The sequence below is a fragment of the Desulfonema magnum genome, from assembly GCF_017377395.1.
GTDB classification, from domain to species: Bacteria; Desulfobacterota; Desulfobacteria; order Desulfobacterales; family 4be13; genus Desulfonema_C; species Desulfonema_C magnum.
On the sequence record NZ_CP061800.1, the window covers coordinates 5,478,794 to 5,536,464 of the forward strand.

Annotated in this window: 27 protein-coding genes and 1 riboswitch (2 of these 28 running past the window's edge); of the genes, 15 read left to right on the forward strand and 12 right to left on the reverse strand. The window is 46.0% G+C overall.

The features are described from left to right. The 4 genes from dnm_RS20995 to dnm_RS21010 all read right to left on the reverse strand — a co-directional run. Positions 1 to 117, reverse strand: partial view of an SdpI family protein gene (locus dnm_RS20995; protein ID WP_207678855.1) — the 5' end (the start) only. It extends 210 nt beyond the left edge of the window; 117 of the gene's 327 nt are visible here — the first part of the coding sequence; it begins with the start codon at positions 115 to 117; its stop codon lies beyond the left edge, outside the window. 460 nt (positions 118 to 577) lie between these two features. Then, positions 578 to 937, reverse strand: coding sequence for a DUF2149 domain-containing protein (locus tag dnm_RS21000; RefSeq protein WP_207678856.1), 360 nt, complete (start codon positions 935 to 937; stop codon positions 578 to 580). Next, the gene (locus tag dnm_RS21005; RefSeq protein ID WP_207678857.1) at positions 937 to 1,539 is read right to left on the reverse strand and encodes a MotA/TolQ/ExbB proton channel family protein; all 603 of its coding nucleotides are present in this window, start codon (positions 1,537 to 1,539) and stop codon (positions 937 to 939) included. The genes dnm_RS21000 and dnm_RS21005 overlap by 1 nt, the downstream gene beginning before the upstream one ends. Beyond that, positions 1,518 to 2,288: a DUF2162 domain-containing protein gene (locus dnm_RS21010; protein ID WP_207678858.1), complete on the reverse strand. Its 771-nt coding sequence runs from the start codon at positions 2,286 to 2,288 to the stop codon at positions 1,518 to 1,520. Before dnm_RS21010 ends, dnm_RS21005 begins: the two co-directional genes overlap by 22 nt. A 310-nt stretch (positions 2,289 to 2,598) precedes the next feature. Then, positions 2,599 to 2,786: riboswitch (cobalamin riboswitch) on the reverse strand. 221 nt (positions 2,787 to 3,007) lie between these two features. Between dnm_RS21010 and dnm_RS21015 the strand changes: the two genes are divergently transcribed. Together dnm_RS21015 and amaB are read left to right on the forward strand one after the other, a co-directional pair. Continuing rightward, positions 3,008 to 3,175, forward strand: a complete 168-nt coding sequence (locus dnm_RS21015; RefSeq protein WP_207678859.1) for a hypothetical protein — start codon at positions 3,008 to 3,010, stop codon at positions 3,173 to 3,175. Between the two features lie 186 nt (positions 3,176 to 3,361). After that, positions 3,362 to 4,894, forward strand: a complete 1,533-nt coding sequence (amaB, locus tag dnm_RS21020) for an L-piperidine-6-carboxylate dehydrogenase (RefSeq protein ID WP_276571816.1) — start codon at positions 3,362 to 3,364, stop codon at positions 4,892 to 4,894. Between the two features lie 193 nt (positions 4,895 to 5,087). Here the strand turns inward: amaB and dnm_RS21025 are convergent, their stop codons facing one another. The 4 genes from dnm_RS21025 to dnm_RS21040 all read right to left on the reverse strand — a co-directional run bounded on the left by dnm_RS21025 (position 5,088) and on the right by dnm_RS21040 (position 15,092). Then, a complete protein-coding gene (locus dnm_RS21025; protein WP_207678860.1) occupies positions 5,088 to 8,621 on the reverse strand; it encodes a C10 family peptidase in 3,534 nt (1,177 codons plus the stop codon). Between the two features lie 448 nt (positions 8,622 to 9,069). Next, complete coding sequence (locus tag dnm_RS21030) at positions 9,070 to 13,098, reverse strand: DUF4114 domain-containing protein (protein WP_207678861.1); 4,029 nt, start codon at positions 13,096 to 13,098, stop codon at positions 9,070 to 9,072. Positions 13,099 to 14,049: 951 nt separating this feature from the next. Continuing rightward, positions 14,050 to 14,760, reverse strand: a complete 711-nt coding sequence (locus dnm_RS21035; protein ID WP_207678862.1) for a hypothetical protein — start codon at positions 14,758 to 14,760, stop codon at positions 14,050 to 14,052. 83 nt (positions 14,761 to 14,843) lie between these two features. After that, complete coding sequence (locus dnm_RS21040; protein WP_207678863.1) at positions 14,844 to 15,092, reverse strand: hypothetical protein; 249 nt, start codon at positions 15,090 to 15,092, stop codon at positions 14,844 to 14,846. 486 nt (positions 15,093 to 15,578) lie between these two features. Here dnm_RS21040 and dnm_RS21045 point away from each other — a divergent pair, with 486 nt between their 5' ends. After that, entirely contained in the window at positions 15,579 to 15,806 is a 228-nt protein-coding gene (locus dnm_RS21045; protein ID WP_207678864.1) for a hypothetical protein, read from the forward strand. 86 nt (positions 15,807 to 15,892) lie between these two features. On the opposite strand, the gene dnm_RS31855 is transcribed toward dnm_RS21045, so the two are convergent. From dnm_RS31855 to dnm_RS21060, 3 genes are all read right to left on the reverse strand, one after another. Beyond that, complete coding sequence (locus tag dnm_RS31855; protein ID WP_207678865.1) at positions 15,893 to 22,846, reverse strand: DUF4114 domain-containing protein; 6,954 nt, start codon at positions 22,844 to 22,846, stop codon at positions 15,893 to 15,895. A gap of 413 nt (positions 22,847 to 23,259) precedes the next feature. Further along, on the reverse strand, positions 23,260 to 28,413 hold the full coding sequence (locus tag dnm_RS31470; protein WP_207678866.1) for a DUF4114 domain-containing protein: 5,154 nt from the start codon (positions 28,411 to 28,413) through the stop codon (positions 23,260 to 23,262). Between the two features lie 220 nt (positions 28,414 to 28,633). Next, complete coding sequence (locus dnm_RS21060) at positions 28,634 to 29,278, reverse strand: hypothetical protein (RefSeq protein WP_207678867.1); 645 nt, start codon at positions 29,276 to 29,278, stop codon at positions 28,634 to 28,636. A 924-nt stretch (positions 29,279 to 30,202) separates the two neighbouring features. Here dnm_RS21060 and dnm_RS21065 point away from each other — a divergent pair. From dnm_RS21065 to dnm_RS21120, 12 genes are all read left to right on the forward strand, one after another. After that, positions 30,203 to 32,089, forward strand: a complete 1,887-nt coding sequence (locus tag dnm_RS21065; RefSeq protein ID WP_207678868.1) for a tetratricopeptide repeat protein — start codon at positions 30,203 to 30,205, stop codon at positions 32,087 to 32,089. Next, positions 32,086 to 32,691 carry an RNA polymerase sigma factor gene (locus dnm_RS21070; RefSeq protein ID WP_207678869.1) on the forward strand — a complete coding sequence of 202 codons (606 nt, stop codon included), beginning with the start codon at positions 32,086 to 32,088 and terminating at the stop codon, positions 32,689 to 32,691. Before dnm_RS21065 ends, dnm_RS21070 begins: the two co-directional genes overlap by 4 nt. A 543-nt stretch (positions 32,692 to 33,234) precedes the next feature. Further along, a complete protein-coding gene (locus dnm_RS21075; protein ID WP_207678870.1) occupies positions 33,235 to 33,915 on the forward strand; it encodes an anti-sigma factor in 681 nt (226 codons plus the stop codon). Continuing rightward, a complete protein-coding gene (locus tag dnm_RS21080) occupies positions 33,908 to 35,248 on the forward strand; it encodes a CHAT domain-containing protein (protein WP_207678871.1) in 1,341 nt (446 codons plus the stop codon). Before dnm_RS21075 ends, dnm_RS21080 begins: the two co-directional genes overlap by 8 nt. 65 nt (positions 35,249 to 35,313) lie before the next feature. Then, entirely contained in the window at positions 35,314 to 35,985 is a 672-nt protein-coding gene (locus dnm_RS21085; protein WP_207678872.1) for a hypothetical protein, read from the forward strand. Between the two features lie 339 nt (positions 35,986 to 36,324). Next, the gene (locus dnm_RS21090) at positions 36,325 to 37,920 is read left to right on the forward strand and encodes an AAA-like domain-containing protein (protein ID WP_207678873.1); all 1,596 of its coding nucleotides are present in this window, start codon (positions 36,325 to 36,327) and stop codon (positions 37,918 to 37,920) included. 551 nt (positions 37,921 to 38,471) lie between these two features. After that, on the forward strand, positions 38,472 to 39,812 hold the full coding sequence (locus dnm_RS21095) for an OmpP1/FadL family transporter (protein WP_207678874.1): 1,341 nt from the start codon (positions 38,472 to 38,474) through the stop codon (positions 39,810 to 39,812). A 28-nt stretch (positions 39,813 to 39,840) separates the two neighbouring features. Beyond that, a complete protein-coding gene (locus tag dnm_RS21100; protein WP_207678875.1) occupies positions 39,841 to 43,230 on the forward strand; it encodes a MopE-related protein in 3,390 nt (1,129 codons plus the stop codon). A 169-nt stretch (positions 43,231 to 43,399) separates the two neighbouring features. Beyond that, complete coding sequence (locus dnm_RS21105) at positions 43,400 to 44,995, forward strand: AAA-like domain-containing protein (protein WP_207678876.1); 1,596 nt, start codon at positions 43,400 to 43,402, stop codon at positions 44,993 to 44,995. An 89-nt stretch (positions 44,996 to 45,084) separates the two neighbouring features. Then, a complete protein-coding gene (locus dnm_RS21110; RefSeq protein WP_207678877.1) occupies positions 45,085 to 45,429 on the forward strand; it encodes a HipA N-terminal domain-containing protein in 345 nt (114 codons plus the stop codon). After that, the gene (locus tag dnm_RS21115; RefSeq protein ID WP_207678878.1) at positions 45,426 to 46,358 is read left to right on the forward strand and encodes a type II toxin-antitoxin system HipA family toxin; all 933 of its coding nucleotides are present in this window, start codon (positions 45,426 to 45,428) and stop codon (positions 46,356 to 46,358) included. The genes dnm_RS21110 and dnm_RS21115 overlap by 4 nt, the downstream gene beginning before the upstream one ends. 205 nt (positions 46,359 to 46,563) lie before the next feature. After that, positions 46,564 to 55,569 (forward strand): DUF4114 domain-containing protein, encoded by a 9,006-nt coding sequence (locus dnm_RS21120; protein ID WP_207678879.1) that lies wholly within the window; start codon positions 46,564 to 46,566, stop codon positions 55,567 to 55,569. A gap of 441 nt (positions 55,570 to 56,010) precedes the next feature. Here dnm_RS21120 and dnm_RS21125 read toward each other — a convergent pair whose 3' ends face one another. Further along, positions 56,011 to 57,671, reverse strand: the 3' portion of a protein-coding gene (locus dnm_RS21125; RefSeq protein WP_207678880.1) for a DUF6178 family protein. Its footprint extends 136 nt past the window's final position; the window shows 1,661 of its 1,797 coding nt (coding positions 137–1,797); its start codon lies beyond the right edge, outside the window; its stop codon occupies positions 56,011 to 56,013.

Sequence of the window (57,671 nt, forward strand, 5' to 3'; positions counted from 1 at the left end):
GGCAAACCGAAACCCGTAAAAGCGGTTCATCGGAATCATATCCTTCAACAGCGGAATGCTGATGCAGACAAACAGCACGCCGCAAAAAACATTTGCTATTCCTGAAATGATGTTCATAGGCTCCTTTCCCAAATTATGCGGTGAGACGCGTATCCTGGACCTATCTGTTTTTTTGAAAAGAAATGCCGGGCGCTGTCGGGTCCATCCTATTGACCAGCGGCCCTTGCGGGTACCGCGCACCCGGCACGTCTTTACTAAAAAAAAAGTTTCTGCCTTCAAAAAACGTTTTTTTTTACTGTATGGGAAATTATAAAATTCGATAAGAGGTACAAGGAAGTAAGATAAGAAAAGGAAGAAAGTTCCTTTTCTTTTTCTTACCTGATTTCTTTGTGGTTCTGTTTTTTTATAACTCGATAATCAAGTTTTTCCCGGATGACTGAAATTTACTGATAATTTTCACAGAGATTTTCCGGCCCGGCCGGGAAAGCAGGAATAACAGGCTTTTGTCGAAATCGGCTCATAAAAAATTAATCATCGAGTTACACAAAATCCCCGTAGCAAAAAAGAGGGGCATGTTTTAATCCTCAGGGACATAGACCACGCTTCCGTCCTCCAATTTATAGGCAATGCCGAGACGGTGCCCCCGTCCCTTGGCTTGTTCTTTGGAAACTTTCATGGCCTTGACCTTTTTCCCTTTTTTCGTGATAATCTCCATCTCTCCGTTAGCACTTTGCTTCATAATGGTCATATCTGTGTTCTGATCAAAGAGGTCCTGGAGATGATAGGCTGAAAAGAGTGTGAGAAGCAGCCCCACGATAAAAACCAGACCGATGTCAAAGAGATTGGCAATGCCAGTAAGGGGATCATTGTCCGTAAAGGCCTGCGCGCCAAAAGACTTTTTTCCTGTGCTGATTCTCCTTTTTTTAAAATACTTCATTACTCCCTTTCTCCGCCTGCCAGCAGTTCTGTTGCAAGTTCCATATGTTTGATGTCTTCTTCCACCCATCTTCTTTTGACGGTGTAGAAAAAGAAGGATAACATCCCCACTGCAAGCCCCACCACCGTGGTGGTAAAGGCGATGACCAGATCGGTCGAGAGCTTGGTCATATCCCCCTGTCCCAGCGCGGCCAGTCCCGTGCCCATGGGAATAAGGGTTCCGATCAGTCCGAGACCTGGCGCGAGTCTGACCATTATTCTCAGCATATCCATGGATTTCCACATCCTGAGCGTACTCTCCTGGAAAATATTTTCAACCTCCGGTTCTGTCATCTCGTTTTTGTTAGCCAACGCTTCAAGCGTCTGCGTATAATGTGCGACCCGATGAGAGAACATGCTCCGGTCTTTCCCCTGTCTGATAATATGGGGAAGCTGGACAGGTTCATATTTTGTGAATCGCAGTCTTTCGAGCCATTCAGCGAAAAAAGAACCTGAAAATATCATGATCCACAAGGTTGCGATCACAAGCAGAAACAAAACCGGGTAGAGAAGCGAAGATGCAATAAGGTAAATAAACGATTTCAATATCGCGCCGATATCCAATGTCCAGTCCTCCTGATTTTTCTGATCATAGACAAATATCCGAACAAAAAAGCGGATACTATGACCGTATAAAGTGAAAACGATTGTCCAACACTTATCAGTTCTTTGTTGGTATTATACTTTGCCAGCCGATAAATCTTATCAATATCCCCGAACTGAGGCATAATGAGTACGGCAAGAACAAAATAAACAGCAATGAAAATCATAAAACCGCCCAGCATGGATTCCGGATAGATCTCTGATTTGCCTCTCCAGAAACTCAGTATGAGCAGGGTGACGAGGCTTATCCCCATAAAGCCCTGGTATGCAAACAATACAGGCCAATGCCCCGAACTCGGAAAGAATGCCACGAGGAAGCCCGCACTGAAAAAAATTGTCATCATGCACACGGGGCACGGAACAGCCAGCATCAGCCATGCGTGACTCCCGTGTTCTCCGTGTTTTTTCTTACTTGTTAAAAGAAAGATACCCCATATGAACAGGAGACCTGCCATGAGAACATGAATAAATATTCCCGATTGTAAGACTGTCTGAAGCGTATCAAAATATTCAATGATATGCGTGGTGCGAAGAATGTAAGAGGATATCATAAATATCAGAAAATAACTTATGCCAAAGACAGACAAAAAAACGAGCCTGATTCCCATGGGTTTTTTCTGACTCACAAAATAGTGAAGCCCTACGCCGCTTTTCAACGCAAAAAGACCGATGGAAAACGCCAGACCCAGAATCAACGCTTTAAGTTCCATAATCCGATTCCTTAGTTTCCTTATTTTTGTTTTACTGACTCAGGGCTGTACACAGGACAAAAAAGACAGGCGGCAAAGAAACCCGGCTTTTTTCCCCGGATGAGGCGGTTTCCCCTGTCGGAAAAAGCCGGGTTTCTCCGGCACTTATCTTTTTTGTCCTGTACACAGGATTCAGGGGAAAAACACCCTGTTGTCTTATTTAGCAAATTTTTACGGCAAAAAAAATCCCCGGAATTCGAAATGATTCGAATCCGGGGATATCCCTTTTTTTATCCTCATGATCCAAGAGCCGCCTCTGCCAGTAAAGGCTGGTTCTCTTTCCGTCCGGGCAGGTCTTCTGACTCTCGGATCATCCTAATGATCGCGCCTTCCCATCCGTCTGACTGACGAACAGTGGCATTTTGCGGCCTTAGTTCCCGATCACAGCGGCGGGTCCGTTCCCGATTCTCACGGGATTCCCTATTAAGCGAACTACGCACCCGAACGGCGTTTCATTTGAAATCAGCAGATTGAAAAACAACTGTTATGCTCGGTTCGGATTGAAAAATTCGAACCGGCCCCGCAAAATTGCCAATTCAACCGAATGCCAGTCTGCTGAAAACAGGTAATTAATCTGTATATTAAAACGAAACGTAAAAGTCAATATTTTTTTCTCTTATTACGGGCGCTGTCTCTTTTAGCGCGCATAAAAGCATAAGATGCGCAGTCATAGCGGACAGATGAAGCAGGAATCAGACGATGACCGGCTGCCCCGTTTGTCTGAGAGCTTCCAAAGCAGCATCGGAAATCCCTCTGATTTCGATCTTTTACTGTTTGCCGCGGAAGATCTGCCGAAAGAAGAATGTGAATATTTTGCTGCAATTCTGACAAACGCATTGGTTTCTTAAATAATCGGAAAATCAGAACACATCACCCGGGGCTGCTCGTGCCAAGATAAATCCGGATCAATGGGAACGGGCGTAAGTCTGTGAAATTTGATTTTGACTTTATTGCTGAACAGGGCTATAGTATTCACATGCCATTTTGAAGATCGGATAGATAATATCATAATGTTAAGATGATGGGAGGGTGATATGATGAAAGCAATTCTTGAAAAGCTGGACGTGCCGGATGAGCAACAGGGCGCGGGCACTGGTTCCTGGCTGAAATGTGCCGGGAAGATCATGGAATCCTTTTCCCCCATTGACGGCCGGGTCATTGGGAAAATTCGCTGCGCGGGGAAAGGCGATTATGAGGAGGTCGTAACCCGCTCTGTCAGAGCCTTTGAAGAATGGCGAATGGTTCCCGCGCCAAAACGGGGCGAGATTGTCCGTCAGATCGGCGAAGCCATGCGAAAGCACAAAGAAGACCTCGGCGCGCTGGTGAGCCTTGAGGTGGGAAAGATTCGTGCGGAAGGGGAAGGCGAAGTTCAGGAGATGATTGATATTACAGATTTTGCTCTGGGTCAGTCCCGGATGCTTTATGGTCTGACCATGCACAGCGAGCGCCCTGAACACCGCATGTATGAGCAATGGCATCCTCTCGGGCCTGTGGGGGTGATCACCGCTTTCAATTTTCCTGTGGCTGTATGGTCCTGGAACGCGATGATTTCCCTGGTTGCCGGTGACACGGTGATTTGGAAACCTTCTTCCAAAGCCCCGCTCACAGCCATTGCCATCATGAAAATCGCATGGCGTGTGCTGCAAAAAAACGGACTTCCCGAAGGTGTCCTCAGCCTGGTGATCGGGGACCGGAAAGAAATCGGAGAAACATTTATCAAAGATCAGCGGATTCCGCTTATTTCAGCCACGGGGAGTGTCCCCATGGGGCGGCATATCAGTGAGGTGGTCGCGGGCCGTCTGGGAAAAACCATTCTGGAGCTTGGCGGAAACAATGCCATTATCGTCGCGCCCAGTGCGGAACTTAATTTGGCTGTCCGGGGCATTGTTTTCGGGGCTGTGGGAACCGCGGGTCAGCGATGCACCACCACACGGCGCATCATTGTTCATAAGGATATTTTCGGAACCCTTGCCGAGCGTCTTGTCAAGGCATACAAACAGGTTCCCATTGGAAATCCGCTTGAAAAAAATATTCTCATGGGTCCGCTGATTGACCGGGCTGCTGTGGATGCCATGCAAAAGGCACTGGAGGAGATCAGAAACCAGGGCGGTAAGATTCTCTGCGGAGGAGAGGTTCTTTCAGGCGATGTTTTTGACGCGGGAACTTATGTCACGCCCTGTATCTGCGAGATCGGACCGGATGCTCCTATTGTAAAGGAAGAAACATTTGCCCCGATTCTTTATATGATTCGGTATGACACGCTGGAAAAAGCCATTGCATATCAGAATGATGTTCCCCAGGGGCTTTCTTCTGCAATCCTGACCAGAGACCTTCCGGAGGCGGAAACATTTCTGAGCCACCGGGGCAGTGACTGCGGTATCGCAAACGTCAATATCGGAACCTCGGGGGCGGAGATCGGCGGAGCATTTGGCGGAGAAAAAGAAACCGGCGGAGGGCGGGAATCCGGCTCTGACGCATGGAAGGCTTATATGCGCCGTCAGACCTGCACCATTAACTGGTCCAAAGAGCTTCCGCTGGCACAGGGAATTCGTTTTGATGTGGACTGACAAAAACAGGGAGTGTCAAACTTACGTTTAGCTGCTTTAGCTAAAATGTAAATATCTAACCATAAGTTTTTTATAAAAAGTTGCAGCAGGGGAAGAAACCCGGTTTTTTCCTGCGAAGAAGAGGATCATCCCGGGGAAAAAACCCGGGTTTCTTTTCCGGATAGATATCAGAAAACTTATGGCGTGGTACTTATTATTCCGCTGCTGCTGCTCGCAGGGCATAAACAGCTTCTGCCAGACTCACATGGCTGTTGTCGTCAATATCTGCTTCGCATAAGCTGTAATCCGAACGAAACATGGACGGATGCTCTCCGGCCAGTATTTGCAACGTCAGGATAGCATCTGTCAGATCCAGCAGATTGTCCGCATTGATATCGCCCTTCCGAACAGTTTTCAGCGTTGCGGAACCTGTATCCCAGTGACTATATTCACTGGCATCCGCTCCTGAGGTATTTATCGCCGCCCTCACCCGGTAGTAATATATCTCGCCTGGCGTGACCGATGTATCATCAAACATTGTAATGGATTGCCAGTCTGTGAGTGCTTCTGATTCCTCTGAATTCTTGTTTATGCCGCGATAAATTTTGTAATACGCCGCGCCCGGCACCGCACACCAGGTAATACAAACCTTGTCCTGATATGTGGCACCGTCCGTGGCTGAGACATTTTCCGGAGCCGGAGCTGGTATTTTCTCAAAACTTACGGAGATGACATGGTTTTCCCGAATATTGCTCAGGGTGTACTGATGATTTTCGATCTCCGCTTTTTTGTCCTCTCCGTTATCTGTAAACACAGCCACCCGGAATCCGGAATCCGGCATGAGTGTGAACGTCTGGGCGGACGCTTCATTCACCTGAAATGCTGTTCCCGGTTCTATGTTTCCGTTTTCGCCGGTCACTTCAGGCGTCAGCATGTATATGACGGGATCAGGAACGGAGATGCTTTCAAGCCGGGAGTAAAGGTCATCAGGGGTCTGAGTGCCGGTGGTCCGATCCAGATATGTCTCACTGTCATCCGGATCAATGCAGCATATCAGCGGCAGCATATAATTTCCCAGGCCCGAGGCATATGGATAATAGTCCGTAGTTGAATCCACATCACAGAACCAGAGGATAAAAGCATCAGAGAGCAGGTTATTAACCGGAGGAGATAAGGATTCGCAGACTGTATCGCGCATATATGTGGTATTGCCGCATATCTCGCGTCCCGCAAGAAGCAGAACTTTTTTATCCTCTGCCTGTGCTTTGGAAATCGCATCTGCTTTGGAGGTCAGCCAGATCAGTTCCTCTGACTCCGGAGTCTCCTCAAAAGCCACACAGATCACATGGTTTTCCCGAATGTTACTCAGACGGTACTCATTATTTGCCAGTTCCCCTTTTTTATTTTCTCCGTTATCTGTGAACACAGCCACCTGATAACCGGGATCCGGCCTGAGCGTAAATACCTGAGTCGAACCTTGCTTTGCTTTTAATTCGCTCCCCGGTTCTATGCTCCCGTTTCCGCCGGTTATCTGCGGTTCCAACGTGTAATATGTGGCAGAAGGACCTGAACCGTCATCAAGTTCCAAGAGTTCGGCAATAACATCTATGTCTGTATCCGCATCCGGACAACTGACAAACAATGTGTAACTGTTATCTCCGTCCTCATTATAGGAGAAAGACATTCCCCATTGTCCGGGATTTTCCTCCAGAGAATTTCCGATGAAACAGACATCTCTTTCAAATTGGTCTTCGATGGTCTGACACCCCGGATTCACCAGGTAATTTCCTTCTGAATCCAGAACCGATTTGAAACCATATCCCCAGATGCTGCACTCTCCGTCCAAAATCACCTTGTGCGTGTTAAAATCCTCCTGGCTGTCAAAAACACCATCTATGGTAAATTCCTTGCCAAAGGATATTTCTTCATTGACTGACAGTACCCTGAATGTTTTCTTTGCTCTTTCATCTCCTGATTTTGCCTTTACCTTGATTTCGCTGATTCCGCTGTCCAGGGGGGTAATTGTCAGTATATTTCCGTCCAGATTCACCGCGGCCGCATTCTCATCACTACTTACGGCCTTAAACGATATGTCATCTCCGTCTTCATCCAATGCGTCAATGCGTATTTTATGCGGCGATGAAATGATCAGGTCTTCAAAATCGTTGGTAATCACTGGCGGAATATCACGGGCTTCAATTTGTGAAATTTCATCGGCAGTTAATGTTTCAGTTGAAATTTCAGCCATATAATCCGCAGAATCCGCTTCATAAGTATAATGCCATCCGTCTTCATTCCTCAGAGAAATTTTGACTGCGTACTTCCCCGCAGGCAGGCTGAGGTTTATGGTATCATCCTGTGAGATAAGCAGTTCCCTGTCCGCATTATAAACCATAATATAAAAGCCCTGGTAATACCCTGATGATCCGGTGATTTGGGTGGAACCTTTAAGATAGACTTCATAGCTGTCCATGTCATACTGATCATTAAACCTTCCTGAAATGGAGAAATTTTCAATCGTGTCTGTATCTTCCAAATTGACATAGCAATTATTTTTTTCAGGACTGCATGGCCTGATATTGTATATCATGTTCAAATTCGGAGGAAACGTATGGGAGTTGGTCACAACAGTATCGTTGAGATAGTAATACTCATCACCACTTCCTCCCCAGCCCATGTTGATGTGAATTTTTTTACCGGTCGGATCCGATGCATACCCATCAGCGACCGTGACATGACAACCAACAAAACTTAACAGAACCGGTCTTTCATCATCTATCTCACTTCTGAGGGTTTCAAAAAACTGATCTTCATCATCATTGGTCATTTCGTCTATGCCTGTGGCATATCCGAAATTTTCTGTCAGCGCCCGGATATCAGTCGAAGCTGAGGAGCCGTTAAGCCCGTAATCCGCGTGATTGACTATGCTCAGGTCTCTCATGAGCAAGGCAATTTCATCCTGTATATATTCAGGGGTGCTGGTATTTATGGAATCCGGCATAATATCCCAGTTATACGTTTTATATAATATGGCTTTGAACACCTGACCATTCCAGTGATGCGTGACAACGCCATTGGCTTTCCGAGGATGATTGTAATACTTCATTATCTGTGCCTGGGCTGCCTGAGCGCAACCTGCCCAGACATGCTCATTGTTAATTTTTGGCAGTTTTTTGTTATAAGGATATCCCTGATTCCAGGTTGTTTTTAACAAAAAAGTATCGGGTTTATATCTGTAAGAACGCTTTTTATCTGTATAAGAAAGAAGAAAATCCCACCGGGAAGAATTTTCGGTTCTGATCTTATCCCTCTTGTCAGTTTTTATCTGTCGCAGGGCGCTGAGTTCATTTATCAGAACTTCCTGATACCATTTGGGAAGCGCATCAAAATCGCTGTTTAAGGAATATGCTTTTACAGGCGGCAGATATCTTGTCGCCGGAACCAGAATATATCCGCCCTGATTCAGTGTTATCAAATGGCCGATAAGCGCGTTGCCATTCCTCATTGCTTTGATGGATACGATTTTTTTATCGCTGTTCAGATAACGTAAAAAATTTTCAGCAACTTCTTTGTAATCACTGTCAGACTCCGGCTCAACACTATAAGAAACATCGCTTTTGATTGTTTCCGCCCTGCTTCCGCAGGTAAAGGTCAGGCTCACTAAAATCAATAAAAACAGACATAAAAAAAAGATGGCAAATGCGCCGTTTTCTATTTTGCAGAAACGTCTTGTTTGTTTGGAATTCATTGTTCAGCCTCCTTAGTAAAAAAATGTTCCATTGTTTGAAGCACGGATTAGCGAGGATGACACGGATTTCACTGATTGAAAAACTCCGTGTCATCCGTGTCATCTGTGAAAATCAGTGGTTCAAACCTCCTGAACCACGGATTGACGCAGATGAAACGGATTGCACAGATTGAAAAAACTCCGTGTCATCCGTGTTATCCGTGAAAATCTGTGGTTCAAGCCTTCTGAACCACAGATTAGCGCTGATGACACGGATTTCACGGATTGAAAAAACTCCGTGTCATCCGTTTCATCTGTGAAAATCAGTGGTTCAAACGTTCTGAACCACGGATTACCGAGGATGACACGGATTCCACTGATTGAAAACCCCGTGTCATCCATGTCATCCGTGAAAATCTGTGGTTCAGATATTATAACCGGTAATCAACTGCCGGTCAATCAGTTAGTATTATTTGCTGTTCACCACCGGCATGATGTCGAGAATGGTGATGCAGCCGTCATCATCCAGATCGTAGAACGGATCATATCCCTCATCGCCGTCGCATACATTCCAAAGCAGGGAGACCGCCTCAATGTCAGCGTCATCAATCACGCTGTTTCCATCAAAATCATAAGGCCCTGCCGGAGATTCTTCAGCCTGTCCCACATCAATTTCGATGCCGTCGCCGTCATCATACACTGCCATATCAGTAACAAGGGTCTCATGCGCTCCAAGAGTTACCGCTCCCCTATCTTCGGACAGAATTTCATCTTCTCCCACATGCTCCCTCACGGTCAGCAGACCATTTTCATCTTCCGTACTCCGGATCACAAAACGGTAATCGCCTGCTTTCAGATCGAGCAGAGAAATGTGTTGTTGGCCGTTGCTTCCGAATTCGGCAACTGCGGCCGGAATATAACATCCTTGTTTGCTGCATTCTCTTTCAAGGGAATCATACACAGCCAGATCTGCCTTAGCATCAAGGGTCAGAGAAACCCAGCGATCTTCTGGCTGTGCAGAGGGAGACTCGATGTGTTCAATGAGGAGCTTGCCCAGGACTGTCTCTGTTCTCCAATCGAACCAGTCCTTACTGTCCCGCTTTTTCCTGGCATTTCTGTCCGGATTCACGAGAGAGTTCAGTCCCGGAATCCCTTCTGCTGTCACGCCAGTTATCCGGATGATAAAATCATTATAATCTCCGTCACTCTGAAGATCGTCCAGATCAATATCTTCATACACAAACGCGTTTCCAAGTCCATTGACATCCGCGAGCTGGCCGATGTGCATTCCATGATCGGAATTCTTTGATATCAGGGAGAACAAGGGGCGTTTTTCAGGATTATCAGTTTCCGTATTATCATAAAATTTCTGCAATGTGCTGTTGGGTATCAGCAGGGTTGCAAAACGGTCTCCGGGAATCATATTGAAGCGTTTCACTCCTTTATAACGCCCGCCGTTCCGATCATATCTCTCTCCGAGAAAGCCTCTGTATCGTGCGCCCTCTTTTCTGTCCGAGATGACCACATATCCCTCCTGTCGGGTATTTGACAAGGCCCGCCTTACCGCTTCCTTCTGAAATGCCTTTGGTGCCAGATACTCCATTCCTGAAAGACTGAAGATGCCGAGTTCGCCCTGATATTCACCGCCGTCATACAACCAGTCTATGACAACAACGCCGTTCTCTCCTGCCGTGAACACGCCGCCTTCAAATTTCGGCATCATCGGAAGCGAGCTTGGCACAAAATTATCAAAAGCCATGTCAAGGTATTCCGAGGTCGAACCGACAAACGAAATTCGGATCGCATAAATGTCAGCAGTTTCATGCTCAAAAGACCAGGTATAAGGCTTTCCATCCAACTTCAGGTCTTCTCCCACAGGTGTGCGTACCGAATCAATCACGTCCTCTTTTCCTGAAGCGTATTCCATACCCATCGCTTCAATCCGCCATTGTTCGGTGTTATCGCCATGCCTGTCAATATCCCAGATTTGCGCACTCACCGCGGCCACAGGAGTGTCATAACTAATGATGAGATCAGCACTGATTCCGCCCATGGTCAGAAAGAAATCTCCGAGCTGAGATTCATAACCCTGAGCAGCGATATCATTCTCATTCAGAGAGTCATTAAAAAAACCCCGTCCCAAGTCATCGCTGCCTGCTTTCTCAAGTATTGGAAGCGCATCGTCATCCGGAAATCCGTCTTTATCTGTATCCAGACGGAACGCAATGCCGTAAAGGGAGCGGAACTGATCGCCGATTTTCAGACCGTCCGAAGGGAGCATTTCCGGAAGAGATTCAAAGTCAATAAGATCAGATACTCCGGGATCAGCCCCGGCTTCATATTCCTCAATATTGGCATATCCGTCTTCATCCGGGTCTTCCCACGCATCATCAGTAAACGGGTCGAGTTCGTAAGCAATCTCCCATCCGTCTTTCATGCCGTCGCCGTCCGTGTCCGGGTTCATCGGATCGGTTTCGTATTTTGCCTCATCCGCATCTGACAGCCCGTCATTATCCGAATCTTTCAGTATATCCTCGGAAGCCTGGGAAGAGATGATCTTTATATTTGCCGTTCTCATAAGATCAGGATCACCGTGAGATGTCACCGTGAGCGTCAGGGACTCAGATGCTCCCACAGACGCGGGCAGCACGAGGTTCAGGGAGAGTTCTGTTTTACTGAGTGCCTTTAGTTTGAATGTCTGGTATGTATGAACATTCATTTCATAGCCTTTGGAATCGGTGACTTTCAAGGTGTATGTGTCTTCAATGGGGCTGTTATTGAGTACAAACAGATCAAAAAATACGATATCCTCTGTTGCCCCCTTGATCAGTTGTTTTGGAATTTTTATCAGAAAGTCAAAGAGAATTTTTGGCGGACAGACCTGAAGCTTCGGACTGGTGATGATATCGGAAAGCCTTACGCCCTCATCCAACAGGATTGTATCTGCAAAGATTTCCACATTTCTGCCCTGGAGAGCGCCTTTTGCCGCGCCCCGCAGATCAATGATGCTGTTTTTTCCAACGCCAATGGTGATCTTATTCTCTGCCACCATAGCGGCCTCACTCAGATTTCGCAGATCAAGGGTCCAGCTCTCGCCGCCATAAATCTTGATGTTGTCAGAATGCCACCTGGCCTCGCTTCCTGTCATGGCAATGGTCGGATCCCATGAGAACTTTCCTCCCTTTCCGCATCCCATAATGGTTCCGTTCTGAATGGTCACGGGTGCTGAAAAGATGATATTACCGCCTCTTCCCGGATGTGGCGAACAATGTCCGTAATTGGCATCGCCACCGCCGCCGGTGGCTACGCGACCGGTCCCTGTGTTGATCAGCAGGGAATCCGCGAGAAGAATCGTGTTGCCGCCGTTCCCGCTGTATGATCCGCCGCATGTGGAGCCTGGCCCGTGCGGTGTGAGTGAGTGTCCCCCGTTTCCGCCGTCACTTTCCGGAGAATCAGAATAACATTCCGGACCGATAATTCCCTTATTGGTGATGGTATCTCCGTATATTTCCACAGAACCGCCATCTCCGGCCCGGGCAATCCATCCGTAGTGGTCTCCGCCTCTGCCGCCCTGAATATCGCCATTTTGGTCATTATAAAAGGTCTCCTTACCTGTTAATATGACGTTTCTCCCGGGCGAACCATCAGCACCGTCGCCGCCCCAAACCTTTCCCTGGTTATAAATAAAATCCTCTCCTGTTATCTTTATATCCGCGTCCTGCGTGCTTGTCAGGGTTCCGGAGTTACACAGACCTTTTATTCTGATTTCAGCGGATGAAGTTATCATGATGGTATCATTCGGGCTGATTTCAACAATATCATTCCATTTTGGAACCCTTTTCGGAATCCATGTCTCGGAATTGTTCCAATCTCCGCTTCCGTTTGAGCGGATCGTTGGGGTATCACAGTTCACCCCGGGGATTTGAACCGCCTGGTAATTCTGATTATCAATATTTTCTGTGACATCGGTGTATGTGCAGTCTGAAGGCACAAAAGTGTAACCCGTCAGCCTGGGTTTCAATATTCCTGACCATCCGGCTTCCACTTCAATGCTGAGAAAACCGCTGGCATCTGTTGTTACCGGACCGTCAGGCCCTTCAAATGTAACGCCTTCCACTGCTGTGCCGTCCGAAGTTCGGATATGGCCTGAAATCGTGTGGGTAACAAGCGTTCCTGTGTAATCCTGGTCAGTTTGGTCAGTTGTTACATTGATATATATGCGGTTCGGAGGATTGAAATTATGAAGCGGAATTTTCGGCGTTGCTGTTCCTGACCAGCCCGAGCCCACAATGACACTGTAAAAGCCGTCGGAGTTTGTCTCAGGATTGCCGGGTAATCCATCCAGAACAACGCCTTTCATGCCTGTTCCGTCTGAATGACGAATGTGGCCAGAGATGACAAGTTTGTTATCCTGAGCTTGCGCCATGTCCGCGGTGAAAACCCCGCTGGCCAGAATAATAGCCCAGAATACAATTATCGTAATTTTGAAAAATCTCATTTCTTCCTCCTTTCAGTCTGGTAATTTTTAGATATCGTGGGTAAGACAGAGAGAATCGCTGAACTTTTTATATGAGTCGCTCTCATATATACATTGATCTGCGATTCAATTTTCCCTTTGAACTTATTATATGCTGAGGAATTTTTTTTCTTATATTTTTTTTAAAGTACTAATGATAAGGGATTTGGGGGAGGGATCAATATGCTGAAATTATTATGTCACAGAATGCCGTTGTCTCGGAATGTCATTCCGGGGAAAACTGAAGCGATGTGCGGCTAATGCCACGAAGGCACAAAGGCACGAAGTTTCACGAAGATTCTCCGTGTCTCAGCGGCATTGTCTTTCCGGTTAAAAAAAAGTCGCATACGGTCCGGCATCTGAAAATAAGTACCTAACCATAAGTTTTTAATATCTGACCGGGGGAGAAACCCCATATGCATCAGGCTAAGAATGAGGGACGGCTGCCGGACGGGGTTTGCAACCCCGTCCGAAACGTTTGCGGGCGGCGATCCGGAAAATATTCCGGACGGGGTTGCAAACCCCGTCCGGCAAAAAAGCCGGGTTTCTTTGCCGTTTGTAGGAAAAGATATATAAAAACGTTTGCTCAGGTACTTACCTGAGAACTTATGATCAGGTACTTAATAAAAATAGCCCGACAATGAATTGCCGGGCTTTTCATATATGTCAGTTGCTGCCGGACGGGGTTTGCAACCCCGTCCGAAACGTTTGCGGGCGGCGATCCGGAAAATATTCCGGACGGGGTTGCAAACCCCGTCCGGCAAAAAAGCCGGGTTTCTTTGCCGTTTGTAGGAAAAGATATATAAAAACGTTTGCTCAGGTACTTACCTGAGAACTTATGATCAGGTACTTAATAAAAATAGCCCGACAATGAATTGCCGGGCTTTTCATATATGTCAGTTCCCTTATCATGGGACGTTGGTGCGATTCTGTTTATTCCGCGATCAGCTTCTTTCCTGATACCAGATCAATGCCGAGATATGCGGCCAGATTGTGGATGCTGGGGGCCACCATTGCCGCACAGTCCTGAACGATCCGCACTTGTTCTTTTCTGGTGAGGATGCGGCCCGATTCTTGCATTTTCTGGGTCGCGGCGACTTCGTACAGGGAAATGCCCTGCAAGGCCAACTGGCTCAGATAATCACGCATCTTGCGGGCCTGGGCTTTGGTCAGGCCGAGATATCTGACGATTTCGGATTTTACCATGTCGAACATCTCTTTGTATCCCGAGTTGGTCGCACCTGCGAAGTCGGGGCGGGTGTTGCAGGTGTCTGCCATGGTGTTGCTGAAAATGAGACGATTGCCAACGCCTTTCAGTCGTGTGTTGATCCATTCATCGCTGCACCTTTTTTTGCGGTATCCGGAAACAGCGTCTTCCATTGCCCCTGCCGGATTTTCCAGATTCAGTTCTCCGCGCAGCTTTTTCCGTGCGCCGTCCTTGTTGGTCCGCAGGTTGTCCACGAACACGCCGGCTTTGGCGAGGTACTCCTTGATCTCACGGAGGGCATGGCGGGTTTTGGTGACGCGAAGGTTTTGGGCAATCAGATAGAGACCGTGGTCATCAGTGTGATCTTTCTGATATACACGCTTGTTTGGCGCGGCGTGAGGCAACTGTCCGATTGAAACGGACAGTCTGGATTTCAAATCACCCCACAGTTTCTGGGATTTACGAGCATCACAAGAAACAATGCCGACAATCCAATCCTCAATGGCATAAAAATGCCTGGTTATAAAGGATTTTGGGGAGGCCCGGGTTTTTTTCTGCGTCGGGCAATATGACAGCGGATCGGAGGATGAAACGGATGTCCCGGCCGGTCCCGGCACGGAATATCCGGTAAATCCTTAAATCCGATGTCATATTCCCGGACCTCCCCAAAATCCGTTACAATCAGAAAAATGTTCCCCCATTTGCTGGCAACGATCAGCGGCAGAGGAGCGTTTTCCGATGATTTTGATACGATTTTCCGGTTTGGCATGACAAAATCCTTTCTGCTTTATATGAAAGTGTTAAGTGTTAGGAAAAATTGCGAAACTTTCATAATTAGTTGCGAGCGGCAGATCATGGCCGTTTATAAGATTATCTGCTGTTAGGAAGGAGTGTGGGGCAGGCCAGCAGCAGAAACTGGCTTTTCAGGGGTACCTCCCTATCCCCACAGTCAAAATCGCTTATCAGAAAAGGGCTGAAGGGTCAAGCAAAAGCGGAGGGTTTGGGCAATCAGGCAGAGGCCGTGGTCGTTGGTATGGGGTTTTTGGTAAATGCGCCCATCCGCTATGGGATAAGACAGGTGTGTCGTTTTCAAAACGACACTTCTTTTTTGCAGATTGTCCTATGCAATCTGAGCCTTTCTGACGATAGAGGCCGTGGTCGTTGGTATGGGGTTTTTGATAAGTTTTGCCATCAGGTCCGATATAGGATTGAGATGTCGTTTTCAAAATGACATCTCTTTTTTGCAGATTGTCCCATGCAATCTGAGCGTTACGGACAGCAGAAGGTTTGCAGGCCCCCGCCAAGCCCCGTGGGGGCGGCATATTTGTATCAAATCATGTTGCGAATATGTCGCCCCTACGGGGCTTGGCCGGCCCGGCATAATGAATGCTACAAACATATCGCCCCTACGGGGCTTGGCGGGAGCTTGCAAACTTGTCGCTACTATCAGAAAGGGGCTATGGTGTTAAGCGGAAAGGTGTGAACCGCAGATTTGGCAGATTATGACTCGCGTTCATCCGCGGTTCAGGTTGCATGGCCGGCAGGAGGTCGCCGGCCAATGGGTTCATATTACTTGCTGTTCGCCACCGGCATAATGTCGAGAATGGTGATGCAGCCGTCATCATCCAGATCGAGGAACGGAACATAACCTTCGTCGCCCTCGCAGATATTCCAGACAGAGGAGACTTTCTCAATGTCACTGTCGTCAATCACGCCGTCGCCGTTGAAATCATAAGGTCCGGCTTCGGATTCTCCGGCTTCAGTCACGTCAATGTCCAGGCCATCGCGGGATGACGCCACCTCAACATCGGAGATAAGCACCTGATGTGCTTCAATGTCAAGGCTCATTGTCTCTTCCGAAAGAACTTCATCTTCTCCCTGATGTTTCCTTACGGTCAGAATGCCGCTTTCATCCTCCTCGCCACGGATAACCAGGCGATAGCCACCTTCCTCCAACGCTGGCAGAGAGACAAAACGGTATCCGTCAATGTCCTCTCCGAATGTCGCACCCGGAATATGGCCGCCGGTCTCGCCGATCACTCTGCCTTCGGGATCATATGCCAGCAATGCCGCGTCGGTGTTTATGTCGGCGGAAAGCCACAGGGTTTCGGGATCAGTAATCTGAGCATCTAAGTGTTCCATGATCACGCCGCCCAGTTCTGTTTCCGCTCTCCAGTCAAACCAGCCGCTCCTGTCACGTTTTGCCCTGCTGCGTCTGCTTGCGCCTGTCAGAGAATCGAGTGAGGGAACATCGTCAATTGCGGCACCGGTGATCTGAATGATCAGATCATTGTAATCTTTGTCACTGTCGTTCGCACTTATGTCCTCGTAAGAGAATGCTGTTCCCATGCCGTTGACATCGGCAATCTGGCCCAGATACATGCCGTGAACCGGATTGGATGATACCAGTGAGAACAGGGGACGCAGGTAAGTGTTTGTTGTTCCGGGATTGTCCGCGAGCGCACCGAATGTGCCGTTGGGAACCAGGATGGTGGCGAAATCGTCACCGGGCTTCATATCAAAGCTTTTTACGCCTTTGTATTCGCCGCTGTTCCAGTTTCTCGCCTCTCCGAGAGAACCGCTGAAGCGTGCGCCTTCGCTCGGATCGGACAGCACGAGATGCCCTTCCTCGCTGTCTGACAGCACCCGTCTCACTGCTTCGGCAATGAATGCCTCGGAACCGGGTTCCAAGTCTTCCATGTCCCTGAGACTGAAAATGCCGAGTTCGCCTTTGTATGCGCCGCCGTCGTAGAGCCAGTCAATTTGGACAACACTGTCCGGGCCTACAGTGAAAACACCGGCTTCAAAAGGCGATTCAGGTTTGGAATCAGCATCAGTCGGATCAGTATCCGCTTTGTATTCCTCAAGATTGGAATAGCCATCTCCGTCCCCATCTTCCGAAGCATCATCAGCAAGCGGATTCAGATCATGTCCAAGTTCCCATACATCCGGCATTCCGTCGTTGTCGTCATCCGTATCCGCATTGTTTCCTGTTCCATCGTCGTCCGTATCAACCTGCTCATTGGGATCATTGGGAAAAGCGTCCGCATTATCACCTACGCCGTCCTTGTCCGAATCTGCCCATTCACTGGCATCATTGGGGAAAGCGTCTGAGCCGTCTTTCACGCCGTCGCCGTCCGTATCAACCGGAGCAGGGGCCGGATCATCAGGGTCTGTCGGGTCTGTGTTCTGCTCATATTCCTTCAGATTTGACAGGCCGTCATTGTCTTTGTCCTCGGAAGCGTCATCACCAAGGGGATTCAGTCCGTACTGAGCCTCCCACGCATCCGGCATTCCGTCATTGTCGTCATCCGTATCAGCATCATCATTCACGCCGTCTCCATCCGTATCAACCACTGTGCTTACGGAAACTGCGACATTACCATTTTCAACAGAAAATTCCGCAGGCTCAAAATCATAGCCGTCTTTGGCAGCGGTTACAGTATAATCACCGTTACGCAGGGCGATGATCTCCCAGAAACCTGTCTCATCTGTAATGGCCGTGACATCATCCAGTTTAACGGTAACGCCCGGAATGGAATTGCCATCACTATCTTTTATCACGCCCGAAGCCCTGTACAAATAATAGACCGTACAGTCCTCCGGAATATCAAACATAAAGCGATCCCGCTTTGCTCGTGAGCGTCTGCATTTTTTGGCTGCGTCCGAAACTTCATCTGCTGCTTTTTCCACACTTTCAGCCGCTGCTGCGACTTCTCCTGCATATCCTGCCACTGCTGTTGCCGTATCTCCGATGATGCCCGCATAGCAGGAGATCATCAGAAACAGCGGAGAGCCAAACACGGATCCGATAATTCCTGTGACAACCTGAACCGCCCTGAATACCTCAGAAACGAGATTCGCCACTTTTTCTACAAAGCTGAAAATCTTTCCGACAAAATCTGCTACGTCACTGATAAAATCAGCCACATCGCCAAAGAAGTCAAAGACATCACCCCAAATGCCCCGCTTCTCAATAACAAAGCAGTTTCCGTCCGCGTCCGTGGCAAAATAACTGCCGTCTTTATAAAACGTGACAACAATGCCGGGCTTGGATTCATCAGTAATTCTGTAAGTTTCATCCTGAGGATTATAGATGGCCGTCATAGCGGGGTGTTTCTCACTGGTCACGGTATAAGTGCCGTCCGCATTGATGACCGCCTCTTTTCCGGGGAAGGCCATGTTCGTGACTTTCTGAACACCGGCTGCATCCTTGACCAGTTTCATGCCCGGGAATTCCGCATCTGTCACCTCATAAACGCCTTCTTCCTTACCGCCGCTGATCACGGTTCCGGGATGTTCCGTATCCGTGGCAGTGTAAGAACCATCCTCATGAACCGTCATTTCTGTTGTGGGAGATTCGGGTGAGGTCACCTGATACCCGCCGTCGTCATTTGGCTCGACGACCACAACCTTTGCCGCCCCTGAGCCAGTAAGATTCTTGCCCACTGTGAATGTAAATGCGTTGCCGGAATCACCGTCAGAGGGCGTGGTCGTAATTGTGTATTTGCCATTGTCGCCGACAAAATTACCGTTTTCATCCTGTGCCAGCGTCATGTCAGTTTCCTGAGCGTCAGGATCGGCATTCGGCGTGATGGTCATTTTGTACTCGCCATGTCCTGTGACAACCACACTGTTATCTGATACCGAGTTCTCATCTTTGATAATAAACTGACTGGCTCTGTAACAGCCGCTGAATGAGGTAATCGGAACGCCGACAATTTCCTCAACACCCTCAGCCAAATCCTGAGCCGGTTTTGTATCCCATTCATAGACTTCGTTATAAACCAGGAAATTATCACCGCTTCTGTCTGTGACAGGAATACCTTCTGCTCCTTCAATCTCATGTACAGATTTTCCGTTCAGGATAATGCGCTCAATATCCGCGCCGGATTCGTTGTGAATCACCCATGTTGCAGGTTCGGCAGATGACAGCACGAGAACCATGGGATTTCCTGATTTGCGAAGAATATGCACATGACCTTCTGCTCTTGTGCTGTGGTCGTCAAGGAAAGTGGTTATGAGCTGGCTTACAGCAAAAATATGGACTTCGGGATTTCCAACCTTGTCCGCCATGTATGAGGACACATCCAAGCCGCTTGCGCAGTCATAAATAATGGCCTCGGGTTTTGAAGGCTGGGCAGGTTTTGAGTTTGCATCATTGGGCTTGGTGTTTGCCTGATATTCTGCAATATTTGTTGCGCCGTCATCATCCGAATCTTCCAGCGTGTCATCCGCAAGAGGATTCAGGCCATACAGAATTTCCCATTCATCCGGCATTGTATCGCCGTCATCATCTGTATCTGCATTGTTGCCTGTGCCGTCGCCGTCCGTGTCCGCCTGTTCACTCGGATCAAGGGGGAATGCATCCTGATCATCTGTCACAGTGTCATTATCATCATCCGTGTCTGCATTATTCCCTATACCGTCAGCGTCGGTGTCCACTTGTTCATTCGGATCCTTCGGAAACGCATCCTGATCATCTGTCACGGTGTCATTATCATCATCCGTGTCTGCGTTGTCACCAGTGCCGTCACCGTCAGTGTCCGTCTGCTCTGCCGGATCAAGAGGGAAAGCATCTGTTTCATCCGGAGTTCCGTCATTGTCATCGTCCGTGTCACATGCATCACCTGTTTCGTCATCATCAGAATTTGTCTGATCCGGATTTGCAACAGAGGGACAATTATCCGCATCGTCTGCCACGCCGTCACCGTCAGTGTCGGCAGGTTCTGATCCGTCAGGATAATCTTCAGGGTCATTCGGCATTGTGTCCGCCTGAAATTCCTGAAGATTGGAATATCCGTCCGCATCCTTGTCCTGATTCGCATCATTTACAGACGTATTCAGATCATACCAGTTTTCCCAGACATCCGGCATTCCGTCTTTGTCATTGTCTATGTCGGGATCACATACGTCACCAACTCCGTCACCATCAGAATCCGCCTGATCAGCGTTTGCGGTAAACGGGCAGTTGTCACTGCCGTCATTGATGCCGTCGCCGTCGCTGTCCGCCACGGTCGGATCGCTGCCGCTCTCATATTCCTGAATATTGGTAAATCCGTCAGCGTCTTTGTCATCCGCAGAATCGTCACTGAGCGGGTTCAGTTTATAATTCGCTTCCCACCAGTCATCCATTCCGTCGCCGTCAGTGTCAGCTTTTTCCGGATCGGTTCCGAGTTTGTCTTCCTCGAATTTGATCAGTCCGTCCTCATCCGCATCGGTTGTATCTTCTTCTGCAATAATGAGGTTGGTTGAAATCCGGATTTCCAATGTCCCGACAGTCTCAGGATGTTTTACAGAACGGGCCGTGATTGTGATCGTGTCCTCGACACCCTGCTCCGAAGGCAGCGTCACAGCCAGGGAGAACTTCTTTGTCTCAAGGGAGGCCAGAGACACAGAAGAATCCAATGCGCCCAATGTCCAGCTCTGAGTATCGGTTTTTGTGAGGGTGTAGCTGTCATCAACAGAACTGTGATTGACAACTGAAAATTCGATATTAACAGTTTCTCCGGCCTCTCCGTTCACCTGCTCGGAACCGGCCACAATCACTTCATAACGGATTTTGCCTTCCTCATGCGTCACTTCTCCTCCGGCTTCGATCAGACCGGAATTGACCAGTTCATTAACATCAGTAACTTCGCCGTCATTTGTGATGATCTTGTCAGCATAAATTTCTATATTGCCATCGGCCTGAATTGCTTTTGCCGTGAGTCCCCGCATGTCAAGCGTGCTTCCGGGGCCGAGTTCAATTGTGATGTTTCCGGGTGCGGAGATGCTGCCGTCTATAAGATCAGCAAGATAGACAATGGTATCTGCTCCGCCTGTGATGACGATATCATCTTCCGCGATAACTTCGGCATCCTCGCCAATGATTTCCAGGCTGCTCGGATCAAAGATAACATTTTTTCCTTTGACAGAGCCTCTGTTCATGGCGATCAGACCGGAAAACGTCGTGTTGCCGGTATCCCCTGCACGATGGTATCCGCCAGTGTACCAGCATTTTTTCCGGCTCCACCAATGTCGCCTTCTGCAATGGCGATCAGCGGAAGCATAAGCGCCTCCGCCGATTCCCGAAGTTATGGTAGCACCGCTATTATTTTTTGCTATTTTTTTTGCCATGATCATTGCAAAACCGCCATAGCCGCCATAAGCAGAACCACCATGACCACCGCGGCCGTATCCGCCATTACCTCCGATAATGCTGCCTTCGTTGGTAATGTTGTCCCCGGTGAGCATGATCGTGCCGCCCTGAGCGCCCTGAGCGTGATAGCTGCGATCTTCTGCTCCGTTACCCGCCAGAATTGTGCCGGAATTGTGAATATTCATTGCGGCCAGTGCGACATCAGAGCCTTTTTGCCTGCTGGATGCGCCATTTGCTCCTATGATTTCTCCTGAATTAAGGATGAAATCCGTGGCTGCTATTGTCAGATTGGAACCGGCCGTGCCCTGTAATTTTCCAAAATTACATAGCGTTTTTACAGAGAAAGAAGCAACGTCAACAGTAATGACATCCCCCGCGTTAATCTGCACTTCCTCATTTGAGGTCGGAACATGGCCTTTACTCCATGTATAAGGATTACTCCAATTCCCACCCCCCTCTTTTGACTGATTTTTTGTGGGGGAAGCGCTGCAATCCGTGTTTGAAGATGTGTTTGCTCTGAAATCAAAATCAATATTTTCATAGATGTCCTCAAAAAGCCCATTTGAAGGTGTGAATGTATAGCCAGGTTTTTTAGGCGTCAGAGTTACAGAAGCTTGATTTTCCACCTTGACCTTGTAAAATCCTCGCCAATCCGTTGTGCGGGTCGAATCTTTGGTTCCCGCATAAATATCTTCCACCTCGATTGTAACTCCGGGAACGCCGTTTCTGCTTCTGTCCTTCACATATCCTTGAATTGTAAGAAGTGGAAGGCTTGAAGTATAGTTCTGCTCCACGAAATCAGAGGCTACTTTTGTATAGGCGATTTGCGGAGGCATAAAACTGTATGTAATGCCGCCTCCTGAAAGATTCGGCGTAACCGTTCCTGACCAGCCAGAAGGCACATTGGCCGTATAAGACCCGTTGTTGTCAGTCATCACATTCAGTCCGACCAGGGTTACTTTCTGAAGGCCATTGCCGTCCTTGTCTCTGATATACCCTGAGATTTTATACGTTTTGGTGTCGCTGTAATTCTGATTCGTCAGATCAGCTTGTATGTCCGTGTATCTCTTGCTTGGTGGAGAAAAGTCATATCCGAATAATATCGGTTCAATCGTTCCTGTCCAGCCTTTGGGCAGGCAGGTTTCATATTTTCCGTTCGCGTCCGTCTCAGGATTGCCGTCAAGCCCCCTGAGTTCGACACCTTCAATGCCTGTTCCTGCGCCGGTCGTGACCTTGCCAGACATTTCCACATAACCTGCGGGGCAGTCCAAAGCACAGGCAGGACTTGCAAATCCTGCGCCCATAACCAAAGCCATGACATAGAGGCAAACTGCCAATATGCTCCAACTGCCAAAGCTGAAAAAACTTTTCCTGGTGTTCATTTTTCTGTTCCTTTCTTGAAAAAAACTTCATCTGACTTAATGAAAAGATAAAAACTTTTCCGAAAAAATATGGGATGTTATTTACTGCACATTGACATCACCTCCTTTCACTTACCCTGCTGAACCACGGATTACCGCTGATTATACGGATTTTGCTGATTAAAAAAATCCGTGTCTATCCGTAAAATCTGTGAAAATCTGTGGTTCAACCCTGCTGAACCACGGATTACCGCTGATTACACGGATTTCGCTGATTAAAAAAATCTGTGCCATCCGTGTCATCCCTGAAAATCAGTGGTTCAGGCAAGCCCCCCTGAACCACGGATTACCGCTGATTACACGGATTTCACTGATTGAAAAAAATCCGTGTCATCCGTCTCATCCCTGAAAATCAGTGGTTCAGTTCTGTTGTATTATCTGCTGTTCACCACCGGCATAATGTCGAGAATGGTGATACAGCCGTCATCATCCAGATCGAGGAACGGAACATAACCTTCGTCGCCCTCGCAGATGTTCCAGACAGAGGAGACTTTCTCAATGTCGCTGTCATCAATGATGCCGTCGCCGTTGAAATCATAAGGTCCGGCTTCGGATTCTCCCGCGTCAGCCACATCAATGACCAGGCTCTCGCCGGATGACGCCACGTCAACATCGGAGATAAGCACCTGATGTGCTTCAATATCAAGGCTCATTGTCTCTTCTGAGATAACCTCATCTTCTCCCTGATGTTTCCTTACGGTCAGAATGCCGCTTTCATCTTCCTCGCCCAGGATCACCAGTCGGTAGCCGCCTTCCTCCAACGCGGGCAGGGACACAAAACGGTATCCGTCAATGTCCTCTCCGAATGTCGCACCCGGAATATGGCCGCCGGTCTCACCGATCACTCGGCCTTCGGGATCATATGCCAGCAATGCCGCGTCGGTGTTTATGTCGGCCGAAAGCCACAGGGTTTCGGGATCAGTAATCTGAGCGTCCAAGTGTTCCATGATCACGCCGCCCAGCTCTGTTTCCGCTCTCCAGTCAAACCAGTCGTTCCTGTCACGTCCTGCCCTGCTGCGTCTGCTCCCGCCTGTCAGAGAATCAAGTGAGGGAACACCGTCAATTGCGGCACCGGTGATCTGAATGATCAGATCATTGTAATCCTTGTCACTGTCGTTCGCACTTATGTCCTCGTAGGAAAAGGCTGTTCCCATGCCGTTGACATCGGCAATCTGGCCCAGATACATGCCGTGAACCGGATTGGATGACACCAGTGAGAACAGGGGACGCAGATGAGTGTTTGTTGTTCCGGGATTGTCCGCGAGCGCACCGAATGTGCCGTTGGGAACCAGGATGGTGGCGAAATCGTCACCCGGCTTCATATCAAAGCTTTTTACGCCTTTGTATTCGCCGCTGTTCCAGTTTCTCGCCTCTCCGAGAGAACCGCTGAAGCGTGCGCCTTCGCTCGGGTCGGACAGCACGAGATGCCCTTCCTCGCTGTCTGACAGCACCCGTCTCACTGCTTCGGAAATGAATTCCTCGGAACCGGGTTCCAAGTCTTCCATGTTCCTGAGACTGAAAATGCCGAGTTCGCCTTTGTATGCGCCGCCGTCGTAGAGCCAGTCAATTTGGACAACGCCGTCCGCTCCGACTTTGAAAACGCCGGCTTCAAAAGGCGATTCAGGTTTGGAATCAGCATCAGTCGGGTCAGTTTCCGCTTCGTATTCCTCAAGATTGGAATACCCGTCTTTATCCGTATCTCCTGAAGCGTCATTGACAAGCGGATTCAGTCCGTATTCAAGTTCCCATACATCCGGCATTCCGTCGTTGTCGTCATCCGTATCCGCATTGTTTCCTGTTCCATCGTCGTCCGTATCAACCTGCTCATTGGGATCATTGGGAAAAGCGTCCGCATTATCACCCACGCCGTCCTTGTCCGAATCAGCCCATTCAGCCGGATCGTTGGGAAAAGCATCCTTGCTGTCCCGCACCCCGTCGCCGTCCGTATCAACCGGAGCAGGAGGCGGATCATCAGGGTCTGTCGGATCTGTGTTCTGTTCATATTCCTTCAGATTTGACAGGCCGTCGTTGTCTTTGTCCTCGGAAGCGTCATCACCAAGGGGATTCAGTCCGTACTGAGTTTCCCACGCATCCGGCATTCCGTCATTGTCGTCATCAGTATCCGCATTGTTTCCCACACCATCCTCGTCTGCGTCGCTTTGTTCAGCCGGATCAAGCGGAAAAGCATCTGTTTCATCCGGAGTTCCGTCATTGTCATCGTCCGTGTCACAAGCGTCACCCATTCCGTCATCATCAGAATTTGTCTGATCCGGATTTGCAACAGAGGGACAATTATCCGCATCGTCTGCCACGCCGTCACCGTCAGTATCAACGGGTTCGGTTCCGTCAGGAAAATCTTCAGGGTCATTCGGCATTGTGTCCGCCTGAAATTCCTGAAGATTGGAATATCCGTCCGCATCCTTGTCCTGATTCGCATCATTTACAGACGTATCCAGATCATACCAGTTTTCCCAGGCATCCGGCATTCCGTCGTTGTCATTGTCTGTATCAGGGTCGCACACGTCGCCGGTTCCGTCATTGTCAGAATCCGCCTGATCAGCGTTTGCAGTAAACGGGCAGTTGTCACTGCCGTCATTGATGCCGTCGCCGTCGCTGTCTCCCACAGTGGGGTCGCTGCCGCTCTCATATTCCTGAATATTGGTAAATCCGTCAGCGTCTTTGTCATCCGCGGAATCGTCACTGAGCGGGTTCAGTTTATAATTCGCTTCCCACCAGTCATCCATTCCGTCGCCGTCAGTGTCAGCGTTTTCCGGATCAGTTCCGAGTTTGTCTTCCTCGAATTTGATCAGTCCGTCCTCATCCGCATCGGTTGTATCTTCTTCTGCAATAATGAGGTTGGTTGAAATCCGGATTTCCAATGTCCCGACAGTCTCAGGATGTTTTACAGAACGGGCCGTGATTGTGATCGTGTCCTCGACACCCTTCTCCGAAGGCAGATTCACAGCCATGGAGAACTTCTTTGTCTCAAGAGATGCCAGAGACACGGAAGAATCCAATGCGCCCAATGTCCAGCTCTGGGTATCGGTTTTTGTAAGGGTATAAGTGTCGTCAACAGAACTGTGATTGACAACTGAAAATTCGATATTCACAGTTTCTCCGGCCTCTGCGTTCACCTGCCCGGAACCGGCCACAATCACTTCATAACGGATTTTGCCTTCCTCATGCGTCACTTCTCCTCCGGCTTCGATCAGACCGGAATTGACCAGCTCATTAACATCAGTAACTTCGCCGTCATTTGTGATGATTTTGTCAGCATAAATTTCTATATTGCCATCGGCCTGAATCGCCTTTGCCGTGAGTCCCCGCATATCAAGCGTGCTTCCGGGGCCAAGCTCAATTGTGATGTTTCCGGGTGCGGAGATGCTGCCGTCTATAAGATCAGCAAGATAGACAGTAGTATCTGCTCCGCCTGTGATGACAATATCGTTTTCTGCGATAACTTCGGCATCCTCGCCAATGATTTCCAGGCTGCTCGGATCAAAGATAACATCTTTTCCTTTGACAGAGCCTCTGTTCATGGCAATCAGGCCGGAGAAAGTTGTATTGCCGGTATCTCCTGCGCGATAGTATCCGCCAGTGTACCAGCATCTTTTCCAAAACCAATGGCCTCTGCAATGGCGATCACCAGAAGCATAAGCCCCTCCGCCGATTCCTGAAGTTATGGAAGCGCCGCGATTATTTTTTGCTATTTTTTTTGCCATGATCATTGCAAAACCGCCATGACCGCCATAAGCAGAACCGCCATGACCGCCGCGTCCGTCTCCGCCATTCCCTCCGATAATGCTGCCTTCGTTGGTAATGTTGTCCCCGGTGAGCATGATTGTGCCGCCCTGACCTCCTTGGGCGTGATAGCCGGAGTCATTCGCTCCGTTGCCCGCCTGAATGATGCCTGAATTGTGAACATTCATCGCGGCCAGCGTAACATCAGAACCTTTCTGCCCGTTTGACGCACCGTTTGCGCCGATGATTTCTCCTGAATTAAGAATGAAATCCGTAGCAACGATTGCCAGATTAGAACCGGCTACGCCCTGTAATGTTCCAAAATTGCATAGCGTTTTAACAGAAGCAGAAGAAATATCAAAAATCACCACATCTTCGGCGTTGATTTGCACTTCCTCATTTGAGGTCGGAACATGGCCTTTACTCCATGTATAAGGATTACTCCAATTCCCACCTCCCTCTTTTGACTGATTTTTTGTGGAAGAAACACTGCAATCTGTGTTTAAAGATGTCTTTGCTCTGAAATCAAAATCAGTATTTTCATACACGTCTTTAAAAGGCGCATATTCGATATTGAATGTATAACCCGGTTTTTTAGGTGTCAGATTTACAGAAGCTTGATTTTCCACCTTGACCTTGTAAAATCCTCGCCAATCTGTTGTGAGGGTCGTATCTTTGGTTCCCGCATAGATGTCTTCCACCTCGATTGTAACTCCGGGAACGCCGTTTCCGCTTCTGTCCTTCACATATCCTTGAATTGTGAGAAGGGGCAGACCTGAAGTATAGTTCTGCTCCATGAAATCAGAATCTACATTCGTGTAGGGGATTTGCGGAGGCTTAAAACTGAATGTTATACCGCCTGCCGAAAGATTCGGCCTAACCGTTCCTGACCAGCCGGAAGGCACATTTGCAGTATAAAATCCGTCGCTGTCAGTCATCACATTCAGTCCGACCAGGGTTACTTTCTGAAGGGCATTGCCGTCCTTGTCTCTGATATGCCCTGAAATTTTATAGGTTTTGGTGTCGCTGTAATTCTGATTCGTCAGATCAGCTTGTATGTCCGTGTATCTCTTGCTTGGCGGAGAAAACTTATACTTGAGAGGGGAACCAGTGTATGTGAGGTGTACCCACACATTGGAGACATAAGCAGCACCGCCTCCCGTAGCAAGAACGATGACCACTTCTCCGTCTTCGGCGTAACCAGCCAGTATATCCTTCGGAATAGTTATTTCCTGAATAGTTCCGGGACGTTCATTATCATAAATGACTTCGAGCAAATCACCGTCAGGAGTTTCCGCATACACGCTGATATCTTCATTCGAATTGCTTCCGTCTAAATCCCCGGTAGCGTATATTTTAAGCACTGCGTCACCAAGAGGCATCAGCGTTGTTTTGAAGGTGAAGTAAATGGGGCGAACAAGGTTTGAATAACTCAGATCACGTCTGAAAGGTCCGGGCTTATTTAATGAGACATCATAGGTAACAGGATTCATACCTATCTCATATGTCGGTTTAACGGTTCCTGTCCATCCTTTTGGCAGGCAGGTTTCATAATGCCCGTTAGCGTCCGTCTCGGGATTGCCGGGAAGCCCCCTGAGTTCGACACCTTCAATGCCGGTTCCTGCGCCAGTCGTGACCTTTCCGGACATTTCCACATAACCTGCGGGACAGTCCAAAGCACTGGCAGGGCTTGCAAACCCTGCGCCCATAACCAAAGCCATGACATAGAGGCAAACTGCCAGTATGCTCCAACTGCCAAAGCTGAAAAAATTTTTCTTGGTGTTCATTTTTCTGATCCTTTCCTGAATACAGATTCATCTGATTTAATGAAAATTTACGGATTGAAAAAAATCCGTGTAATCTGTGTCATCCCTGAAAATCAGTGGTTCAGGCAAGCCCCCCTGAACCACGGATTCCCTCTGATTACACGGATTTCGCTGATTGAAAAAATCCGTGCCATCCGTGTCATCCCTGAAAATCTGTGGTTCAAGCCCCCTGAACCGCTGATTACGCAGACACCGCAGATTGCAAAATCCGTGTCATCTGCGGAATCTGTGGAAATCCGTGGTTCAGCCGCCTGGCCAGCCCCGACTTTAACAGCCACACTCCGGCCTGTCCGTAACTCTCGGAAGCTTCGGCCGTTCCATTTTCTAAGGTTACAGAAAGCGAACTGCTCATTCCGTCCTCAGAAATCCCATTTGAAAACAGCAGATCATTTTTTCCCAGCCCCACACCAAAAAAGGAAACTGTTGCCAGGCCCAGTTCATCAGCAGACCGGAAACTAAAATCCCAGATAGAGGAAAGCCTTGAAAGACGGATCACACTTCCCCCGGGAAAAAACAGCTTTCGCTCATCAGCCTCATTCCTATTTATATAAACCGGCCGTGTTCCCTGCCGACAGCCCTCAAAATTCAGCCCCTTATGATCATAATCAATACTGAAATCAAACCCGGCCATATTTCCGAAACAATGCGTCTGCACACCATTCTCCAGACCCGAAATAATCATATCCACATCAACAGAATGATTCGGATGAATTGAAGATGCAGAAGGGCTGAAAGATAATCCTATGCTTTTTATCTGCTCTTTTAAGAATGCTGTCACGCAGACAACACGGAAAAAAATAACAAGTTTCTTTGGTGAATTATTCATCGTTGCTCCTCAGATTCGTTATCAGTGAACTGCATTTCATTTTCCCCTTGTCATAAAATATATGAAGGAAAATTCTTTTTCTTATACTCAATGATCATGTTTTTTGTTCTTGCATGGAAAATTATAAAAGATGCTTTCGCTACAAGGATTTTCTATAAGAAGGGGATGTTAATCCCTTTCTTATGAATCCCGTTTCTTATAAAAAATCCTTGTAGCGAAAACTTAAATGCTTCCATCCCCTCTGTTAAAAATTATATGAGAGAAGTTTTTTTTTCTTATAAATATTTTTATGAAAGTGTCAGGTGTTAAGTGTTAAGTGTTAAGTGTTAAGTACGGTGGGAAAGAAACCCGGCTTTTTTCACAGGACCGGGCTACCCTCCCCTGCCGGAAAAAGCCGGGTTTCTTTGCCGCTTCACAGATTACGGTGGGAAAGAAACCCGGCTTTTTTTCACAGGACCGGGCTACCCTCCCCTGCCGGAAAAAGCCGGGTTTCTGGGCAAAAATTCCGGTGGGAAAGAAACCCGGCTTTTTTCACAGGATCGGGTGAACCTTCCCTGCCAAAAAAAGCCGGGTTTCTTTGCCGCTTCACAGATTTATTTTTTATTATCAGCAGATCAAAAAAGTGTTCATTCTGGCTGGAAAACTACAGGGGTTTGGTTTATTAAGGATTTGTAATCCTTACTAAATTAAATTATTGCAGTTTTACTGAATCGGAAGAAAATCCCGAATGTTCAGAAAATTTCTGATCTGGTGATTATTTTTTTATAAGAAAATCTGATTTCTTACATACTATCTATTTAAGGGGATATTTTGATACCGGAAAATGAGCATAAGCAGTGATTATAAAAAAATATTTCGAGTAATATTTCATTTGATTTTTTATAATAATCATTATATATCAGCTTAAATAAAAAGGAGGATGTTTTGAAGCGTTTGAAAAAACATATCTTTATCCTGTTGTTTTTAATATGGTTTTTATCCGGATGCACGGGAATCAAACCCGTTTTTACGCATCAGTGGTATGATTATTATGAACGTGCGCTGTCCTCCATGGAACAAGCTCGTTATCAGGCAGCCCTTTCTGATTTGAAAGAGGCAATAAAAAGAAGGCCTGATGATCTCAGAATGGCCCGCACTTATGGGGTGGGACATCTGGCAGATTATTTCCCCCATCGGGAGAAAGGTGTGGTTCATTATATTCAGGGCGACTATGAATCAGCCGAACAAGAACTTGAAATTTCCCTGCGCTATGAAGAATCCCAAAAAGCCCTTCTGTTTTTGGACAAAACCCGAACACGCCTCATGCAGCTCAGAAATGAGAAACCTGTTGCCCCCCGCATCATCCTGAAATCCCCTTCAGATAAAGATGAAATATGGACCCGGGATGATCCGGTAATCATTTCCGGCATTGCAAAAAGCAATCAATATGTTTCTGAAATTACAGTGGCGAACCGGGCTGTTTATCTGGAAGGGTCGGACCAGCGCATTGAGTTTAAACAAACAGTGAAATTGAATCAGGGAACACATGAGATCGCTGTTACCGCACAGAATCTTTTAAAGGGTAAAACAACACATAAACTTCTTATCCACATTGACCGATCAGGCCCCGTGATCATTTTGAAGACCTTTGATCTGGTTGACGGCTTAACTGGCTGGCTTTATGACGAATCCGAAGAGATATTTCTGTCTGCGGACGGAAAGGACATATTGGCTTCAACAGCCGGGAAAACCGTGCCTTTTTCAGTACCAGTTCAGGCGGGTACGCAGTCTGTCACGCTTTTGGCATCTGATAAGCTGGGGAACGAGACAAAGGCGTTGATAACCAGAAAAATGGTGACTAAATCGAATTTCCTCAAATCAGATCCGATTCTGGTGGGGCAGAACACCTCAAATATTTTGACGGACTCGGCCCCGGCCTTGTCTGTTCTGAATTCAAACGCATCAGAATGTGACATCATTTTGAATGAATTGTCAGACAACACTGAAGTTTTTTCAGAAATCCTTTCTGTCAGAGGGGAAGTCAGAGGAAAAAACGAGATTAAAACGGTTCTGATCAACAACACTCCGGTGCATGAGAAACCAGGCCGTGTCATCTTTTTTAATCATTCGGTCCGTCTGAACAAAGGTGAAAACCGCATTATTATCCGGGCAAAAGATGTGTCCGGAAAGGAAACCATCAGAGAAATCCTTATCATCCGCAAGATTCCCGAACTCTTCAAGCTGAAATACCGGTGTGTTTTCAAGGCCAATTCCCTTGAAACTTATTCTCCTGACAAAACAGAAGGAAACCGGTTTCAGCCGCTTTTTATGGATCGCCTTGTGGAAAGAGAGCGATTCCGGCTTAAACTCGGAGATAAGTTGCGGGAGATTACGGAGATGCGGCGTTTTGACATGACCGGGGCATCTGCCCGTTTCATGTTCTCCGGGTATATCTATAAAACAAAACTGGGGCTTGAAATCGTAACTGAAATTGTGGATGTTGAGACATCCGAGGTGTTGAGCATAGAGGATGTTTACGGCGATACTGAAGGCGGATTCACTTTGGCAGCTCTCGCGGGTGAGCTCTCGGAAAAATTTCACAGGGCCTTTCCTTTGCTGAAAGGGAAGGTGATTCAGAAGGATGGGAGTTGTTTTTTGGCGGATTTGGAAACCGGAGGAATAAGCCTGCGATGGCCCCTTGTGGTGGGGTCTGATACGGAATTTATTTCAAATGCCTTCATTCATGAGACAAAGGAGAAAAATTGCCGCATCACTCTTATGGCGTGCCCTGATGATGCTGCTGTATTAGGAAAATGGGTGATCACACAATGAAGAAGAAACTTACCAGAAAAGAAGAAGAAACGCTTCTCCACGAATGTATAAACGGCAACGGCGGCGAGAAACTGGTTCAGCAGTATGAAAGAATGATCTGCCATATTATTGTGAAAATATTAAAACGGTTTCGCGAACCTTATTCAAGACAGGATATTGAAGACCTCCGTAATGAAGTTTTCTTTCGTCTTTTTAAAGATGAATGTGCGTTGCTGAGGCTTTACAGGGGAGACAGGAGCAGCCTTGCACGATGGATTGGTCTGATCACAGCCCAGACTGTGAGTATGTATCTCAGAAAAAGGGATCGTATTGGCGTCTTAGGGAAAAACAGGCCTGTCTCTCTTGAGGAGATGAACAAGGAACTGGCTTCGGAACAGAATATCACAGAAGATATTGAAGAAAAAGACGCGTGGTTTCTGATCCGAAAATGTATGGAAAAAATGTCTCATGCGGAGTCCCTGCTGTTAAAACTTCGTTTTTTCGACGGACTGTCCTGGGATGAAGTTGCTGCTTCGCTCCGGCGAAAAAAGAACAATATCTATCAGATCAAGCACAGGGCCGTACGAAAATTGAAAGAATGTATAAAAAAATTGTTTTCTTAAAGCATCTCTTTTTTTTTCGTATCCGTTTTAAACATCCGGAGTGCCAAACTTGCAGTTTGGCAATATTTGCCGGACGGGGTTTGCAACCCCGTCCGGGATGTTTTCGGATCACCGCCGCCAAACGTTTCGGACGGGGTTGCAAACCCCGTCCGGCAAACATTGCAAACCCCGTCCGGCAAACAGTTTGGCAATAGTTCTGATTTCCGAAAATCCTGACCCTTTTGCCAAACTGTAAGTTTGGCACTCCGGATCGAGAGATATTTTTTTTAAGCGATATAAGAAGAAATAGTCGGCCTGCATATAATTAAGATAAGAGGGGTCAGAAACAAGAATAAATCTGCAAGGACTGATTTAGTAAGGACTGATTCATTTTAAGCAGGATTGCCCAATCCTTACGAAATAACTCCCTGCGGATATCACAATGTTATAATTTCCTATATAAACGGGCATGAGCTGCCGGTCACAGCGAATGATGAAAGTTTTGCAGTTTTTCCTAACACTTAACACCTAACACTTAACACTTTCATATAAAGAAAGCAGGTAATGATGATGAAATCCGCATGTATTGAACTGGAAACTTTTGCCGATTATCTCTGGGGAGATATTTCCGAGCAGGAGATAGAAGATATGGAGAAGCATCTCTCAGAATGTGATGAGTGTCGCAGGCTTTTTGCAATTGCAAACACGGTTCTGAAAGAAGAGGATTCCTTTGACCTGGAACCCTTGTCTGAAAAAAAAGCGCAGTCTGTATGGCAACAGATTAAAGGAAAAATCGGAACCCTGTATCAATGGGTCAGAGAACTTCCGGCGCAGATAGCCGAGTATCCCTGGTTTAATGTTTTTGAACCCGCGGATGCCTTCACCGGTGTCCGCTCGAAAAAAACTCCCCCAGCAGAACAGTTCATTGATTACATCCGTTTTGTCAGGGACATCAATGAACTGCAAGCAGAAATATATGTTTCAAAAACCGGAGATGCCAGCGCGTGTATGAAGATCAGGGTTCTTAAACAGGGTCAGCAGGCAAAAAATGTGCGCCTGACTTTAAAAAAGGACGGAGAAAAAGATATTTCTTTTCCGTTAAGAGACAACGCACCTTATGTGGCGTTTGAGGACCTGATTTTCGGCCGTTATGAACTGCTAATCACCCAATACAGAAAAGAGGGGAAGCAAAGCGATTCTTTTAAATTTAAAATAAATGGATCCGGTATCAGTGAAGATGAGTAATTCCAAATCCTCAGAAACAGAATACAGCCTGAAAATCAGCATCCGGGACTCAGATGATGCCATGCGGCGATCCGAGGATAAATCCGTGCGCATGCCTGAGATTGAGCATCAGTGGCGTGAGATTGTCGAAAAGATCAATAAAAAGAACTCTGCATCTGTGATCAGAGGGGACATACTGGAAGATCTGATACGAATGGGGCAGGGGGCCTGTGGTGAGTTTTTGACACCGGATATCAGAGAAAAACTGCTCACCACCCGTGCCCGATATCTGATTCTGGAAGTGGATGCGGATCTGGTTCATCTCCCGTGGGAACTGCTTTATCTGAACGGAGCATTTCTCTGTGAGCGGTTCAGCATGGGCAGAATTCCCGGGACTTATCAGAAAACCCCGCTGGTTGAGCCGCGTGTGCTGAACAAGCCTCTGGATATGTGGATAGTGGCTGACCCGCGCGGAGACCTGCCCGAAGCCGAGGCAGAAGGGGAGATGCTGTGTGAGTATATGGATCAGATGAATCTTGAGGAACCTCTGGTATATGCTGATCTTGCAACAAGCGTGGGGCCGGATGATGTCAGGGAAAAAATAAAGCAATATGATCTGGTTCATTTCGCAGGTCATGCCACCTATCATCCGGAACGTCCCGGACAAAGCGGATGGCGTCTGACCCATGGGAATTTCACGGCCAGTGATATTTATGAGACCGCTGTGGGCAAAGCCATGCCCGCCCTTGTGTTTTCCAATGCGTGCCAGTCTGCCAGCACTGCGAAATGGGAGCGTTCAGAGGGAAAGTCCCAGGATGAACCTTTTGGATTGGCCAATGCGTTTATGCTGGCAGGAACAAAGCATTATTTGGGCACGTCATGGGAGATTAAAGACAAGCCGGGCAGTGATTTTGCCCGGTCGTTTTATGAAAGTCTGCTCTTGGGAAACACCGTGGGGGAGTCTGTCCGGCTGGCAAGGGACAGGCTGAAACAAAGCGGGAACAATGATTCCTGGGCAGGTTATGTGCTGTACGGGGATCCGAGAATCAGCTATCTGGGTAAAACCGAGGACAAGGATTGGATAAAATTGCAGATCAGTGTCGGGGCAAAATCTCATATCGTCACTTCGGAACAATCGCCACCGGAAACAGCCCCCACATCTTCATCCAATCCTGTCACTCCTTCTGATACCCAACAACATTCGCCATTCATCCTGAATCTGAATCACTATCTTGTCGTGTCTGTGATCCTTATCGGATTAATGGCGGGATTTATTGGATATGCCCTGTTCAATTCCGGGGGGATAATCATCCGCCAAAAGAACCCGGCTGTCCAGTCCCCCCGGCTGATGTGAGAAAAGCTTTTGAGGAAATAAACAGGAAAAAAAAGCAACGGATTGATGAACTGTGGCGTCAGTATATGAAATTTGCAGATACTCCGGCACCTTCTGCTGATGAATGGACATCCTCGCCGCTGACCATCGCATGTGTTTATAATGTGCATATTCCTTTTTTAAATCTTATCACCAGCGTCATGGGGAGTCAGATAAAAAAGACGTCTTTCAAATTGCTGCATCGGCGGTCTTTTGATGCTATTCTGGAAGAACTGATTCGGGGGATAGAGACCGGCCAGTTACGGGCAGGATTGAAAATGCCTGCGTATCTTCTTTTTATCCAGGAAAATCAGTGTGATTCACAACCCCTTGTCCTAATGGAACTTGTCAGAACAGAAACAGGAGAATCCATTGATTTCTTTTATGAAATTGTGAAACAAGACACACCGCTGATGAAACAGGGGGCAAGACTTTCCCAAAATCTCTTAAACACCCTTAAAAAGATTAATGATGTCCCTGTACGGGGCAGAATTTTGGAAATAAAGGATAACCAAATTATCCTGAATATCGGATCAGATCACGGTGTCAGGATCGGTCAGTTGTTCCAAGTGGTTGACAAAGACGTGCTTTTGGAAATTGGGGCCATAAAAGGAAATGACAGAAACAGCGTTGCCCGTGTGAAAGCAGGGGATGTTATTCCGGAGCCGGCATGGAAGATAGAAGCGATCCGGCCGGAGCAGGCAAATAAGGTTTTGTGATTTTCTAAATAAAAGTTTCAAAATTATTCCTAACACTTAACACTTAACACCTAACACTTTTATATAAAAAAATGTCCTCAATAACCGAAATTTTCTATTTTAATAAAATGAGGGGATATTTGTCTGTTTGTCCGAACCCTGATGAAAGGATTAAGGGATTTTTCATGATTAAGAACAAAAGTACAAGGAAGCCGGATAAGAAAAGGAAAAAAATTCCCCAAGCCTCTGAACCACAGATTAACACGGATTAATAACCAGATATCTCAGATTAAAAAATCAGTGAAATCCGAGTAATCTGTAAAAATCCGTGGTTCAAACACGCTAAAAAAGGAAAAAAACATGCGTAAATTTTCATCTTACGGACCTGTAAATACCAAACTTCATTATTATGTGCCTCGGAAAGCACTTATTGACAAAGGTTACAATCAGTTAATCGGCGATGAGCCTGACGAGGGAGGCCATTACATCACTGTCTGGGCTTCCAGACAATGCGGCAAAACATGGATTATGAACAAGGTGTTCCACAGATTGAGAAAAGATGAGCGGTTTCATGTGATCAAGTTAGAATTAGAATCCCTGAAAAACGAAAACAATGTGAATGATATCGTAAATGCCATTGCAGATGAACTTGCCGATGAACTGGATAATGATGCTGTTCATGCCGACTCATTGAAAACATTTGAGAATGTTTTCAGAAAAAATATTCTGGGTAAGCCCCTGATTCTTATCCTTGATGAATTCGATGCCTTGCCAGAGGACGCAATCAGCGGCATAGCCAGTGTGTTTCGGAATATCTATATCCACAGACAAAATGATCCAAAGCCTGCATGGGAAAAGAAATACCTTCTTCACGGTGTCGCACTCATTGGTGTCCGAAGTGTTCTTGGCATTGAAAACGTCAAAGGCTCGCCATTTAATATCCAGCGCAGTCTGCATATTCCCAATCTGAAGCCCGAGGAAACAGAATCCATGTTCAGATGGTACGAGCAGGAGAGTGGCAGAAAGGTGGAACAGGAGGTTATTGACCGGATATTTTACGAGACTCAGGGACAGCCGGGGCTGGTGTCATGGTTCGGCGAGCTGCTGACCGAGGGATATGAGAGCTATGAGCCGGATCCTGAAAAAACGGTCACTGTGAGCGATTTTGAAGAAGTTTATTCGGATGCCGTGGATGCGCTGCCCAATAATAATATTCTGAACATCATCAGCAAAGCAAGGCAGGAGCCGTATAAGGAACTGACTCTCGAATTGTTCAGAACCTCTGAAAAGGTTCCTTTCAAGTTTGACAATCCCAGACTGAACTTTCTTTATATGAACGGCGTGGTGACCCGGGAGAAGTCCCGGGGAAAAAATTATGTCAGGTTCCCCTGTCCGTTTGTTCAGAAACGCCTGTTCAACTATTTTTCCCATGAGCTTTTTCCGAATATGGGAACCATTTATGAGCCTTTCGAGGATACCGATGACATCGTAACAGAGTACACGCTGAACGTGAAAAATCTCATGGGGCGATATGAAAAGCATCTGCAAAAGAACCGGGACTGGATGCTGAGGGACGCGCCGAGGCGCAGCGACCTGAGAATTTACGAGGCAGTGTTTCATTTCAATCTTTACGAATATCTGGTGCGTTTTTTCGGAAGCTATGACACCAAAGTCTGGCCCGAATTTCCCACAGGCAACGGAAAAGTGGATATTCTCATCGAACATGGCGAGAAACTTTATGCGCTGGAGTTGAAAAGCTATAAGGACAAACCCGCATACCGCATGGCATTGGACCAGGCCGTACAATATGGAAAGGAACTGAGTCTGAACGTCATTTATCTGGTGGTGTTCGTGGAACATATTAATGACAAATACCGGCACAAGTATGAAAGAGATTATCCGGATAAAAATACCGGCGTGACGGTCGTGCCAGTGTTTGTGGCAACGGGGAACTGAACCACAGATTTTCGCAAATTACCCGGATTCCGCTGATTTTAAAAAGTCCATGTCATCCGTTCAATCTGAGCAAATCCGTGGTTCGGAACTTTGAACCACGGATTTACATGGATTACCCGGATTTCTCAGATTAAAAAATCCGTGCAATCCGTTCAATCTGAGCAAATCTGTGGTTCGGAACTTTGAACCACGGATTTACACGGATTACCCGGATTTCTCAGATTAAAAAATCCGTGCAATCCGTTCAATCTGAGCAAATCCGTGGTTCGGAATTTTGTATAAAAATAAATATCATAATAAAAACAGAAGATTAATTCTGGAAATCTTTTAATCCTTTCATCAAAGTTCAGACAAATATTCATGTTTAAAATTTTTTGTTAATTTTTTTATAAGAAAAAATTTTATCCTGCATATTTATTATATCAAGGGGGGAGGGAATTTTTATTTTTCACAGACTTCAAATGTATAGTCGCCTATTTATATGATATGAGAGAATGAAATCTTTTCTTAAAATTTTTTATAAAAAAATACAAATGATAAGGAATGTTATAATGACAAAAAAAAACCTTTTTGTGAAAAAAATGCTTGTGATTCTTGTGATGTTATTAACAGCGCTTTCAGCGTCAGCTTATGGCGCTGAGGTTGAGATTCCGTCATCTTTCAATCCGGTGGGTTCGGGGGCAAGGGCACTTGGCATGGGGGGCGCATTTATTGCCGTGGCAGACGATGCCACCGCTGCTTCATGGAACCCCGGGGGGCTGACCCAACTGAGACTTCCGGAATTTTCCGTTGTGGGCTCTTTTTATCATCGGGGAGAGGATATTGAATTCGGAACCAATCCTGAAGCGGATGGCTCCCACAGCATTTCAGACAACAACATCAACTACCTGAGCGCAACCTATCCGTTTGAGCTTTCTGAAAAAAATATGGTTGTCTCATTAACCTATCAGCATCTTTATGATTTTAATCGGGAGTGGGCGTTTCTTCTACAAAAGAACATAGATGACGAAATTTCTGATAATTATTGGGATTACCAACAAACAGGAAGTCTGACGGCTCTTGGTCTTTCCTACTGTATTCGGGTTGTTCCGCAGCTTTCATTGGGTTTTACTTTGAATTTCTGGAATGATGATCTGAGTCCTAACAGTTGGGAAGAAAAATACCGAAAGACAAGCTCAGGCACAGATGAGGAAATGCAATTTTTTGAAAATGTTTCAAAAAATGAGGAACATGTGTTTAGCGGATTTAATTTCAATTTAGGCTTTCTTTGGCAGATAAACTATAAATGGACTATCGGAGGTGTTATCAAATCACCATTTAAGGCAGATATAGAACATAAGTTTGAGAGAAAAGCAGAACTTCTTTATCCTCTGTTTGATGAAAAAGCAGTGACGGAACAAAATCATGTGTGGGATGAAGAAATAAAAATGCCCATGTCATACGGGTTGGGGATTGTTTATAATGTCTCGGAGAATTTTTCCATATCAGGAGATATTTACAGAACTGAATGGGATGACTGTGTTTATAAGGATTATGAGGGCAATGAAACAAGTCCTTTTACGGGGCGAGACACTAATGAATCAGATATATCCCCCACTCATCAAATCCGAATAGGTGGTGAATATCGCTTTATAGATAAAGACAAAGGATATCTTATTCCCATAAGAGCCGGAGTACTTTATGATCCTGGTCCGGCCGAAGGCAATTCTGATGATTTTTATGGAATTGCTGTAGGTTTGGGTTTTACCAAAAATAAATGGTTTTCTTTAGACCTTGCCTATCAGTATCGTTTCGGCAATGAGGTCGGAGAAGCTTTGGCAAAGGAATTCCTATTTTCCGAAGATGTGAATGAACACATGGTTTATATTTCCATGATTTGGTATAAATTTTAACAATTTTACTTAAAAGGAGAATAAAAAAATGAGGAGCAAAACTTTGATTTTTTGGAGTTTTTTTGTATTGTATCTTTTAATCTCAATTTCTTTGCCTTGCTTTGCTCAGATAAGTCCTGACATCTACGAGGAAGACAACAGCCGCTACCAGGCACGAATAATTACTGTGGATAGCGATAAAGCTCAACGCCATAATTTCCATACACAAGGAGATGAGGATTGGGTGGTATTTGAGGCAAAGAAAGAGGATCAGGATATTTGTAATGGTTCTTGTACTTATACCATCAGGGTAACACCACTATATAATCTGGGAGATGATTGCGACCTCAAATTTGAGATTTATGACACGGATGGCAGAACACTCATGCTTAAAGAAGAAGCAGTAAATGACAGAGGCAAGGGCGATTATGAATCTCATGATTGGGACTGCCCGAAAGATGGCGATTACTATGTGAGAATATTAAATAACGGCGATTTTGGCACCAGTATGGAGTACGAGATTGAGATAAATATAATGGATGCTGGCGAGTTTGAAGAGGTGAAAATTAAGGGGTATGTGTATGATCGCGCTTGTAATGAAAGAATTCCCGGAGCAACGATTCAGATAAAAAAAGGGGGTATTCTTATTTCGGAGGTTAAAAGTTTAGATTTAGGTGGTGAGGAAAGCCATGAAAAGTTTTATTCTAAATGGATGGGTTTCTATTTTACAACATCGCTTGATTTAGGCAAATACACAATTAGAGCCTATGCCGATGGTTATAAAGATGAGCCTGAACAAGAATTTGACTTTATCGAAAAAGGTAAAAAAATATTTGATATATATATGGATCCCATAGACCCCGCCTGTGATACTCCTGAGTGGTTCGCAGATCCAGACGGCGATGGAAAGGGTATCAACAATCCACCTACCAAAGTTAAGAGACGTTCTCGACCCACAGGTTATGTGGATAACTGCGATGATAAAATTTATTTGGATAATGATGGCGACGGATACGGTGATCCGAATAATGAATGGCAGAATTCTGAAATATGCCATAATTGTGTAGAAGATAACACGGACTGCGATGATAATGATTCAGATGCGTTTCCCGGTCAGAAGTGGTATAAGGATGCAGATGATGATTTATATTCGGATGGCACAACCAAAAATTCATGTGAAAAACCTGCTGAATATTATAAGCCTGAATCAGAATTGGAGGAGATATCATGCGACTGTGATGATAATGACCCTGATATTCAGGAGTGTACTTGGTATAAGGATACAGATAATGACGGATATTCGGACCATCCAGTCTCTATAACTCAAACCTCATGTGCAAAACCTGAAGGGTATAAAATTCAGTCAGAACTGACAGGCTCAGGTGACTGTGACGACACCGATAAAAATGAGCATCCCGGCCAGACTTGGTATAAAGATACGGATAATGACGGATATTCGAATGGCACAACCGATACCACTTCATGTGAAAGACCTGCTGGCTATAAAATTCAGTCAGAACTGACAGGCTCAGGTGACTGTGACGACACTGATAAAAATGAGCATCCTGATCAGACTTGGTATAAAGATACGGATAATGACGGATATTCGGATGGCACAACCAAAAATTCATGTGAAAGACCTGCTGGCTATAAGCTTCAATCGGAGTTGAAAGGCTTAGATGACTGTGACGACACTGATAAAAATGAACATCCCGGTCAGACTTGGTATAAGGATACGGATGATGACGGATATTCAGATGGTACGACTGATAACACCTCATGTGAAGGACCTGCCAAGCATAAAATCCAATCGGAGTTGAAAGGCTTGGACGACTGCGATGACGGAGAATCATCGGTTCATCCGGGAGCAACGGAAATCTGCGGTGATGGCATTGATCAGGATTGCAAAAATGGTGATCTTCTTTGTCCCACAACGACCAGACCTACGACAACTACAACAACGACCACAACAACTACAAGCACTACAACCACAACTACAACTACAACTACAACTACAACATGTCCTACTTGGTATATGGATGAAGATAAAGATGGACATGGTAATCGAAATAAGTCCAGACCAGATTGCGGGCAGCCTCATGGTTATGTTGAAAATGACGATGACTGCGACGATAGTGATCCCTTAATCCCCGGTGCTGAGGAACTTTGTTGCAATGGGAAGGATGACAACTGTAACGGGCAGGTTGATGAGGGGTGTTGTAAAGTCTGCGAAAACTATTGCCTGGATACCGACGGTGACGGATATGGCGATCCGAATAACACCAAGGAGTCCTGTACGCAACCTGATGGTTATGTTGAAAATTGCGATGATTGCGATGACTCCGATCCTGACCTTCCGACTAATTATTGCCTCGATGCCGACAAAGACGGATATGGCGATCCGAATAACACCAAGGAGTCCTGTACGCAACCTGATGGTTATGTTGAAAATTGCGATGATTGCGATGACTCCGATCCTGACCTTCCGACTAATTATTGCCTCGATGCTGACGAGGACGGACACGGTGATAAGAATAGTGATTCCAAATTAGCTTGTACGCGGCCTGATGGTTATGTGGAAAGTTGTGATGACTGCAATGATTCTGATCCGGAGGTTCCTGGTCCTGAAATTTTTAATGACAAAGATGATGACTGTGATGATGAGATTGATGAATGTGCAGAAGATAGTTCTAAGCAAGAGCCAAACATCGTCACATTAAACACCGAAAAATCTCAGTGTCATAATTTTCATGCTCCTGAGGATGAGGACTGGTTTGTGTTCTACGGACTTTCCAGCCAGTCTTATACAATCGAGGTAAGCGATCCGGAAGAAGATTGCGATCCTGTAACAGAGCTTTATGATGCTGACAGAACATCGGTCATTGTTCCTGTCAATAAGGAGGAGGAGGGCCAAGCTGAAACTTGTGCCTGGACATGCGCTAAAGACGGTCTTTACTATGTAAAGGTAAAGAATTCCAATTCAGATGTTCTGGGCTATCGCACGGAGTATCGTTTGCAGATATTCAGACCTCATTCCTGTGTTACCAGAACAGTTACCGGAACCATAACCGACAAATTTTCCAAAGAACCCATCGAAGGTGCGCTGATTCAAACAGATCAAAATGACACAGCCATCAGCGGGGAAGATGGTCACTACGAGATGATTTTTTGTTCTTCTTCTGACAATATGACTGTTGAAGCTGACGGATATAACACCGCTATGGAAAATTTGGAGAGTACCGGAAAAGGCGGTTCTGCTGATTCTTTCACGCACGATGTCATTTTGGAGCCGGTCGTCAGTCTCTCTGATGCTATCCTTATTTTGCAGATATTGACAGAACAACAGAGCGCTGAAACCTTTACCATAGATATAAACAACGATGGAAAGAGCGGATTGGAGGAAGTGATTTATATTTTGCGAAGATTGACGGGGTCTTGAACCACAGAGTTACACAGATTTCAAAGATTTCACGGATTGTTTGCAGTTTATTTTGCACTCCGTGCGGTCTGGGAAAGCAGAATCATTGGCTCGCTGATTATAACAAATCCGTGAAATCCGAGTAATCCGCTAAAATCTGTGGTTCAAACCTCAGCAAAAAGGAAAAAACATGCGTAAATTTTCATCTTACGGACCTGTTGACAAAGACCTGCATTTTCATGTGTCAAGACAGGAAATAATTCAAAACAGTCTGGCTCGCCTTATCGGAGACAATCCGAACAAAGGCGGCCATTACATCACCGTATGGGCACCCCGTCAATGCGGAAAAACATGGATTATGAATGAGGTCTTTCACAAACTGAGGAAAGATAAGCGGTTTCATGTGCTGAGTCTTGACTTGGAATATCTGAAAATGCAGGAAGATACGAACCGGATTTTCAAATCTGTTGCAAATCAGATTGCAGAGCGACTGAAACTGAAAAACATCTCAGCAGATACACCAGATGATTTCCATAAACTGTTTATGAAGGGAGTCATTGACCAGCCCCTGATTCTGATGATTGATGAGTTCGACGCATTGGCCGAAGATGCTATCAGCGCGTTGGCCGGCGTGTTCAGATATATTTACAATATGCGCCAGAAAGATCCCAAACCTTCATCTGAAAAAGAATATCTTCTTCACGGTGTGGCACTCATTGGTGTGCGGAGCGTTCTGGGCATTGAAAACAGAAGAGGCTCGCCCTTCAACGTCCAGCGAAGCCTTCATATTCCCAGGCTCACCTTTGAAGAGGTGGAATCCATGTTCGGATGGTATGAGAGGGAAAGCGGTCAGAAAGTGGAACCGGAGGTTACTGACCGTGTGTTTTACGAGACCCGGGGGCAGCCAGGGCTGGTGTCATGGTTCGGAGAGCTGCTGACCGAGGGATTTGACGAATATGAGCCGGACCAAAGCAGACCGGTGACTATGGATGATTTTGACTATGTTTACGCTGCCGCGAGTCAGATTCTTCCGAACAACAATATCCTGAACATTATCAGCAAGGCAAAACAGGAACCTTACCGGCAGTTTGTCATAGAACTGTTTAAGACAGATGAGAAGGTTCCGTTCAAATTTGACGAGCCAGTTGTCAACTTCTTATACATGAATGGCGTGATTGACCGGGAAGGGACCGGAGGAAAATTCTCAGTCAGATTTCCCTGCCCCTTTGTTCAGAAGCGGCTGTTCAATTATTTCTCATACCAATTGTTTCCGCATATGGGAATCATTTACGAACCTTTCGAGGATACAGATGACATCGTTACGGAGAAAACGCTAAATGTGAGGAATCTCATGAAACGGTATGAGAGGCATCTGCAAAACAACCGGGACTGGATGCTGAGGGATGCACCGAGACGCAGCGATCTGAGAATTTACGAGGCAGTGTTTCATTTCAATCTTTACGAATATCTGGTGCGTTTTTTAGGAAGCTATGACACAAAAATCTGGCCCGAATTTCCCACAGGCAACGGAAAGGTGGATATCCTCATCGAACACGGGGGAAAACTTTACGCGCTGGAACTCAAAAGCTACAAGGACAAACCCGCATACAGCAGAGCATTGGAACAGGCCGCACAATACGGAAAAGAACTGAGTCTGAAGGTTATTTATCTGGTGGTGTTCGTGGAACACATTGATGATAAATACCGGAACCATTACGAGAAGGATTATCAGGACGAAAATACCGGTGTGACGGTCGTGCCGGTGTTTGTGGCAACGGGGAACTGAACCACGGATTAACATGGATTACTCGGATTCCGCTGATTAAAAAATCCGGGAAATCCCTTTGATCAACTCAATAATAATCGGATGATACGATGAGGAACAGAAAAAAGAAGGGCAATGTTTATCTGCGGGATCACAAAGCAGGTCTTTTGGAAATGACCCGAACCGGCTATCGTTTTACATATTATAAGAATTATCTCTCCCTTCCGAATGCACAGCCAGTAAGCCTTACCCTGCCTCTGAGGGAAAAACCTTATGAGAGTAAAAAATTGTTCTCCTTTTTTTTCGGGCTGCTCCCTGAAGGCTGGTTTTTGGATATCACATGCCGGACCCTCAAGATTGATCCGAAAAATAAATTTGATCTCCTTCTGGCAACCTGCGGAGATTGTGTCGGTGCAGTAACGGTGTTTCCAGCAGAGGAAAGTGAAAGCATATGAAAATCCAATGTTTCTCCTGTCAGATTTCTGACTCAGATCAAAATATTCGGCATGGCTATCATGCGGAATGCTCAAAAAAACTTTTCGGAGACAAAATCCCTCCGAAAGTGCCTTTCAGCACGCCTGATATTCTCAGTGAATCTCTGAAGATGGTCGGAAAGATGTCCGTGTCCGGTGTTCAGCCTAAATTATCTGCGGTTCATAACCGGAAGAAACGTCAGTTGGTTGTTGTGAAGCGAGGAGGTCTTTACATTTTAAAACCTCAGACAGACCTTTTTCTGTGTCTTCCTGAAAATGAGAACCTTTGTATGTGCATAGCCTCTGTATGCGGTATAGATGTGCCGTCTCACGGACTTCTTCCGCTCACGGATAACAGATTCGCATATGTGGTGAAGCGATTTGACAGAACAGAAGGCGGGTTTAAATTTGAGCAGGAGGATTTTCAGCAGTTACTTGATATCAGGGATAAATACGACGGCTCTTATGAACGGATTGCAAATTTTATCAAAAAAAACTCAGATGATCCCGGGGCTGATCTTATGAAACTTTATGAACGCGCTCTTCTTTTTTTTATACTTGGAAACGGCGATGCACATTTGAAAAATTTCTCTCTTATTCGAACCCGGGAAGCAGGATATCATCTTTCGCCCGCGTATGATATTGTCAGTTCCAAGCTGGTATTGCCGGATGAGCGTGAAGAAACCTGCCTCAGCTTACAGGGAAAGAGGAATCGCATTTCCAAAAAGGATTTTATCAGATTATCAGCACATTTCGGACTTGACAGAGAACAGACTGATTCTGTTTTAAGCCGCCTGAACCGTCTTAAATCGGAGATTGAAATGATGATACAAAAGAGTTTTTTGCCTGAGCAATTAAAGACCAAGATTCTTGAAATATTCGGAGAAAGAATGAAACGACTTTTTGGATAAAATCCGAACCGCAGATTCACACAGATGACCCGGATGCCGCTGATTAAAAAAATCCGTGAAATCCATGAAATCTGAGTAAATCCGTGGTTCTGAGTTCTGAACCACAGATTAACACAGATTATCCGGATTCCGCTTAAATGTATCATCTGAGTAAATCCGTGATTCAAAAATCTTTAACATTTTAAATCAGGAGGTAAGTAAAAAAATGAAACCAAGAACAAAAAACCCGTTTAATCGGTTGGCAATCATCAGCGTTTGCATCATCGCCATGATCTTTTCGCCGCTTCTGGCTTCAGGCGAAGAAACCTATAAATTTGAGCGGCTGTGGCCCACGTTGCATCAGCCCTGGTATTTTGGCGACGTGGAAGGGATTTCAGTGGATAACGAAGGCTATGTTTATGTTGTGGACATGTACAGCCATTGTATTCGGAAATTTACACCTGACGGTCGCTTTGTGACCCAATGGGGAGGCTATGGCAAGGAAAATGGAAAATTTGACGCTCCGACTCAGGTAGCGATTGACAATGACAATAATTGTCTTTATGTCGTTGAAAAATATAACCATCGGGTTCAGAAATTTTCGTTGGATGGAAAATTTCTGGATGCATGGGGAAAATACGGAAGCGGAGAAGGAGAATTTTCGTTTCCTCAAAGAATCGCTGTGGGAAAGGATGGTTCGGTCTATGTGTCAGATTCGCGAAACTATCGGATTCAGAAATTTGATTCAGATGGAGAATTTCTGATCAGATGGGGCATAAAGGGGAACGGAGACGGTGAATTTTTGGCTCCCCGGGGAATCGCTATTGATAGTGAAGGGTCTGTCTATGTCGCAGATTCGGAAACCAATTGTATTCAGAAATTCACATCAGATGGTGAATTTGTATTCAAATGGGGAAATGAAAGCGAAGACGGTGAGGAATGTCTGCTCAACGCTCCCAACGGCATTGCCATTGATAAAGGGTTTGTCTATGTGGTCAATGAGGGAAATGGTACGGTTCAGAAGTTTCGGCTAGAGGAGAATTCTGCAACCTGTGTGGCAACAAAATGGGAAGGAGAATCCCAAATAAATTCTGTGAAAGCACGGATCGATGAACTGATTGAAGACTATTTGGAACTTATCAAAACATACAGAATGAATTTTCAGGCATTGAAAGACCTGGTAAACTATCTGCCTGCAAGCGTTGAGAATAGTGAATTTAAATCCCCCAGAGATATTGCCATAGATAATAACGGATTTGTCTATGTCGCAGATACGGGAAATCAGCGCATTCAGAAATTCGATTCACACGGAACCTTTATTTCCAAGTGGACCGGGATAAATAACAAAAAAGGAACATTCCAGTCTCCCCTTGGCATCGCGGTATATAAAACCGAGGATGACGAGTTCATCTATGTTGCAGATTCGGGAAATCATCGTATCCAGAAGTTCAGACGAAGTGACGGAAAACTTATTGATATCTGGGGAAAAGAAGGCGACGGTGAAGCAACAACTAAAGATGCCGCAGAATTTGAATTTCCTGCGGATATCGCTGTTGACAAATATGGAAATGTTTATGTCGCAGACACCTTAAACCACCGGATCCAGAAATTTGATCCTGACGGAAAGCCTTTAGGGGTGTGGGGTAAGCATGCCATCAACGAAAATAAAGAATTAGAACTTGGGCCGGATAATTTTTTAATACCTGTGGGAATTACTGTCCATGACGATTATGTCTATGTATCGGATTTGGGAACCAACCGAATCCATAAATTTCACATAAACAAAAGCCCGGCAGAAGGTACGGTGTGGAAGGCTCAGTCACCTGTCAGAGTGGCTGTTGACAAAAATGAAAATGTCTATTCGGTAAACCAGGACTGTAATTGTGTTCAGAAGTTCTCACCTGACGGAACACGTTTCAAAGACTGGAAAATCGAACTTGCCAAAGAATCCGAAACTACGGGGCCGGCTGTTGAATATTCAGGATTGACAATTCAGTATGAGCCATCAGATGACCCGGCCATGCCAGGCAAGGAGTATCTTTATGTCTCGACAGGTGAGTATAATTACCGTATCTGGAAATTTCTGTTAGAGGATGACAAAGCCACCTTTGTCACCCAAATCAGCGAGCCGGGCCACGAGATCGGACAAGTGACATTTCCCGGAGGAATTGATGTTGATGAAAACGGGAGAATATATGTCGCTGATACCGGAAACCATCGGGTTCAGATATTCAGAAAGGGCCAGGACGCTGATAAAAAAATGAAGGCGATTATTGTAGCTGGCCGAAAATCCGAAAGCTCTGAAAGCTCTGAAAGCTCCGAAAGCTCCGAAAGCTCCGAAAACTCTGAAAGCTCTGATGACAAACTGTGGAAACACGGGATAACTCAGGGAGCCGCCAACTTCACATACCGAGCTTTAATTTATCAGGGATTCACCCCTGAGACGATCTATTATCTGAGTTCAGATACTGACCTTGATTTAACAGGTAATGGTGAAGCAGATGTAGATGCCCCTGCTACAAAAGCCGATCTGAGAAATATTATTCTCTCCGAAGAATTGGCAGAAGGTGTAACTGATGTGGTCTTGTATCTTGTGGATCACGGCGGAAAAGGTACGTTCCACATAAACGAAAATGAGACGTTGACCGTATCTGATGAACCAGATGAGTTGGATAACTGGCTCAATGAGCTTCAAAATAAAATTTCAGGTAAAATTATAGTGGTTTATGAAGCTTGCCATTCTGGGAGTTTTTTGCCTTATCTGAAGCCGTCAGCAGATAAAGAGAGAATTGTCATCACCAGTGCCTCTGCTGAAGAATCAGCAAAATTTTTTACAGATGGCTCAGTGTCTTTCTCAAGTTACTTCTGGACGGAAATTTTTAACGGAGTAAACCTTGCAGATGCTTTTGTTACAGCTCAAACAGCCACAGTTCATACAATACAAGACCAGCATGCGCTTATAGATGATAATGGCAACGGAGTCTATGAAGAGGATGAGGATGGCAAACTTGCCCGGAACATTTATATTGGTAACGGCACAACTGTCTCAGGAGAAGCTCCTGTTATAGCGAATGTATCACCGGATCAGACCCTGACCGGAGGAACTGCAAAGGCTTCTATATATGCCGAAGGTGTAAGTGACCCAGATGGTGATGAAGTTGCCCGTGTATGGGCAGTTATCAGGCCGCCAAAATATGATTTCTCAAAAGATGAATATGGCATTGATTTGCCTTATATTGATCTTAAATATAGGGGAGATAACCGCTATGAAGAATATTACGAAGAAGAAAAGTATTATAAATTTGATGTGCCTGGCACATATCTGATCTCGGTATATGCCAAGGACGCTGCCGGAAATACATCATCACCTCCGAAGCTGATCAAAGTTACAGTTGAAGATACGTCAAGGCGAAAAGTAATTCTTGTTGTCGGTGATTATTCCTTATATGTAACCAGAGGGGTGCTGACAGAACTTGGACAAATTGCTTACAATGCACTGCGAAACCAGGGATATGATGACAATGATATTTATTTTCTGAGTCCTGAGTTATCTTCGGGTGTATATGGTACTCCGAGTTTTGAGAGTTTGGACTATGCCGTCAATACCTGGGCAGCCGATGCTCGGGATGTGGTTTTGTATATGGTCGGAGAGAGCAAAATCAGAGATGATGATGGCAGGGACTTTCGTATCAATGATACAGAAACAATTTCAGCAGAAATGCTGGATGAGTGGCTGGATAGCCTGCAAGCCGATAAGATTCCCGGAAAAGTTACAGTTATCTATGATTCCTGCAATTCTGAAAATTTTCTTTCTTTGCTTTCTCCGCCGAACGAGAAGGAACGTATCCTGGTTGGCAGCTCTGGCAAAAATCAGCCAGCATATTTTGTCTCCGATGGTGGCCTCTCTTTTTCCAAGTATTTTTGGAGAAGTGTATCTGACGGTGAAAATATTAATGAGGCTTTCATTGCCGCCAAAAAATTCATTGAACTTATAGATGAACAGAATAATGCTCAGATAAACGATAAGAACCTTGCGGCCAATTATTTTATTGGTGCCGGAATAATACGGGCTGACAGCAAAAGGCTGATCAAATCTGTAGCACCGAATCAGACATTAAGCGATGATGGAACGCCGACGATTATATGGGCAAAGAACGCCATAGCAAGAAAAAATATTGCCAAAATATGGGCGGTAATCAGCCCCGGTAGTGATGACCATGATGGAGTGTGCTGCATTACGACACTGGACAAGAGAGAGCTTAAATATGATCCAACGGATAAAAGATATAAATGTGAAGTAATTTATGAAGATTTTCCCGATGAGGGTGAGGGCGAATATGTCATTGCCATCTACGCCGAAGATAAAGATAAAAATATCTCTGATCCCTTAATCACAAAGGTCTGCAAGGGAAATTGCTGGGACAGACCGGATGACCGGGATAAAGACGGTGTGCCAGATGAAAGAGATGCTTTCCCTAAAGATCCGACAGAGCAATACGACTCAGACAAAGACGGCATCGGGGATAACAAAGACCCGGATGATGATAACGATGGGATTCCTGATATATGGGAGGAGTTTTTCGGCACAAATCCCATTAAGGCTGAAACGGATGACAGTACGCTTTTGGAATACAATACAGGAAATCCCCCTGACGTGTCCTGGAAAACCCTAAACGGTCATGTTTCAGGAGAAGCCGAGGATTTCTATATAATTTCAGGTTATATTCTTAACTCGGAAGATAAAGGCGTTCCGGGTGTTGTTATAGAAGGCGGCCCCGGTCATGCTCAGACAGATGAATACGGCTTTTACAGCATTGAAGTTCCCTCTGACTGGACAGGAGGAACACTGATCCCTGCCAAATTCGAGCATGTTTTTATTCCGTCGGAGTGGACATACAAAGGCATAAAAAAACACGTTTGCGCTCAGGATTATCTGGCGGTTCCCCTGGAAGAAATAAGCCAGGACAACATCAATCTGATGATTGAAGATGCCAGAAGCAGCGGAACTCTGATTGAATCGTTTCAGAGCGGAGACTGGAATGAGGAGACAACCTGGAATCCTAACCGAATTCCCACAAAAGCGGATACAGTTCTGATCAACTCCGGTCATACAATAAACTTCAAGCTGGCTGATGTGAGAACCCGGGATGAGGACCCGGAATATTCCTGCGGCTCCGATGGCAGTAAAATCAACGAGGGGAACAAAATAAAAGGATTATATATCTCTGAGGGGGCCGTATTAACAAGCAGCGACCCGGGAACAGATATAAAGCTGTCAGCAACCGATTTTATCTATAATAACGGAGAAATCAGCGGAGCAGATGCGCCGGACACAATAGAAGAGGTGCCCCCTGTTCCTGACGAATGCGAAACGGGGTCTGATGATTTGGAAAAGTCCGATGATTCAGGGTCCCGCTTTGATGATCCTTTCGATGTGGCAGCTTCTGACGATTATGAACCGGATGTGTCTGAGGAAACCCCTGTTCTGCCGGGCGGAAATGTCATCCTGAATGCCGGAAATATCTTCTATAATGATGCTGACGGAACGATTCAGGGAGGTCAGGGAGGTTATCATTTTGCTGAATTTGCTGTGGGAGGAGACGGCGGCAGTGTTGAAATATACGGCGACATGATTGTCAATGACGGGACTGTCGGCCCTGACTGCGAATCAGACACTGACGGCGGACACGGCGGTTCTGCAAAAACACCTTCCGGTCCCTGCACTGCCTGTTACGATGCCTTTGGCGGAAATGGCGGAGATACGATTCTTCTGGCGGACAGCACTGTAATCAACAGAACAAAAGGGCATATTTCCTCAGGAAAAGGCGGAAAAGCATTTTACGGGCATTGCAACGGATATGGCGGAAAAGGCGGAGAGCTTATTTTTTCCGCGCCGGTTACGATTCAGGGCGGGACAATGGAAAGCTGCGGAAGGGGCGGTTCTCTGTCTTGCGATCCAAGCACGGTTGACGTGAGCGGAAAAACGATCTCTGAAAAGCTTCTTATCGCTGGCGGCAATAACTGGATACTCAATCTCCGGGATATCAGTCCGGATTCCCTGTCTGATTCTGACAAGATTATACTTGCCGTAGGAAAATCCGGAATACTGGATCTGAGAGGGCTTCCCAGGAATGCAATCAATGCGGAACATATAGAAATTTACGCGGATAATATTCTGAAAGATGACTGCGTGAATATATCAGATATTTTTAATGCAAAGGATATCAAACTTAACGGCTCCAAAATTTTCTATGATTTTGCCATAAGAATGCCCATAAGGCATGTGGAGGGAACAGCAGATGAGTTTGTTTTTATACCTTTCATTCTGCTGAACAACAGCCCTGAAAGAGATACTTATGATATAGAAATGAGAGACTCTGAAGGGAATTATTTGGATGTCTTAGAAGACTATCACGATAGCACCGTTGAATCCCTTGACAGAAAAGTGGTATGCCTGAAAGTTCGGCTGCCTGACACACAAGGCAAATCCGAAAATTTTATCCTTGAAGTAACATCAAAAGGAGATCCTTCGAAACGAGTTTACGCAAGCGTGAGAGGAACCTCGTCGGAACCGCTTATCGGAGATCAGGATGAAGATGATGACGGTCTTTCCGATTTTCAGGAGCAAAATGTTCATCATACGGACCCGGAAAATCCGGATACCGACGACGACGGCATGACTGATGGCTGGGAGGTGCATCACGGACTGAATCCCGGAAAAACGGATGGTCCGCCGGAAGATTCTGATGATTCATCCGAAGATCCCGACGGAGACGGATTTACTAACCTTGAGGAATTTGAAGGAGCGAGCGATCCGAATAATGAGGAATCAACGCCCAAATATATCGAAGGCGAATTTCCCAAAGACTCGGATCATGACGGTTTACCTGATGTTGTAGAAGGAAAATATGGAACCGATCCGGAAAACCCGGATACCGACGGCGACGGTATGCCAGACGGTTGGGAGGTTTCTCATGGACTGAATCCCGCAAAACTGGGATATGTACCTGACGATTCTGATGACGCATTCGAAGACCGTGACGGAGACGACATCAGCAATATTGAGGAATATGAGAAATGGAGAGAATTCAGAGAATGCACTGATTCGGACGAGTTACCTTTCACGGAGGACAGCGATGAGGACGGCATAAGAGACTGTTGGGAAGTGCATTATGATCTGGATTCTTCTGCGGATGATTCATCCGAAGACCCGGACGGCGACGGATTTACCAACTTTGAGGAGTTCGAGGCCGGAAGTAATCCCAATGATAAAAGATTTGTGCCTGAGTCTGAAGATTCTGACCAAGATGGTCTGCCCGATATTTCGGAGGAAAAATATGAGACCGATCCTGCAAATACGGATACTGACGACGACGGCATACCGGACGGGTGGGAGGTGTATCACGGACTGGATCCGCTGGTGAAGAATGATCCTTCCGAGCTTGAGGAATACGAGGCATGGAAAAATTTCGGAGAGTGTATTACTTCTCAGGAAGCGGAATTCACCGAAGACAGTGATGATAATGGGATAAGAGATTGTTGGGAGGAGCATTATTCTACAGATGACGCATTCCAGGACCCGGACGAGGACGGATTTACCAACCTTGATGAGTTTAAAGCTGAGACGGATCCTAATGATAAAAATTCCAATCCCCGAACCAAAGACACTGATAACGATGATTTGCCGGATATTTTCGAAGCAAAAATCGGAACTGACCCGGCAGATTCGGATACCGACAGGGATGGCATGAACGACGGATGGGAGGTTTATTACCGTCTGAATCCCTTCTTCAATGACTCGCCAGATGACCCGGACGGGGACGGATTTACCAACCTTGAGGAATACAATATCTGGAAAGAATTCAGAGGCTGCTCGAATCCCGGGGACAGACAATCCGTACCTAACCTGACGTTTAAGTCGGGAGTATTCACAGTGGAAGAAGATGGTATCGTGGAAATTGACTGGCTTTACGACGGCGGAGCGTTTCAGGGGGAATTCGGCATCTTCAGCCTTTCAGGAATGGAATCGCTTACAAAATATGATTTTATATTGGAAGCCATTGACAGAGTCATGTCTCATACATGCACGGGGACGCCCACTGAATTGGAAATTGAAGGCTGTATTGTTTTTTCAGATCCCAAAGAAGGTGCCCGGTTCAGAGGCATACTCGAAGATGAAGGCACAGAATGGAACAACGGCTCCTACAACGGAACAAAGCGTATCCGGCTGGGTCCGGGAAAACGCTTTGCAACGGTCCTGATTCCCAATTCCACATTTGAAAAGCTGGCTGAAAACCCTTTTACGGATGATATAAATATACGCCCCCTGTTTTCACTAATCTCCCCAAATGCAGATTACGGTATGCACCTGGGCCAGATGGCGGATATCAGCGAAAAGGAAGCGGATATCAGTAAAAAGGGAAACGCGTTTGCGTATGAGGATATTGATCTGAATGATCCGGAAAGCGATGAAGATTATAACGATCTTATCGTTCAGATTACCGGTGCCGCGCAAATAAACCCTGTTCCATCGTTAGATTCGCTGGTAAGCACGGATGATTCCGGTAAACGTAGCAGAAAAAAGCGAGATGACAGGAATGATGATGACTGGTTTGACTGGCGAACGGAAACAGAACTGGGCAGACTGATTATGGAACATATTGGGATGCCGCTCCCGCAGCCCGGAGACCAAAGCATATCCATAGAAATTGACGGGGGTGCGGATCTGCTGCTGTATGATGCCGAGGGCAGAGTCATCGGCAAAGAAGGCGGATACATACCGGGAACCAGCTTTGAAATTGATAAGGACGGTCGTCAAATCATTTCTCTGCCCAGGTTGGAACAGGGAGAATATGACTATCGTATTGTTCTCCATGGCAGAGAAGACGCCGTCCGCCAAGTGACGGTGAAACCTGAGGGGGCCTGCGAAGCCTGGTCAGAAATAGCAGATGTCGAAGTGGAAGCCCATCAGGTTTTTAAGTCCGATATATCGGTGTCCTTATCTGGTGATGATCTGACCATTGATCTCGGAGAACCGATTTCTCTGTTTTATGATTTTGACGGTGACGGGGACTTTGATGACGATGACACTGAAAAAATTTCTTTGATGTGGAACACCTGCCGAGATAATCAGGACTATCAGGACTATGATGCGTTCTATGACTTTGACGACGACGGCTGCATCACGGTCATCGACATTATGGCGGCTGTAAACAACAAAATTATTCAGTAATTCAGATGTTGTGAATGCAAGCCTGAATATCTCAGAATTACAGAAATTCATTGAATAAACCCAAGTCCCCGGACAATCGTTTTTCGATATTCAAAGACTTCCGAAGTTTCAAAAACTTCGGAAGTCCGAATGTCCGGCAGATCAGCTTATTTTTACTTTGTCACATTATTTTTTTGGCTAGTCCTTCATCCGTGGAGATGGCCCCTGAACCACGGATTATCACAGATTTTTCGGATTTCACTGATTAAAAAATCCGTGCAATCCGTGTTATCCGTATAATCCGTGGTTCAGAACCCCTGCAAAATGCCTGAACTGCTGATTATCCTTTTTTCGGATTTCACTGATTAAAAAATCCGTGCAATCCGTGTTATCCGTATAATCCGTGGTTCAGAACCCCAACAAAAGGCTTGAACCATTAATCACCATCACTCGCCGTATGGGTCAGTGATAAGCAGGGGCCCCGTATGGAAGCGATTCGCCCTGCTTCTTCAGAAGAAAAAGATGGATGTATTTCATATCCAAATTTTTTACTGAAACCTCTCCGTATTCACTTTCTATTTCTCTGAAAAGACGCTCCAGGGTCTGCCCTGCTGCCTGACTGATATCATAAATATCCGTGCCGGTTTTGTCTGACAGCCAGTTCAGAAGAGATTCTTTCATGGATCGTTTTATTTTACGGGGATTATCTTCCTGGGTCCACAATGCGTTAAACAAGTTGTTGAATATATCGGGATCAATAGGGAGAAGTTCTTCTGATAATCCGAGATAATGCCTGGCCCAGACCGTCAGAATAAGACTTTTATGAGTAACCACGCCCGTTCTCACCTGCTCTCTCGGAAACGACAGCGTATTTATTTTTGTAAGAGAAAGGAGATGATCAAACGCTATGATATCATTTAATACGCGCTCAGTAACGTTAATATCATCCAATGAGTTAAATTCCCTATAGATGACACCTGTTTTATAGTTATCAAAAAACATGGGTTTTTTGATCAGAAGGCCCCCGAGGAACCCGAGCCATTCTTCACCCCAGAAGCTTAAAGGCAGCCCCTGTTTTTGGAACCAGCTCTGTTTTCGCCACTTTTCAGCCCGCCACTTCAGCTCAAGGGCAAGTCCGTGACCCACTCTGAAAATTTCGGAAAGCGGAAATTTTTGTATTAATGCGGCTGTGCGATTTACACGGTGAGGTGTTTGTTTTTCTGTCAGACGCTCAAGGCCGATACTGACATACCCGCAAACTTTTCTTACAATATGTCTTAATTCCTCCCGCTCCCTGATTTTTTTTTGGTCGGCCGAGATCACCTGATTACACAGACCTGCAAATTCTCCCTGAAGCTGATGTAAAATAGCTTCTGTCCTGATCACCTGCAAAGCATGGGTAAACAGATTATCCTCTTTCAGCATGGCCACAGCATAGAACGGAACAGGCGGCAGAACTGAATTTCCTTGTTCTGAAACTGAAAAGCCAAGTCTTTTCAGCGAGTGTGGTTTTCCAAAAGCCTCTGGTTTTAAAGGCTGATAAATGCCAATGGCTTCATCAAAAGGCATAAATCCTTTTTCAGCCAAACGGACATTTCTCAGACGATAGGCTTCCTCCTCGGATTCAGCAGAAAGCACTGTTGAAAATTCAAGCAGAACATTCTGATAGGTGACATGATCATATGTGGCAAGATGATGTAAAAATTCTGACAAAAACGCGTCACGCAGTTCTTTGTCTTCTATTTCATAATCATAAGGATTGTCAATTAATTTTAAATAAAATACATCATCAAACGTAAAAAAACCGTCGCCAAAATCAGACGGATCCTGATCATGTTCTCTGACAATCACTTCGATGTTTTTAAACATATAGAATTCCACAAATTCGATTTTCTCTTCCAAAAACCATTTTACCAGGCGCTTCGGATCTGCCTTGATCAGCAGATCAAACCACTTTGTAACGGAATTCATTGAAATTCTGTCTCTTTCCCACACCTCGATATCAACAATGTATTCCCATTGTCTGGCAGATGCCAGGGATAATAACTCCACGGAATCCCCGACGCCGATGTCGTGTATCAGAAAATAAAAATCTTCTTCCGGGAAGGAATGGACAAGGGCAT

Bases quoted from the DNA above. Each gene is read 5' to 3' on its own strand.
- dnm_RS21010 (WP_207678858.1), bottom strand. From the start codon at position 2,288: ATGGAACTTAAAGCGTTGATTCTGGGTCTGGCGTTTTCCATCGGTCTT.
- dnm_RS31855 (WP_207678865.1), bottom strand. From the start codon at position 22,846: ATGAACACCAGGAAAAGTTTTTTCAGCTTTGGCAGTTGGAGCATATTG.
- dnm_RS21075 (WP_207678870.1), top strand. From the start codon at position 33,235: ATGATGATGAAATCCGCATGTATTGAACTGGAAACTTTTGCCGATTAT.
- dnm_RS21110 (WP_207678877.1), top strand. From the start codon at position 45,085: ATGAGGAACAGAAAAAAGAAGGGCAATGTTTATCTGCGGGATCACAAA.
- dnm_RS21060 (WP_207678867.1), bottom strand. From the start codon at position 29,278: ATGAATAATTCACCAAAGAAACTTGTTATTTTTTTCCGTGTTGTCTGC.
- dnm_RS21030 (WP_207678861.1), bottom strand. From the start codon at position 13,098: ATGAGATTTTTCAAAATTACGATAATTGTATTCTGGGCTATTATTCTG.
- dnm_RS21115 (WP_207678878.1), top strand. From the start codon at position 45,426: ATGAAAATCCAATGTTTCTCCTGTCAGATTTCTGACTCAGATCAAAAT.
- dnm_RS21090 (WP_207678873.1), top strand. From the start codon at position 36,325: ATGCGTAAATTTTCATCTTACGGACCTGTAAATACCAAACTTCATTAT.
- dnm_RS21000 (WP_207678856.1), bottom strand. From the start codon at position 937: ATGAAGTATTTTAAAAAAAGGAGAATCAGCACAGGAAAAAAGTCTTTT.
- dnm_RS21025 (WP_207678860.1), bottom strand. From the start codon at position 8,621: ATGAATTCCAAACAAACAAGACGTTTCTGCAAAATAGAAAACGGCGCA.
- dnm_RS21105 (WP_207678876.1), top strand. From the start codon at position 43,400: ATGCGTAAATTTTCATCTTACGGACCTGTTGACAAAGACCTGCATTTT.
- dnm_RS21045 (WP_207678864.1), top strand. From the start codon at position 15,579: ATGCAATCTGAGCGTTACGGACAGCAGAAGGTTTGCAGGCCCCCGCCA.
- dnm_RS21095 (WP_207678874.1), top strand. From the start codon at position 38,472: ATGACAAAAAAAAACCTTTTTGTGAAAAAAATGCTTGTGATTCTTGTG.
- dnm_RS21120 (WP_207678879.1), top strand. From the start codon at position 46,564: ATGAAACCAAGAACAAAAAACCCGTTTAATCGGTTGGCAATCATCAGC.
- dnm_RS21015 (WP_207678859.1), top strand. From the start codon at position 3,008: ATGAAGCAGGAATCAGACGATGACCGGCTGCCCCGTTTGTCTGAGAGC.
- dnm_RS21040 (WP_207678863.1), bottom strand. From the start codon at position 15,092: ATGCCAAACCGGAAAATCGTATCAAAATCATCGGAAAACGCTCCTCTG.
- dnm_RS21070 (WP_207678869.1), top strand. From the start codon at position 32,086: ATGAAGAAGAAACTTACCAGAAAAGAAGAAGAAACGCTTCTCCACGAA.
- dnm_RS31470 (WP_207678866.1), bottom strand. From the start codon at position 28,413: ATGAACACCAAGAAAAATTTTTTCAGCTTTGGCAGTTGGAGCATACTG.
- amaB (WP_276571816.1), top strand. From the start codon at position 3,362: ATGATGAAAGCAATTCTTGAAAAGCTGGACGTGCCGGATGAGCAACAG.
- dnm_RS21080 (WP_207678871.1), top strand. From the start codon at position 33,908: ATGAGTAATTCCAAATCCTCAGAAACAGAATACAGCCTGAAAATCAGC.
- dnm_RS21085 (WP_207678872.1), top strand. From the start codon at position 35,314: ATGAAATTTGCAGATACTCCGGCACCTTCTGCTGATGAATGGACATCC.
- dnm_RS21100 (WP_207678875.1), top strand. From the start codon at position 39,841: ATGAGGAGCAAAACTTTGATTTTTTGGAGTTTTTTTGTATTGTATCTT.